A 56734-nucleotide genomic window follows, 5' to 3' on the forward strand; every position below is an offset into this window, starting at 1 on the left:
CAACCGGGATCAGATCGTCGTAGTATTTTCCGTCGACCGCCTCCTGCAGGACGAGCGGGATGAAATCCGGCGTCCAGCCCTGGATCGGGTGCGGCTCGAAGGCGGGATGGCTGGCGGCCGGCGCGCCTTCCGGCGTGCGCTCCTGCGCCGTGCCGCTCGCTATGAGCGCGGCATTGGCCGGCTCGCTGAGGATGATCTTCGTGTCGGGCCGCTCCTTGCGCAGGACGCGTCCAATGCCGGAGACCGTGCCGCCCGTGCCGTAGCCCGTGACAACGTAATCGAGCCGCCCGTCGCCGAAATCGCCGAGGATTTCGCGGGCGGTCGTCGCCTCGTGGATTTCGGCATTGGCCGAGGTCTCGAACTGGGAAGCCAGAAACCAGCCGTGCTTCTCGGCCAGTTCAGCCGCCTTCTGGTACATGCCGAACCCCTTCTGGGCGCGCGGCGTGAGAACGACCTTCGCGCCGAGCATGCGCATCAGCCGCCGGCGCTCGACCGAGAAACTGTCGGCCATTGTGATGACGAGCGGATAGCCCTTGGCGGCGCAGACCATGGCGAGACCGATGCCGGTGTTGCCGCTGGTCGCCTCGACGACCGTCTGGCCGGGCTTCAGCTTGCCCTCACGTTCCGCTGCCTCGATGATGTTGACGGCGAGGCGGTCCTTAACCGAGGCGCCGGGGTTGAACGCCTCCGCCTTGACGTAGACGGTCACGTGATCCGGCGCGAGCGAGTTGATCCGGATGACGGGGGTGTCGCCAATGGTGTCGAGAACGCTTTCGTAAAGCCGCCCGCGGCCACTGGTGGTTCTGAGCTTGCCGGTCATTGCTGCCTCCTCAGGCGTTTCGAGCGCCTTGCGTGTTTTTCGGGTGCGGCAACTTAGCACGGTTACAGAGAGGCGTGGACCGCCGTCATTCCGACAGCGCGGCAGCTGGAGGCATATTCCTCTCGATCAAGGCAAGAATCCGGAATGAAATTCCAAACGAGGCAGACCGGCGGATTAGCTTTCGGCGTATTCCGCGAGCGCGCAGAAGACGTGATAGAAGCTCGATGACGGCATGTCCGGCGCGGTCACGTGACCCTCGTCGTCGATGGCGTCGTACCACCCGCCGGGCACCGGGCCGTTCAGGTAGTACGCGAACAGCACGTCGAACATGCGGCGGCGCAAGGCGGCGGCGGAACCCAGACCGCGTTTCTCGAAAGCGAGCGCCGCCTTCAGAGCCTCCGTCTGCGGCCAGAGGCGGGCATGCGGCTCGACGGCGGAACCGTCCGGCTGCAACCCGTCGGCGGCCGCCCCGGTGGCCGGGTGATGGCCGAACGTGGCGGCGGTCGCGAAAAGCTGTCGCGCCTTGGCATCGACACCCGGAAGGGGCCGGTGATCGAGAAAGCGAGAGATCAGCCATGCCCACTCGTAGTGATGGCCGGGCTCGATGCGGGCTTCGGCGGGCGTCTTGCGGCTGATCGTCCAGTCGGCGTCGAAGAATTCCGACAGCGTGCCGGTGGCGCTGTCGAAGAAATGCCGGTCGAACAGCCTGACCATCGCCTGGGCGCGGTCCAGGAACTTCTCCTCGCCCGTCGCCTCGTACCACGCCATCATCGCCTCGAGGAAATGCATGTGCGGGTTGGCGCGGCGCGGCAGCTTGCGGCCGTCCGTCTCGTAGTAGCCGCCATGGGCGTGATCGGCGAGATGCCGGTCCATGTAATCGAGCGTCCAGTCGGCCCATTCGCGCGCTTCGGGCTTTCCGGTGGCGCGGTAGAGCCAGGCCAGGCCGAACATCACGAAACAGTGGTCGTAGGTGTCGCGGGTTTCGTCGCGCACCGACCCGTCCGGGTTGAACAGGTGAATCCAGCCGCCGTCGCCATGCCAGCCAGTGGTCGTCAGCGTGTGGAAGCAATGCTCCAGCACGCCATCGGCGTCACCCGGCCAGCCCATCAGCTTGGCGTGGGAAAAGCAGTAGATCTGGCGCGCCAGCACCCTCAGGCGCTTGGCCTCGTGCGGCGCCGGCTCACCCTCGAAGGTCAGCGCCTCGTGGACGCCGCCATGGACGCGGTCGATGCCGTGTTCGGCCCAGTAGGGCAAGGCGGTCTCGAACAGCCACGAGCGAACCGTCGATGGGTGGGTGTCGTCGCCACGCTCCTTGAAGGCCTGCGTGACATTCTTGACGAGGTGGGTGCTGTCGCGACGCGTGACGAGGATCTTGTTGTCCTCGGCGACGACCACGAGATCCTCGACTCCGGCGATCGCGACCGACGCGCCACGAGCACGAACGAGGTTGTTGGAGGCCTGCACAGTGATGACATCGCCCGACAGCGCGTTGCCCGCGTCGTCCTTGGAGGCGCCTTCATAGAGCTGCGCCCACGATCCGAGATCGTCCCAGTCGAACATGGCGGGCACGACGCCGATATTGCCGGCCTGCTCCATGATCGCATAGTCGATGGAGAGTTTCGGCGAGGCGGCGAAGGCCTCGGGATCAAGCAGGAGTTTCGCGCCGTCGCGAGCGCCCTCCTTGACGGCCTTTCGGGCGCAAGCCCAGATTTCAGGCTGCACCCGCGCATATTCGTCGGCGAGCCGTCCGGCGCGAAACAGGAAAATGCCGGCGTTCCAGAGGAAATCTCCGCTCGCCAGATAGCGTTCGGCGGTGGCGTGATCCGGCTTCTCGCGGAAGCGGGTGACGCTGAACCCCTCGCTGAGCGGTTCACCCTTCTCGATATAGCCGTACTGCGTCTCGGCGCGCGACGGCGTGATGCCGATGGTCATGATCGCGTCGGTGGCGCGCGCCTGGCGGGCCGCGGCGGCGACGGTCTTCTGGAAACCGGCGACATCGTCGATGCGCGCATCGGACGGCAGCACGATGAGGAATTCGTCAGGATCGCTTTCGACGATGGCGGCAGCAACGGCCGCCGCCGTGTCGCGGATGCAGGGTTCGAGCACCAGCACGTCCGGGCGAACCGGCGCGCGGGCGACTTCCTTCTCAAGCGCGTCGCCAAGCGCGGCGGAGCCGATGACCCGGACCGGACGAAATGCGATCTCATCGACGGCGGGCACCATGCGCTCGATCGTGTTGACGAGCAGGCTGCGGTCATTGACCAGGGCGTGGAACTGCTTGGGCTTGTCCTCGCGCGACATCGGCCACAGGCGCGACCCCGCGCCGCCGCACAGGATGACCGGCGTGACGGCGACCGTGCCGGTTTTCTTGTTCACGCGTTCTGAGATGTCGGCTGTTTCCCGGTTCATGGCTAAGCCCTGGATGTCGGTTCGGGACCGAATTCCCGTCGTCCCTGCACTGCAAGGGAATCGAAAACGGCCTGCCCCCGGTTAGGGGACAGGCCGCGATTGTTTGTCAAGTGCCGCCAAAGCGGCGCGACACTTAGGCGGTCGAGCCGACCTTGGTGCCGATAGCGTTGAACTTGGCATTCAGGCTCGAGCCAAGCGTCGTGGCGCCGGTGATGATGGCAACGGCGATCAGGGCAGCGATCAGACCGTATTCGATTGCGGTTGCACCGGACTCGTCTTTCATGAAGCGTGCGAACATTGTTGAGCTCCTTACTCGTTTACACAGCACACCCGTCAACACTCTGCGGGCATTGATCGGATGGCTGGACACTACACGGCTGCTCTTGCCACCCGCTTAAGGAACAGGGTTGCCAAAGCTTTAACCCGCCAAACGGGCTTTCATAGTGAACAAATCGTAGCTTTCGGCGGAGGCGTGCGGCGGCGTCCGCGCGGCCCGCTTATGGTTAAATCTTCGTTCATCATTCGCGGCGATATTGGAGGCCGAGTTTGCAAGGAGTACAGGCATGTTCATGGGCATTCGATCCGGACTGGCCGCAATGGCGGTCGCAGGCGCCCTCCTCCATACGCCGGCCGCTGTCGCCGAAGAGGATTTCCTTGCCATGAACGCCGTTCCCGAGCCCGGCATCCGCGTCGTGCTGAACCATGCCAAGATCGTCAAGCTGTCCCAGGCGGCAGCGACCGTGATCATCGGCAATCCGGAAATCGCCGACGCGACCGTACGCGACTCACAGACGCTGGTTCTGACGGGACGCGGCTTCGGACAGACCAACATGGTCATCCTCGACGTCGACGGGAACGCGATCCTCGACGAGCGCATCGCGGTTTCGCGCGAGAACGGGACGGCCCTTCGTATTTACAGGCAGGCCAATATCGAGACCCTGTCCTGCGAACCCTATTGCGAGAAAGCCTATCTGACGGAAGCCGAGGTGCAGTCCATCCGGGCCGTGCGGCTGGCAAACCGGGCGAAAGAACAAGACTGACGGCGATATCGCGATCCGGGCCCGCATTCCGGGACCCTGCCGTGGCGGCACATTCATATTCTTAGCCGTCGCGACAACGATTCCTCAATCATTTCGGCCTATTCAGGAACGAGTATGTTCCTCGGGGTCATCATGGCGTCACGCGCGCTCAACACCATTCGGCACCTTGGCGATGCCGTCCGTGCCTTGCGTCGCGACCAGAGCGGCGCGACAGCGATCGAGTTCGCGATGCTTGCCCTGCCCTTCGCCTTCCTGTCCTTTGCGATCATCGAAACGACGGTCTCTTTCACCGCGCAACAGGTGGTCAGCAATGCCGTCGACACGATTTCGCGCGAAATCCGGACCGGCCAGCTGACGCTCGCCAACACGACAAAGAGCCAGTTCGGACAGAAGATCTGCGACGAGATTTCGGTCATGTCGGGCAGCAAGTGCAGCGGTCTCGTCTGGGACCTGCAGTCCTACAACAGCTTCGCGGAAGTGCCCAAGAAAATCCCGCATGACGGCAATGGCGACATCGATACGACCGGGTTCAAATACGATCCCGGCATGGAAAACTCGATCGTCTCGCTGCGCGTCTTCTACAAATGGCCGGTGCTGATCGATGTGATGCAGTCCTCCATGTCCAACCTGCCGGACGGCAAGACGCTGCTCTATGCCTCCGTGACCTGGCAAAACGAGCCATTCTAGGACATGCGATGATGACAAAGACCCGCAGCCTCATCGCGAAGTTCCGTCGCTTTACCGCAAACCGGCGCGGCGCGGCCGCGATCGAGTTTGCGCTCGTCGTTCCGATGATGCTGGTGATGTATCTCGGCACGCTGGAGATTTCGGGCGCCGTCTCGATCAACAAAAAGGTGTCGCGTATCGCCGCCACGGTGGCCGACCTCGTGACCCAGCAGACGGAAACCAACAAGGCCGACCTGAAGGGCATGCTGGAAATCGGCGAGTCGCTTCTGTTTCCCTATACCGCCGAGAAGCCGAGGATCACGATCACCGCGATCAATGTGAATTCCTCCTATCCGACCGGCGGCAAGGTCGCCTGGGCACGGCGCTACAACAAGGGCACGTTCGACGACGCCGGTCTGAACAAGAACCAGAACACTTGGGTGCCCGACGACCTGCGCATCGACGGCACGTTTCTGGTGCGCGTTGACGCGGAACTCGACTATGTCCCGATCGTTCACTGGCTGATCGGCGACACGACGGGCAAGTTGAAAGACGGCGTCGGCGTGATCGAGATGAGCGAACGCTATTTCCTGCGCCCGCGTCTCGGCGCGTCCATTCCCTGCACCAATTGCTGAACCTCGCGCCGGTGTGCCGGCGCGACAGGTTAGATCCCTCACCTTGTTTCCGCCGTTTGGCGATGCCATCTTCCGTGTCCGACCGGCCGATCGGCCGCATCCGGCAATGCAATCTGGCAGGCTGATCTCATGAAGCGCGCATTTCTCTTCGTCCTCGATTCCGTCGGCATCGGCGGTGCCAATGACGCCGAGGCTTTCGGCGACACGGGATCGAACACGGTCGGGCACATCATGGAGCGCGCTGCACGCGGCGAGGCCGACGAGGCGGGCCTGCGCGAAGGCCCTTTGACGCTGCCCAATCTGGCGACGCTCGGCCTTTTCCACGCGCTCGACGCGGCCTCGGACCATCCGCTGGCCGAGGCTTCCAAGGCGCCGACCGTCACAGGTTTCTGGGGCGCGGCGGACGAGGTGTCGAACGGCAAGGACACGCCCTCCGGCCATTGGGAGATCGCCGGCGTGCCGGTGCGCTTCGACTGGGGCTATTTTCCAGACGAGATTCCCTGCTTCCCGCAGGACCTGCTCGACACGATCTACAAGGAAGCGGGCCTCGAAGGTTCGCTCGGCAACAAGCATGCATCGGGCACGGAGATCATCGCCGAACTCGGCGAGGAGCATGTGAAGACAGGCCTGCCGATCTTCTACACGTCCGCCGATTCCGTCTTCCAGATCGCCGCCCATGAGGAAGCCTTCGGCCTGCAGCGTCTCTACGATCTGTGCGAACTGGTGCGCACCCATGTCGATGCGCTGAATATCGGCCGCGTAATCGCGCGTCCTTTCCTCGGAAGCAGCGCGGAGGATTTCGAGCGAACCGGCAACCGGCGCGACTATTCGGTCCTGCCACCGGAACCGACGCTGCTCGACCGGCTGACCGATGCGGGCGGACGCGTGCTCGCTGTCGGCAAGATCGGCGACATCTTCGCTCACCAGGGCATTACCAAGCTGCGCAAGGCGACCGGCAACATGGCGCTGTTCGATGCGACGCTGGAGACGATGGACGAGGCGGGCGACCGCGACCTCGTCTTCACCAATTTCGTGGATTTCGACATGCTTTACGGCCATCGGCGCAATGTCGCCGGTTATGCCGCTGCGCTGGAGGCATTCGACCGGCGGCTGCCGGAACTGACGGCGAAGCTGCGGGACGGCGACCTGATGATGATCACCGCCGACCATGGCTGCGATCCGACGTGGCGCGGCACGGACCACACCCGCGAACGCGTGCCGATCATCGGCACGGGGCCGGGATTGCGGCCCGGGACGATCGGCGTCCGGCCGAGCTATGCCGACATGGGCGAAACCATCGCCGAGCATCTCGGTCTCGATGCCGGACCGCACGGGACGTCGTTCCTCTCCACCATTGCCAATGCCTGAACTGCCGGAGGTCGAGACCGTCCGGCGCGGCCTGCAGCCGGCGATGGAAGGCGCGCGCATCGGCGATGTCGAGTTGCGGCGGCCCGATCTTCGCTTTCCGCTGCCGGAAGGGATGAAAGCGTCGCTGGAAGGCCGGCGGATCGTCGCGCTCGGGCGGCGCGCGAAATATCTCACCGTCGAGCTGGACGACCGGAGCGTGCTGGTCTGCCATCTCGGCATGTCCGGCTCCTTTCGCATCGAGACAGATGACGAGGCAACGATGCCGGGGGGCTTCCACCATGCGCGCGGCAAGCTGGCGGCGCATGACCATGTGGTCTTCCATCTCGCGCGCACGGACGGTGCGGCGTGCCGGGTGATCTACAACGATCCGCGCCGCTTCGGCTTCATGTTCCTGACCGACCGAAACGGCATGGCGGAGCATCCGCATCTGAAAAATCTCGGGCTGGAGCCGACCGGAAACGCGCTGGACGGCGCCGCGCTGGCGCGGATGCTGGCCGGACGCCGGACGCCGCTGAAGGCGGCGCTGCTCGACCAGAGCGCGATCGCCGGTCTCGGCAACATCTATGTGTGCGAGGCGCTGTGGCGCGCCGGGTTGTCGCCGAAACGCGCGGCAGGCACGCTGGTGCGCCGCGACGGGACGCCGACGCAACGCTGCATACGCCTGGCCGATGCGATCCGCGCGGTCATCGCCGACGCCATCGCCGCCGGCGGATCGTCGCTCAGGGACTATATGCAGGCCGACGGAACGCTCGGCTATTTCCAGCATTCCTTCGCCGTCTACGACCGCGAGGGCGAAATCTGCCGCAGCGACGGATGCGGCGGGACGATACGCCGCATCGTCCAATCGGGGCGCTCGACTTTCTACTGTCCGGCGTGCCAGAAGTAGCCGGTCCAACGGCATGTCGAACGGGGAGACGAAGATGGCCTACGACACGATCCTGACAGAGAAACGCGGCGATGTGGGCCTGATCACGCTGAACCGGCCCGACGCGCTGAATGCGCTGAACTCGAAGCTCCTGGAAGAATTGCTCGACGCGGTCGGCAAATACGACAAGGACGCCAAGATCGGCGCGATGGTGATCACGGGATCGGCCAAGGCCTTCGCCGCCGGCGTCGACATCAAGGAAATGCAGTCCCACACCTATGTCGACGTCTATATGGGCGACTTCATCTCGGGTTGGGACCGGTTCGCGGCGACCCGCAAGCCGATCATCGCGGCCGTCTCCGGCTATGCGCTGGGCGGCGGATGCGAGCTGGCGATGATGTGCGACTTCATCATCGCCGGCGAGGGCGCGAAATTCGGCCAGCCGGAAATCACACTCGGCGTCATGCCGGGCATGGGCGGCACGCAGCGCCTCACCCGGGCCATCGGCAAGGCCAAGGCGATGGAAATGTGCCTGACCGGACGGCTGATGAATGCCACCGAGGCGGAGAGCTCCGGGCTCGTGGCGCGGGTCGTGCCCGATCACGATGTCATCGAGGAAGCGATGCGCGCCGCCGGCAAGATCGCCTCCTTCTCCGCGCCGGTCGTTCTGATGACCAAGGAAACGGTCAACCGGTCGTTCGAAACGACGCTCGCCGAAGGGCTTCGCTTCGAGCGGCGGGTCTTCCATTCGATGTTTTCGCTGGAGGACCAGAAAGAGGGCATGGCCGCCTTCGCGGAGAAGCGTTCGCCGAGCTTCAAGAACCGTTGACGACCCGGTGATTTGCGCGTATAGACCGCGCACCTTGGCGGCCAACCGGTCGCCATTACGTTTTTAGCTGCCCTGACTGGCGCCAACGCCGCCGCGGGGACCCGGAAAAAAGAAAGAGGACACCATGGCCAATACAGTCTCGGCCAAGAAGGCGACGCGCAAGATCGCACGCCGCACCGCGGTGAACACGAACCGCCGCTCCCGCATCCGCTCCTTCATGCGCAAGGTCGAGGAAGCGATCGCAGCCGGCGACGCCAAGGCGGCAAGCGACGCGCTGAAAGCCGCGCAGCCGGAGATCATGCGTGCCGCTTCCAAGGGCGTGCTGCACAAGAATACGGCGTCGCGCAAGATCTCGCGCCTGGCGTCTCGCGTGAAGGCGATTGCAAGCTGATTTCCATTAGCTGGCAAAATGATTTTTTCGAGCCCGGCCCTGCCGGGCTTTTTTGTTGCCGGGCGGCGAGAAGCCACCATTTGTGGAAACCGGGTTTTGCGTTCTGGCGCAAAGCCTTAGGCGGCGACGCCCACATGAACAGGATCGCGACGGATGTCGCGAAACTGTCGCCTGATTTTCGGTCGTTTTAAAAAAAACAAATAATTACAATAACTTATAATCGCATCCTCCACGTGGATAACCCCATGTGGAATCCCTCTCCCAAAATCTTACGATGAGAAATAATTAAAAAATTAGATTCCCGACGGGGGCTCTCCGGAGCCAAAATCTAAAGTCGTGGAATCACAATTGTTTAGGTTTACACAAGGCTCGAATCGCATCAGCCGACGTCCGATTTGGTCCGCTTTGGAGATTAAAAATCGGTAAACACGACTTGCTTTCGCATGCCGCTTTTCGCTATCTTGAGCCCATCAGACAAGACGCTCAAACAGACGTCGGCGCGCTTCTCCGCAGGGTTCTTTTTTCGGGATCCAGGGCGCGAAGACGGCAGGGTTTTGTCTAACGACAGGCACTTCGCCTGTCACTCCAAACGAGAACGAGAACAGCCTCGGGGACCGTCGGTTTCGCGACCGGTGAACGGTGAGGCTATGCCGTGGGGGCGCCGGGCAAGAGATAGACGACCGACAGTGGCGAATCCGCGACGGGCAACGCGGAATCGACGACCACACCCAACACATACCGATGAACACTGGCGACAGAGAGAGGGTCGATGAGATACGATAGCGGGCGCATCAGCGGGCGGAACGAGGGACCGACCGGCATACCAGCGATAATGATTGGAAAACGCGCAACACAATCGGCCTCGACTTCGATCAAGGGGGAAATTTTGAGCGACGACAAGATGGACGGGCCGGATACCACTCCAGACGATTTCGAGAACGATACTCCAAAACGAAAAGCGGCTTTCGACCGCGTGCAGCAGCGATTGCGCGCCAAGCTCGGCGCCGATGTCTACAACAGCTGGTTCGGCCGCCTGAAACTGGATTCGGTCAGCCGCAACGTGGCGCGGATGTCCGTGCCGACGGCCTTCCTGCGGTCGTGGATCAACAGCCATTATATAGACGACCTTCTGGCGCTCTGGACGGAAGAGGTTCCGCAGATCATGCAGGTCGAGATCGTTGTGCGCAGCGCGACGAAGCCTGCGCATATCCGTCCCGAGGACGCAAAGAACCCCGGCCTTGCCGCCAAGAAGACCTCCGTGCAGCCGGTCGCCCGCGCCGTGTACAACCAGGACCGGGCCAAGGCGGCGCGCAGCGGCGGCTTCGCCGAGCAGAACGCCAATGGCAAGCTGATCGGCTCGCCGATCGACTCGCATTACACCTTCGACAATTTCATCGAAGGCAAGTCCAACCGCGTCAGCCTCGCCGCAGCCCGCGCAGCTGCCGACCAGGGGGCCAATTCGGCCCGTTTCAACCCCCTGTTCATCTATGCCTCGGTCGGCCTGGGCAAGACGCACCTTCTGCAGGCGATCGCCAACGGCGTGCTCGCCGACGAGCCCAAGAAGCGCGTCGTCTATCTGACCGCCGAATATTTCATGTGGCGTTTCGCCAGCGCCATTCGCGACAACAATGCGCTCCTTCTCAAGGAAACGCTGCACGATATCGACCTCCTGATCATCGACGACATGCAGTTCCTGCAGGGCAAGAAGATTCAGTCGGAGTTCTGCCATCTGATCAACACGCTGCTCGACAGCGCGCGTCAGGTGGTCGTCGCCGCCGACCGGCCGCCGCATGAACTGGAATCGCTGGATGCACGGGTGCGATCGCGCCTGCAGGGCGGCGTTGCGCTGGAAATCGGCGCGCCCGACTACGACATGCGGCTCGCCATGCTGCAGCAGCGCCTCGAAAGCGCAAAGCGGGACGATTTGACGCTGGAGATCGGCAGCGACGTTCTGGATCACGTCGCCAAGAACGTGACCTCCAGCTTCCGCGAACTGGAAGGCGCGTTCAACCAGCTGGTCTTCCGTCACTCGTTCGAGCCGGACCTTTCGATCGATCGTGTCGACGACATTCTGGGCCATCTCGTGCGCGTCGAGGACAACCGCAAGATCCGCATCGAGGACATCCAGCGCGCCGTCTCGCGCCACTACAATGTGTCGCGCACGGACATGCTGTCCAACCGGCGTACGCGGGTGATCGTCAAACCGCGCCAGATCGCCATGTATCTGGCCAAGATCATGACGCCGCGTTCGCTGCCGGAAATCGGCCGCCGCTTTGGCGGGCGTGATCACACGACGGTGTTGCACGCGGTGCGGAAGGTGGAATCGATGATCGCCGAAGACGGCCAGCTTGCCAAGGAACTCGAGCTCCTGAAGCGACTGATCGAGGAATAACAAGCGGCCCCGGCGGCGCATCGCCGGGACTGCGCTCTTTTCCCCAATCTTTGGCCGCGCCGCGTGCGCGGCCTTTTGCTGCGCGCTTGCTTTTCGGACCGCAAACCGCCACATTCGCGGTCCGATCCGGCGGGGACCCGGCGTCGACGGATTCGCCCGAATCCGCAGCCGCGCCACCCGTCATTCCGCCGGTCCATCAGTGATTTACCCAAGCGGACAGCGAACAATGCGTGTCACAATCGAGCGAGCCAACCTGCTGAAATCCCTGAACCACGTTCACAGGGTGGTGGAGCGCCGCAATACGATACCGATCCTTTCGAACGTGCTCCTGAAAGCCGACAGTTCGGCGCTGGAAATGAAGGCGACGGACCTGGACCTCGAGATCACGGAGGCCGTGCCGGCAGTGGTCGAACAGGCGGGCGCGACGACTGTCGCCGCGCATCTTCTCTACGACATCGTGCGCAAGCTGCCCGACGGCACGGAAGTCATGCTGTCGACGGATGCCGACGGCAATTCGATGACGGTGATTTCGGGGCGCTCGAACTTCAAGCTGCAATGCCTGCCGCAATCCGACTTCCCGGAACTGACCGCCGGCGAGTTCACGCATACGTTCCGGCTCGAATCCGGGCAGTTGCGGGCGCTGATCGACCGCACCCAGTTCGCCATCTCGACCGAGGAGACGCGGTACTATCTCAACGGCATCTACATGCACACGGCCGAAAGCGACGGCGACATGGTGCTGCGCGCCGTGGCGACCGACGGACACCGGCTGGCGCGCTGCGAGACCACCGCGCCGAACGGCGCCGAACAGATGCCAGGCATCATCATCCCGCGCAAGACGGTGGGCGAGTTGCAGAAGCTCGTCGACGATCCGGATGTCGCGGTGACCGTGGAACTCTCTGACTCGAAGATTCGCTTCACCATCGGCGGCATTGTGCTGACCTCGAAACTGATCGACGGCACATTCCCGGACTATCAGCGCGTCATACCGACCGCCAACGACAAGGACATGATGGTCGACCGGCAGACCTTCGCCTCCGCCGTCGACCGCGTCTCGACCGTTTCCAGCGAACGCGGGCGAGCGGTGAAGATCGCGCTCACGGATGGCCAGATGACGCTGACCGTCAACAACCCCGATTCCGGATCGGCGACCGAGGAACTGGCGGTGGGCTACGAGGCCGAACCGATGGAGATCGGCTTCAACGCGCGCTACCTTCTAGACATCACCAACCAGATCACCGGATCCGACGTGAAGTTCACGCTTGCCGATGCCGGATCGCCGACGCTGATCATCGACACGGCGGACGAGAATTCGCTCTACGTGCTGATGCCGATGCGCGTCTAGGAGCGGGATCCGCGAACCGTGGGACGATGACGCCGGAAAGCCATCTCTCCGCGCTGAAACTGACGGCGTTTCGCAACTATGCGCAGCTTTCGGTCACGTTCCAGCCGAAGCATATCGTGCTGACCGGGCCGAACGGTGCCGGCAAGACCAATCTCATGGAAGCTGTTTCGTTCCTGTCGCCGGGCCGTGGCCTGCGCCGCGCGCAATTGTCCGACGTGGCGAAGGCCGGGACCGAGAACGGTTTCGCGATCCACGCGACGCTGGAACGCGACGGCGAGAGCTATGCGATCGGCACCGGCACCGCGTTCGGCGACGCCGGGCAGCGCCGGCTGCGCATCAACGGCACCAACGCCAAGACCGCCGACGAACTGCTCGACCTGTGCCGCATCATCTGGCTGACGCCGTCGATGGACGGGCTTTTCACCGGCCCGGCCTCAGACCGGCGGCGTTTCCTCGACCGCATGGTGCTGGCCATCGACCCGGCGCATGGCCGCCGGGCGGCTGATTACGAAAAGGCGATGCGGCAGCGGAACCGACTGCTCGACGAGCCCGCGACCGGCCAGACGGATGCCTGGCTCGCCGCGACCGAAACGCAACTGGCCGCACTCGGCTCGGCGATCATCGCTGCGCGGCAGGAGCTGGCGGGATTGCTCGCGGGCATCATCGACGCGCGGCGCGACGGCGACGATCCGTTTCCGACAGCCACGCTCGCGCTGGTCGGCACGATGGAGGAGGCCGCGCGCGAGGGCATGGCGGCCGGTGAAATCGAGGACCGGCTTGCCGCCGACTATCGCGACGGGCGATACCGCGACCGGGCGGCGGGACGCACATTGTCGGGACCGCACCGCGCCGAATTCGCCATCCGCCACACGGAAAAGGACATGGAGGCAGCGCGCTGCTCGACTGGCGAACAGAAGGCGCTTCTCGTCGGGCTGGTGCTCGCCCATGCAAGCCTGACGCGCACGGTTTCCGGCATGGCGCCGATCATGCTACTCGACGAAATCGCGGCGCATCTCGATCCGGCACGCCGCGCCGCCCTGTTCGACCGCATCGACGACGTCGGCGGACAAGCCTTCATGACCGGCACCGACCGGGCGCTGTTCGACGCGCTGGCGGACCGGGCGCAGCATTTCCGGGTCGAAAACGGCGCCCTTGCGGCGGAAGCGGACCCGACATGAGCGACGACAAGGCCCTGAAGCCCGACGAGATCGAGCGCTATGCGCGCCACATCATCCTGTCCGAGATCGGCGGCGCCGGCCAGCAGAAGCTGAAGAACGCGCGCGTCCTGGTGATCGGCGCGGGCGGGCTCGGCAGCCCGGTGCTTCTCTACCTGGCAGCTGCCGGGGTCGGCACGCTGGGCGTTGTCGACGACGATACGGTGAGCCTTTCCAACCTGCAGCGCCAGATATTGCACGGGACCGGCGATATCGGGCGACCGAAGACCGAGAGCGCGACGCACGCGCTTGGCGGGGTCAATCCGCTGGTCGAAATCGTCGAACATCGCGCGCGGCTGACGGCGGACAACGCGTCCGCGATCATGAAGAACTACGACATCGTGGTTGACGGCTCCGACAATTTCGAGACGCGCTACCTCGTGGCGGACATGGCGGAGGCGCTGGCGATGCCGCTCGTCGCGGGCGCGCTCGGCCGTTTCGACGGCAGCCTGACCGTACTTGCGCCGCACGAGACAGACGCCGAGGGCACGCCCAATCCGCGTTACCGAGACCTGTTTCCCGAGCCGCCGCCGGACGGCACGGTGCCGACCTGCGCGGAGGCCGGCATCCTCGGCGCGGTCGCCGGCGTAATCGGCACGTTGCAGGCCGTCGAGACGCTGAAGCTGATCACCGGGGCGGGCGAACCGCTGGTCGGAAAGCTGCTGCTTTATGACGCGCTTTCGGTGCGGTTCCAGACGATGACTTACCGGCGGCGCGGGTGAGCGCCATGTCAGCGTCCGATTTCATTTTTCGCCCCTTCGAGACGATCGTCCGTCCGCTCGACATTCCCTATGAGCCGCTTCCCGCGAGCGGACCATTCGCCCTTCTGGCGCATTTCGCGCGGATGTTTCGCGGTGTCCTGGCGGCCGTGGCCTTGCTGATGGTGACGGTCGAGGGAATCAACCTCGCCACCATCTGGGGTATCTCGTTCGCCGTCGACGGTGTCGGGGCGAAGGGCGCTTCCGTGTTCCTGTCGGAGGAATGGCCGATCCTGGCGCTTCTCGGCTTTCTCATCGTTCCCGTGGTGCCGGAGCTCATCTTTCTCGCCAACACGCTAAATTCCCAGGTCGTCGCCGTCAGCATGCCGGCGGCGATGCAGTGGCAGGGGCACAAGGCGGTCGAGCGGCAGGATCTCGCCTTCTTCCAGGACCTGTTCGCGGGACAAGTGGCCTCGCGTATCTCGCAGGTCGCTTCGGCCGTGCAGCAGCAGATCGTCGTCGCCTTTTATTCCGTGCCCTATTTCCTGGTACAGTTTGTCGGCTCGCTCGTCCTGCTCGCCACACTGTCCTGGCCGCTTGCGATACCGGTCTTCATATGGATCGCCGCCAACGTCACCCTCGCCGTCGTCGCGGTGCCGCATTTCGCGGAGCACTCGCGCCATGCCGCCCGCGCGCGCAGCCTCGTGGTCGGCGCGATGACTGACCTCTACGCCAATATCCAGATGGTGAAGCTGTTCGCCGCCGAGGACAGCGAAGCAGGCGCGATGCGCGGCGTGATGGGCGAATCGATCCGCACCCAGCAGATGGAACGGCGCCTGCATTTGACGACCGACAGCACCGTCGTGGTTTTCAATGCGCTGCTGTTAGTCGCCAATATCGCCATCGGGTTCTGGGGCCTGGTCGCTGGTTTCGTCACGACAGGCGAATTCGTCGCCTCGATCGCCATCGTGCAGCGGCTCAGCGCGAATTCGCGCGCCTTCCTGCAGATGGGCCAGCAGATCTTCCGCGCGGTGGGCACGATCCGCGACGCCATGCCCGTGGTCACCACGCCGCCGACGATCGTCGACGCGCCGGATGCGAGGCCACTCGTTGTGAGCGAGGGCGCAGTCGAATTCAGCGGCGTCCGGTTCGAGTACCGCGAGGGACAACGGGTCATCCGCGACCTGTCGCTGTCCATCCGGCCCGGCGAAAAGGTGGGGCTGGTCGGGCTGTCGGGTGCGGGCAAATCCACGCTGGTCAGCCTTCTGCTTCGCTTCTTCGATGTCGAGGGCGGCGCAATCCGGATCGACGGCCAGGATATCCGCGACGTGACCCAGGAGAGCCTGCGCGACAGTATCGGCGTCGTGACGCAGGATGTGTCGCTGCTGCACCGATCGGTCGGCGACAACATTCTCTATGGCCGGCCGGAGGCGACGCGCGAGGAGATGGAACACGCCGCCGCGCTTGCCGAGGCGGACGGTTTCATCGCCGATCTGGAAGACGGCGAAGGCCGCACCGGCTTCGATGCCTATGTCGGCGATCGCGGCGTGAAGCTCTCGGGCGGACAGCGGCAGCGCGTCGCCATTGCGCGGGTGCTTCTCAAGGACGCGCGGATCCTCGTTCTCGACGAGGCCACGTCGGCGCTCGACAGCGAGGCGGAAGCGGCGGTCCAGGACAAGCTGGCGCTGCTGATGGAAGGCAAGACCGTGATCGCGATCGCGCACCGTCTCTCGACGATCGCCAGCATGGACCGGATCGTCGTCCTCGACGAAGGCCGCATTGCCGAAGAGGGAACGCCGGCGGCGCTTCTCGAGCAGGACGGGCTGTACGCCAAATTGTGGAAGCGACAGACCGGCGGCTATATCCCGGACACGATCGACCCGGCATAGGCCATCGGTCGGGACATGAAGGCGATGCCTTCCCGGCACTTGACGTTGCGTAAGCGCGGCGCTTGGATTCGGCTCCGAGCCAGTGAGGAGCATGCATGACCATTCTTCCCACCATCTACCACATTCCGGTCTGCCCGTTTTCGCAACGGCTGGAAATCCTGCTGGCACTGAAGGGCTGCACCGGCGACGTGGCGTTCAGCGTCGTCGACATTACCAAGCCACGCGACCCGGAATTGCTGAAGAAGACGCGCGGCACGACAGCCCTGCCGGTTCTGGAAACGCCCGACGGGCGCATCCTGAAGGAAAGCCTCGTTATCCTGCGCTATTTCGACGAGGTTTTCGGAACCCCGGTTCGGCGAAGCGACCCGTTCGAACATGCGGTCGAGAACATGCTGATCGCAAAGGAAGGTCCGTTCACGGCGGCGGGGTATCTCTTCGTCATGAACCAGGACCGGGCGAAACGCGACGCATTCAACGACAAGCTGCTGGCGCTCTACCGGGACATCAACGGCTTCCTGATGGAACACAATCCCGGCGGCACGTTTCTCTTCGACGACTTCGGTCTGGCCGAGGCCGTGTTCACGCCGATGTTCATGCGGTTCTGGTTTCTCGACTACTACGAGAATTTCGAGTTGCCGTCGGGCGTGGAATACGACCGGGTGCGCAAGTGGAGGGCCGCCTGCCTGGAGCACGAGGCCGCGCAGCAGGTTACATACGAGGAAATCGTCAAGAGCTACCACGACTATGCGCTCGGCGCGGGCAATGGCGCGCTGCCGAAGGGCCGCTCGGTCTCAAGCTTCGTCTTTACGCCTGATTGGAAGGATCGGCCCTGGCCGCCGCGCGACAAATACCACGCGTCCGCGACCGACGCGGAGCTGGGGCTGGTCTGAGGCTTACACCATCGACGGCAGGACGCGGTCCGGCGGGCGGTCGCCATCGGCCATCATGCGGATATTGATGATGACCTTTTCGCCCATCTCGATGCGGCCTTCGATGGTCGCCGAGCTCATATGCGGCGAGACGACGACCTTGCCCTTGCGGGCGAGTTCGCGCAGGCGCGGGTCGAGAGTCGGCTCGTTATCGAAGACGTCGAGGCCGGCGCCGGCGATGCGATCCTCCTCGATCAGCCGGATCAGCGCGTTCTCGTCGATCACGTCGCCGCGCGACGTGTTGACGATATAGGCCGTCGGCTGGAGCAGTTCGAGCCGGCGCGCCGACAGGAGATGGAAGGTCGCCGGTGTGGACGGGCAGTTGACCGAGACGATGTCCATGTGGGCGAGCATCTGGTCGAGGCTTTCCCACCAGGTCGCGCCAAGCTCGGTCTCGATCGACTCCGACATGCGCTGGCGGTTGTGATAATTTATCGACAGGCCGAATGCGCGGGCGCGACGCGCCACCGCGATGCCGATGCGGCCGAGGCCGACGATGCCGAGGCGCTTGCCGGAAATGCGGCGGCCGAGCATCCATGTGGGCGACCAGCCCTGCCATTCGCCCTCGCCCGTCAGCACCGCCGCGCCTTCGGTGAGCCGGCGCGGCACGGCGAGGATCAGCGCCATGGTCATGTCGGCCGTGTCCTCGTTGAGGACATTGGGCGTGTTGGTGACAGTCAGTCCGTGGGCGTGGGCCTCCTTGACGTCGATATTATCGACGCCGTTGCCGAAATTGGCGATCAGCTTCAGTTGCGGGCCGGCCCTGCTGATCAGCTCGGCGTCGATCCTGTCGGTGACGGTCGGCACGAGCACCTCGGCGATGCCCATCGCCTCGGCCAGTTCCTCGCGCGACATCGGCCGGTCGGTCTCGTTCAGACGCACATCGAACAATTCGCGCATCCGGACCTCGACGGCCTCCGGCAGCTTGCGCGTGATGACGACCAGCGGTTTTCGGCTCAGGGGCATTCGCACTCCCTAGGACGCGCTCTTTCTTGTTCCAGCCCGGGACAAGTGTTGAGTGCTCATTAACCAATGTGGGACCAAAATAGAATTCGGCCCGTTCGCCGTTCTCTAGCAAGGCGGCCGGGCCATGACAAAGAGTTTTGCGCGCGTTCGCGACGCTCCCCTCCGCAGCACCGCGACCGCCCGGAAAATCGAAAGGCCGAGACCGCATGTATTCCCGTTTCTTCCTCTCCGCCGCGCCGAAAGCCGCCATTGCCCTCGCCATCGCGGTTGCCGCCTTCGCGACCGCCGCGCCGGCGACCGCGCAGCAGACCGGTTCGATCAATCGCGGTGCGAGCGGATTGCCGCTGCCGCGTTACGTCAGCCTCAAGGCGACGAAGGTGAACATGCGCGTCGGGCCGGGGTCGGACTACTCGGTCGCCTACCGGTACCTGAAGAACGGCATTCCGATGGAGATCATCCAGGAATATGACAACTGGCGCCGGGTGCGCGACGCGGACGGCACCACGGGGTGGATCCACAGTTCGCTGCTTTCGGGCGAGCGCACGGCCATCGCTTCGCCCTGGCGCGAAGAAAATTCCCCCGACGACACGGTGATTCTCTACAACACGCCTGCCGCCGCGGCCGGCGTGGTCGCCTATCTTGAACCGGGCGTTGTCGGCAAGATCGCATCCTGCGACGGCGCCTGGTGCGAGCTGGAAGTCGGCTACGAGAGCCGCAAGCTTCGCGGCTACGTCAACCAGGCGGAGCTCTGGGGCGCGTATCCGGACGAAGTCATCAAGTAGATAGAGAAAGCCCGCGGCTCAGCGCTTGCGGCGCAGCCGGATCACCACATCGATGTTGGCGACTTCCATGCCCTCGGGCGGCTCGGGCAGGTTCTGAACCGAGAGGCTCGAGACCGGAACGTCGATCACCTCGCCATCCTCCTCGACATAGAAGTGATGGTGATCGGAGGTGTTGGTGTCGAAATAGGTGCGCGAGCCCTCCACCGACAGAATGCGAAGCATGCCCGCATCGGTGAACTGGTGCAGCGTGTTGTAGACGGTCGCAAGCGAGACGGGCACGCCGGAGGCGAGCGCCTCGCCATGCAGGTCCTCGGCGGCGAGATGGCGATCACCCTGAGCGAATAACAGTTCAGCAAGCGCAACGCGTTGCCGCGTCGGCCGAAGCCCCGCGCTCTGCAGTTTGTGCCTGATCTCCACCCCAGACTCAGCCAATTCCTCGTCCAATTCCCGCATAACGTGTTTCAACTTGCGTGCAAAACAGCGAATTTTTCTGTCCCTTGCAGTGGTCTTCATATATTCGCTATGGCTTGAACGATCAATAGGCGCGGGTCTGGAGGAACCCTCCCGCGACGCCTGAAAGAACACGAAGGGAAGAAGCGGCCGATGGCTGACCAGAAATCCAGCTATACATTCGAGGAGTTGATGACCTGCGCTCGCGGCGAGATGTTCGGTCCGGGCAATGCGCAGCTGCCGGCTCCGCCGATGCTCATGGTCGACCGGATCACCAATATCAGCGAGACCGGCGGCGAGAACGACAAGGGTCAGATCCGCGCGGAATTCGACATCAAACCCGATCTCTGGTTCTTCCCCTGCCACTTCATCGGCGACCCGGTGATGCCCGGCTGCCTCGGCCTCGATGCGCTCTGGCAATTGACGGGCTTCTTCCTCGGCTGGCTTGGCGAGCCCGGAAAGGGGCGCGCAATCTCGACGGGCGAGGTCAAGTTCAAGGGCATGGTGACGCCGAAGACGAAGCTGGTCAGCTACGAGATCGACTTCAAGCGCGTGATGCGCGGCCGGCTGGTGCTCGGGATCGCGGATGGCCTCGTCAAGGCCGACGGCGAAACGGTTTTTCAGGCGAAGGACTTGCGTGTCGGTCTGTTCCAAGAAAAAACGGCCTGACACAACGCAGCCTGCAGGGCCGCAGCGCCCTCCACACAAGCCAGGGAGCCTTTCATGAGACGCGTCGTCGTTACAGGGCTGGGTATCGTTTCATCCATCGGCAACAATGCCGAAGAGGTCACCGCCTCGCTGCGCGAAGCGAAATCCGGCATCAGTTTTTCTCCGGATTTCGCTGAACGCGGATTCCGCTGCCAGGTCTGGGGAGCGCCAACGCTCGACCCCAGCGAACTCGTCGACCGGCGCGCCATGCGATTCCTGTCACAGGGCGCGGGGTGGAACCACGTCGCCATGGAACAGGCGATCGCCGATGCGGGGCTGACCACGGACACGATCACCGATGACCGGATCGGCATCATCATGGGATCGGGAGGACCGTCGACCCACACGATCGTCGAGGCCGCCGACATCACCCGCGAGAAAGGGTCTCCGAAGCGCATCGGGCCGTTCGCGGTGCCGAAGGCGATGTCGTCAACCGCATCGGCGACACTGGCGACCTGGTTCAAGATCCATGGCGTCAACTATTCCATCTCGTCGGCCTGCTCGACATCGGCGCATTGCATCGGCAACGCCTACGAACTGATCCATTGGGGCAAGCAGGACATGGTCTTCGCCGGCGGCCACGAGGATCTCGACTGGACGATGTCGAACCTGTTCGACGCGATGGGCGCGATGTCGTCGAAGCATAACGATACGGCCGCAACCGCCTCGCGGGCCTATGACGTGGCGCGCGACGGCTTCGTCATCGCCGGCGGCGCGGGCGTGCTGGTGCTCGAGGAACTGGAACACGCCAAGGCGCGTGGCGCGAAGATCTATGCCGAGATCGTCGGCTACGGCGCGACCTCCGACGGCTACGACATGGTGGCGCCTTCCGGCGAAGGCGCGGTGCGCTGCATGCGCCAGGCGATGGCGACCGTCGACGGCAAGGCCGATTACATCAACACGCACGGCACCTCGACGCCCGTCGGCGACAGCCGCGAAATGGCGGCGATCCGCGAGGTCTTCGGCGAGGAAATGCCCTACATCGCCTCGACGAAATCGCTGACCGGCCACTCGCTCGGCGCGGCCGGGGCGCAGGAATCGATCTATTCGATCCTGATGATGCAGAACGGCTTTATCGGCGAGAGCGCCCATATCAGCGAACTCGATCCGGAGTTCGAAGGCATGCCGATCGTGCGTGAACGCATCGACAACGCCAAGATCGATACGGTGCTGTCCAACTCCTTCGGCTTCGGCGGCACCAACGCCACCCTGGTTTTCCAACGCCATAACGGCTGACCTGAGAGGAACTGCAAGCATGAACGGGTTAATGGCGGGAAAACGCGGCTTGATCATGGGAGTGGCCAACGACCACTCCATCGCCTGGGGAATCTCCAAGGCACTGGCCGACCAGGGCGCCGAGATCGCGCTGACCTATCAGGGCGATGCATTCGGCAGACGCGTGAAACCGCTGGCCGAGGAGATCGGCTCGAAACTGCTCATGCCATGCGATGTCGAGGACATCGAGAGCGTCAAAAGCGTTTTCGACACGCTGAAATCCGAATGGGGATCGATCGACTTCCTCGTTCATGCCATCGGCTTTTCGGACCGCAACGAACTCAGGGGCCGCTATCTCGACGTCACCACGCGGGCCAACTTCACGCGCACGATGGTGATTTCGGCTTATTCCTTCACCGAAGTCGCACAGCTTGCCGCACCGCTGCTCAACAAGGGCGGATCGGTGCTGACGCTGACCTACGGCGGATCGGTGCGCGTGATGCCGAACTACAATGTGATGGGCATCGCGAAAGCGGCTCTGGAGGCGATGGTGCGGTATTTGGCGGCCGATTTCGGCGAAGACGGGGTGCGCGTCAACGCGATCTCGGCGGGGCCGGTGCGGACGCTTGCGGGTGCTGGCATCGGCGACGCACGGCCGATTTTCTCATACCAGCAGCGCAATTCTCCCCTCCGTCGGACTGTCGACATCAAGGAAATCGGACAGTCGGCTCTCTATCTGCTGTCGGACATGTCCTCGGGCGTCACGGGTGAAATTCATTACGTGGATTCGGGGTACAACATCATGTCGATGCCGATGATGGACGAACTGCGCAAGCTCGACCCCAAATAGGCTGCCGCGACAGTCCAAAAAACGACTGTTAAGCAACGGCTTATTAGGGTTTGACGGGCAATCTCCGAAATGTTCGAGGTTGTCATGTCTAGTCGGTCTACCGTTGCACATTCGAGTCTTTTCCGGCTGATCACGATTTTTTCGAGCGGCTTCGGCGCCGCTTCACTCAGCCTCTGGGCGGTGATGATGAACCAGCTGGACGCCGCCGGCGCATCCGATTTCAACGCCATTTCAGCGATTATCGCCGGCCTGTCCGCACTTGCAGGGGCCGGCTGTGCACATGCCTATTTCATCGGCTCCGACGAAGCCTCGAAAGTCTACGAGGCCGCGCTCGCCACCGACTCCGCCACCGGCCTTCTTTCGCGCGAAGGTCTGGAAAAGGCCGTCACGGGCCTGGAAGAATCCGGTGAGAGCCATATGCACAAGCTGATGCGCTGGATGCTCGTATCGATCGAGGTCGACACATTTCGCGACATCAATCAGGTGCATGGCGCGGAGACCGGTGACGAGATACTTCGATATATCGGCGACCGTATCCGCCGGCTGGTCGGCGACCTGGGCCCGGTGGCGCGGATCACCGGAAGCGAATTCGCCTTCGCGTTCCAGGTCAGTCATGACGAACGCGAACTGCATGCCGTGATGACGGCCGTGCTGGAAGAGATGGCCCGGCCGATCCGCCTGGGCCACCATGTGATACCGATTTTCTGCACGGCGGGCCTCGTCGAACTCGGCCCGGAAAACCGTTCCATGGCCACCGCGCTGAGACGGACGAACCTGGCGCGCAGCAATGCGCGAGCGGGCGGGCTCGGAAACTGGGCCATCTACCATCCGGAGATGACCCGGACAGACACCTACCGCAAATGGATCGAGAGCGAGCTTGCGAAGACTGTGCATACGCGCGATTTCGAACTGGTCTACCAGCCTCAGGTGCAGAGCATTTCGGGGGAGGTCGTCGGGTACGAGGCGCTCTTGCGCTGGAACCATCCCGAGAAGGGCTACATTCCGCCCTCGGAGTTCATCTCTGTCGCCGAGAAATGCGGATTGATCGGTCAGATCGGAATGTGGGTACTGAAACGGGTGTGCGAGGACATCGCCAGGTTCCCGCGGGATGTCACGATCGCCGTGAACGTCTCTCCGAAGCAACTGGAATATCCGGACTTCGTCGCGCGGTTTTCAGAAGTGATGCGCGCTCACGGCGTCTCGCCGAAACGGATCGAACTGGAAGTCACCGAGAACATCCTGATCCTCGATCACTTTACCGTGCGCCGGAAGTTCCAGGAAATCCGCGATCTTGGCTGTGCTATCTCGATCGACGATTTCGGAACAGGCTATTCCAATCTCGGCTACCTGACCGAATTGCCCTTTACCAAGCTGAAACTCGACCAGTCGCTCGTGGCGCGGATCGGCGAGCACGAGAACGGCGCGGCCGTCATTTCCACGGTCGTCAATCTCGGACATGCGCTCGGCGTCTCGGTGCTGGCCGAAGGCGTTGAAACGGAGGCGCAAAAGCTTCTCCTGGAGGCTGCCGGCTGCACGCTGATGCAAGGGTATTACTTCGGCAAACCGGTCGCAATCGAGGACACCCGCGAAGAGCACGACGAGCCCGAGCGCGTGCTAGCGTAAAGCTTCCACGACCTTATAACCGGCTTCCACTGTTACTTCCTTCACGTGCCGGAACCCCTGCGCCAGCGCCTGCTCGTAGGGCAGCTTCCGATTGGCGACCATCAGCAACCGGCCGCCGGGCTTCAGCGCCTTCGAGGCCGCGGCGATGAAGGCCTTGCCGATATCCGGCTCCGACCCGCGGCCGGCATGGAAGGGCGGATTCATGACGATCCAGTCGAAGCGGCGGTCGAGCGGTTCGGATGTCAGGTCGGCCCAATGCATTTCGAGCGTCACGTCGCCAAGGATATCCGCGAGATTGCGCCCTGCGGCCTGCAGCGAGGGCTGATGCGCCTCGAAAAGCGCCAGGCTTTGCGGGCGCCCCTTTTCCAGCACATGCGCCGCCAGATAGCCCCAGCCCGCGCCGAAATCGGCGACCGCGCCCTTGATCCGGTCATCGAAATGGCGCGCCAGAAGGATGGAGCCGGGATCGGGCCTGGTGTGGGAGAACATGCCCGGCGCGGTTTCAAAGCGGCCATCCACGGTGGCGGGCGCTGTAAACGCATCGGCGAAGGTCTCATCGCCCGGCGCGGCGAACCAGAAGACCGTGGCGCGGTGCTTGGCGAGCGAGCCTTCGATCGCGACGCGGTCTCCGGCCCATTTGCGCAAGCTGGCAATGCCGAGTGCCTTGTCGCCCGCGACGGCGATGGTGCCTCCGGGTTTCACAAGGCGGGCGGCACGCGCGAGCATCGCATGGTTCTCGCCCTTGTGCTTGCCGGCCAGAACCAGCGCGGCAGCCAGGCTGCCATCTTGCGCATTAAGGTCGGCAGTCACGACGAAACCGGCACGTTCCAGCGCGAGATAGTCCGGGCGAAAGCCCTGCTCGCACAAAAGCGCGGCCTTGAGTGCCGGGTCAGGCGCAGACAGCGGAACGGCGGCGTTGAGAAAAGCGACGCGCTCGCCTTCGCGCGGCGGGTCGATATCGCCGGACGACAGGGGCAGGAACAGGGTTTCGACAGCGCCGCTCATTTCGTGCCTCAAAGAAAAAACGCGGGGCAAAATGCCCCGCGTCGTTGTTCATTCCGGGATGAAAGGACCTATTCGGCCTTTTCCTCGCGCGGCTTTTCCTTGCCGGTCTCCTGATCGACGACCTTCATCGACAGGCGGACCTTGCCGCGCTCGTCGAAGCCCATCAGCTTGACGAAGACCTTGTCGCCTTCCTTGACGACGTCGGTGGTCTTGCCGACGCGCTCGGGCGCGAGCTGCGAAATGTGGACGAGGCCGTCACGCGGGCCGAAGAAGTTCACGAAGGCGCCGAAATCGGCGGTCTTGACGACCGTGCCCTCGTAGATCTCGCCGACTTCCGGCTCTGCCACGATGGAGTGGATCCACTTCTTGGCCGCCTCGATCTCCTTGCCGGAGGCCGATGCGATCTTCACCGTGCCGTCGTCCTCGATGTTGATCTTCGCACCGGTCTGCTCGACGATCTCGCGGATCACCTTGCCGCCCGAGCCGATGACGTCACGGATCTTGTCGACCGGGATCTGCAGCTGCTCGATGCGCGGGGCGAATTCGCCCAGTTCCGCACGGCTTTCCGACAGCGCCTTCGACATTTCGCCGAGGATGTGCAGGCGACCGTCCTTTGCCTGGTCGAGAGCGACGCGCATGATTTCCTCGGTGATGCCCTGGATCTTGATGTCCATCTGCAGCGAGGTCACGCCATTGGCCGAACCGGCCACCTTGAAGTCCATGTCGCCGAGATGATCCTCGTCACCGAGAATGTCGGACAGGACGGCGAAGTCTTCGCCTTCCTTGATGAGGCCCATGGCGATGCCCGCAACCGGCGACTTCAGCGGAACGCCCGCATCCATCAGCGACAGCGAGGTGCCGCAAACGGTTGCCATCGAGGACGAGCCGTTGGACTCGGTGATCTCGGAGACGACGCGCAGCGTGTAGGGGAATTCCTCGGCGCTCGGCAGGAGCGGGTGCACCGCGCGCCATGCCAGCTTGCCGTGGCCGATCTCGCGGCGGCCCGGGGAGCCCATGCGACCTGCTTCACCGACCGAATAGGGCGGGAAGTTGTAGTGCAGCATGAAGGATTCCTTGTAGGTCCCGGTCAGCGCGTCGATGAACTGCTCGTCCTCGCCGGTGCCGAGCGTGGCGACGACGAGAGCCTGGGTTTCACCACGGGTGAACAGGGCCGAACCGTGCGTGCGCGGCAGGATGCCGACTTCCGACACGATCGGGCGGACCGTCGAAAGATCGCGGCCGTCGATGCGGGTCTTGGTCTTGAGGATGTTGCCGCGGACCACCTTGGCCTGAAGCGACTTGAAGACCGAGCCGATCTGCTCGCCGGTCCATGCGGCTTCCTCGCCTTCGGCGGGCGCGAAATGCGCCTTCACCTTCGCCTTGGCGGCGTCGATGGCCTTGTAGCGGTCCTGCTTGTCGGTGATGGTGTAGGCTTCCGCCAGTTCCGAGGCGACGAGGCCTTCCATCTCGCCTTCGAGGGCGGAGAGATCTTCCGGCTGGAAATCGCGCGGCTCGTTGGCGGCGACTTCGGCCAGCTTGATGATGGCGTTGATGACCGGCTGCATCGAGCGATGGCCGAACATGACCGCGCCGAGCATGACGTCCTCGGACAGTTCGTTGGCTTCCGACTCGACCATCAGAACGGCGTCCGTGGTGCCGGCGACGACCAGATCGAGTTCGCTTTCCTCCATCTCGTCGATATGCGGGTTGAGCACATATTCGCCGTTGATGTAGCCGACGCGCGCGCCTCCGATCGGGCCCATGAAGGGAACGCCGGAGAGCGTCAGCGCAGCGGAAGCGCCGACCATGGCGAGGACGTCCGGATCGTTTTCCAGATCATGCTGCAGAACGGTGAGGACGACCTGGGTGTCGTTCTTGTAGCCGTCGGGGAAAAGCGGGCGGATCGGGCGGTCGATCAGACGCGAGGTCAGCGTTTCCTTCTCCGACGGGCGGCCTTCACGCTTGAAGAAGCCGCCGGGGATCTTGCCGGCCGCGAAGGTCTTTTCCTGGTAGTTGACGGTCAGCGGGAAGAAATCCTGGCCGGGCTTCGGCTCCTTGGCGGAGACGACGGTGGCCAGAACGACGCTCTCGCCGTAGGTGGCGATGACCGAGCCATGCGCCTGACGGGCGACCTTGCCCGTTTCGAGAATGAGCGGGCGGCCGCCCCAGTCGATTTCGACCTTGTGATGATTGAACATGTCTTGTCCTTGTTATGCGGAACGCATCCGCTGCGTTATCGCGCGGATCGCCCCTGTCTTCGTTCTGAACGAGCGACGGGCAAGACGACAGGATGCTTGGAACGGTCTCAAGCAGCCGGCAATCCTGCCCCGAAGCTCCCTCGGGTCTGGCGGCGGCAACGATGTCCGCCGGCCGGTGTTTTCCGGTTAATGCCCCGGAATGGCAAAGACGGACCGGCAGGACCGGTCCGTCAATTTGTTAGCGGCGAATGCCGAGTTCGGAAATCAGCGTCTGATACCGTGCCACGTCAATGCGCTTCACATAGTCCAGAAGGCTGCGGCGCTGCGAAACCATCTTCAGGAGGCCACGGCGGGAATGGTTGTCCTTCTTGTGGCCCTTGAAGTGTTCGGTCAGGTTGGTGATCCGTTCGGTGAGGATCGCCACCTGGACTTCCGGCGAACCTGTGTCGCCTTCCTTGGTCGCGAATTTCTGGATAAGTTCGGCTTTGCGCTCAGGCGTAATCGACATCGTGTGTCCTTTCTATTTCGGGGCCAAGCCCCTTTTTTGTTCGGGTGAGCCGCCCTGTGCCGGGATGTCGTCCAGCAGGGGCCGTGTTTCGCATTTCTGGAATGCTGGCGCGCATATAAGCGATGAAAGGCCAAATGTCGAGGGTTTCCGGAGATACCGCTCGACATGACGCTTCGCCGGCTAGCGCGCGCTGACGATCTTGACCTCCAGAAAATCCTCGATGCCCCAGCGACCGCCTTCGCGGCCGTTGCCGGACTGCTTGTAGCCGCCAAAGGGATGGCCGGCGGAGAAGCCGGCGCCGTTGACGCGGACCATGCCGGCGCGTAATTGCCGCGCGACGCGCTGGCCCTTTTCGGCGTCGCCCGTCGATAGATAGGCGGCAAGGCCGTAAGGCGTGTCGTTGGCGATGGCGACAGCCTCTTCCTCGCCCTCGAAGGGGATCATGACCAGCACCGGACCGAAGACCTCCTCGCGTGCGATCGTCATCCCGTTATCCACGTCGGCGAAGACCGTCGGGCGCGCATAGAAGCCGCGATTGACGCCGTCCGGGCGGCCCATGCCGCCCGTGACGAGGCGCGCGCCTTCCGAAATGGCGGTCTCGATCAGGCCCTGGACCTTGTCGAGCTGCGCCTGCGAGACGAGAGGGCCGATATGATTTCCATGCTCGCGCGGATTGCCGACGCCGACGGCCTCGGCGGACTGCCGGGCCAGATCGACCGCCTCTTCGTAAACCGGGCGTTCGACCAGCATGCGGGTCGGCGCGTTGCAGGACTGGCCGGTGTTCTCCATGCAGTGATTGACACCGCGGCGGATGGAGCGCGGCAGGTCGGCATCGGAGAAGATGATGTTGGGCGACTTGCCGCCAAGCTCCAGCGTGACGCGCTTGACCGTTTCGGCCGCGCCTTTGGAAACGGCCGTCCCGGCGCGAGTGGACCCGGTGAACGACATCATGTCGATATCGGGGTGGTGGGACATTGCCTCACCGACGCCCGGACCGTCGCCATTGACGAGATTGAACACGCCCGCCGGGAAACCCGCCTCGTCGACGAATTCCGCGAACAGGAGCGCCGAGAGCGGCGCGATCTCCGAGGGTTTCAGAATGCAGGTGCAGCCGGTCAGAAGCGCGGGATAGACCTTCAGCGCGATCTGGTTGATCGGCCAGTTCCACGGCGTGATGAGGCCGCAGACGCCGATCGGCTCGCGCACGATCACCTGTCCGTCGGCGAAGGGTTCTTCCCACGCGATGTGCTTCGCACCTTCCAGGAAGCCGCTCATGTGCCACGGGCCACAGGCCGCCTGATCGTTGGTGGCGAAATCGATCGGCGCGCCCATTTCCAGCGAGATCGCCTCGCCGAGTTCGCCGATGCGGCGCTGCATGATGGCGTCGAGCTTTTCCAGCAGCGCGATGCGGGTTTCAAGCGGCGTCGCCGCCCAGGCCGGGAAAGCGCGGCGCGCGGCCGCGACGGCAGCGTCGACATCGGCTTTCGCGCCCAGCGAAATGACGGCGCAGGCCTCTTCCGTAGCCGGATCGATGACGTCGCAATCATTGGGCGCGCGCGGCGCGACCCATTTGCCGTCAATGTAGAAATCCCGTTTCTCGATCATGGTGAGATCCTTTCGTTTGTTTGTTTCGCTACACCAGCACAAGGCGCATGCGAGACGCTATCGGCGCAGCGATCCGGCAGGTCGCATTCTTGCGATCCCGCGCGGCAGGTCAGGTCTTGATGACGCGGCGCGGCCGGAACTCGCCGCCGGCGATTTCGCCGATGGCGATCAGCCTGCCATGTTCGAAAGCACAGGCGTCTTCGGCGGGCAGCGGCGCGTCGCGGCCGCGCAGGATCACCGGATTGCCAAGACGAATGCGGTTCGCCTGATCTCCCGACATGACGACCTGCGGATAACCATCCATCGCCTCGCCGGTATCCAGGAGAACCGGATCGAGCGCCGCGAACCGCGCTTTCAGGCGCTCCTCGACAATTTCATCCTCCTCGCCTTCGGAGGCCACGGACGCTTCGGCCTCGGCGACGGCCTTTTCCAGTTCCCCGAGCGAAACCGCGTCTTCCTCGTCGAAGGGTTCGACGACCGTGCGACGCAATTCGACGACATGGCCGTAGCAGCCGAGATCGCGCCCCATGTCGCGGGCAAGAGCACGGACATAGGTTCCCTTGCCGCAATCGACCTCGAAGGCGGTGCGCCCGTCCTCGTGGCTGACGATCTCCAGGCTCTCGATCTCGATCTCGCGGGCCGGAATGTCGACGGCTTCGCCCTCGCGGGCGAGATCATAGGCGCGCTCGCCGGCGATCTTGATCGCCGAATAGGCCGGCGGCTTCTGCTGGATCGTGCCGGTGTAATCTCCGAGGATCGCCTCGATGTCATCGCGGGCCGGACGGTCGTCCGAGGTCTTGAGCACCTCGCCCTCGGCATCGTCGGTCGCCGTCTCCGAGCCCCACGCGACGGTGAAGCGATAGACCTTGGCGCCGTCCATCACGTAGGGCACCGTCTTGGTCGCCTCGCCGAGCGCGATCGGCAGGATGCCGGAGGCCAACGGGTCGAGCGTGCCCGCATGGCCCGCCTTCTCCGCCTTGAACAGCCATTTGATCTTCGAGACGGCGTCGGTCGACCCCATGCCGAGCGGCTTGTCGAGCACCAGCCAGCCCGATACCGGACGGCCCTTTTTCTTTCTGCGACCCATGTTTTTCCTGTCCGTTCATGCATCCGCCGGCGAAGGCGCGGCGGATTCTATATCGAGTTGCGCCGCTTGCGGGTCGGCGCGTGAAATTCTGGCGGCTTGCGGTCGATCCAGCGCAGGAAGCGCGCGACCTTCTCCTGTCGTCTCAGCGCCGCGACATCGTCGCCGAAGATCGCAAGCTCCGTGTTGGAGAAATGGCGATGCAGCGTGGCGTGGCAGATCGGATGGACTGGGACCGTGTCCCGGCCGCCGCGACTTTTCGGCACCGGGTGGTGCCATTCGACGCGGGGCCCGAGCGCCCGGTCGCACAGCCAGCAGGTTGCCGCTTCGCCCGCCCTCACTCGTTCTCGTCTCCCTCCCCGTGGTCGAGATCGCGCGCAACCTCGGGAGACCGCAGCAATTCGTCGATCTTCGAGAAATTGTCGAAGCTGGTATCGGCGCGGAAGCGGAATTGCGGCATGTATTTCATCTGGCGCAAGGACGGGCCGACGCGGCCGCGAATGAATTTCGCGTTGGCGGCGAGCGCCTTGATGACGGGGTCCATGTCCTCGCGTCCAAGCGCCGTGACATAGGCCGTAGCGATCTTGAGGTCCGGCGACATGCGCACCTCGTTGACCGAGATCACCGAGCCTTCGAGGATCGGATCGCGGACTTCGCCGCGCTGCAGGATTTCGGTGAGGGCGTGGCGAACCTGTTCGCCGACACGCAATTGGCGCTGGGACGGCCCCTTCGACTGTTCAGAACGTGACATTGGCTTACTCTGTTTTGTTCGCCCCGCGGGATCGGACCGGAGAGCGTTTGGCGCGTCATAACGCCGGTTATCGGTTTTCGCCACCCTTTGCGCCGTAAAGGAACGTCTCGGGGTCGCGGGCGGCCTCCTCCCAACCCTCGGCGAAGGCAACCATCTCGCCGGTGTCCTCGAAGGCGCGCGCGGGGATGATCAGGATATCGTCCGGCGCATCGATGAAGACGTGACGCTCGGTGCGCATCACCGACGCGATCGTTTCGAGCGGCACCTCGGTTGTGCGGCCGTCGCGCTTCTCGCAGAGATGATCGCCCCATTCCTCCAGTTCAACATCGCATGGCGCCGGCACCAGCCGGCGGGCACGCCGCCGGAGGCGCAGATTGAAGACCAGGACGAGGACCGCGAACTGGAAGAGGAGAAGTCCTCCTCCAATCGCCCACCACCGCAGGGAACGATCCGCGCCGACGATGCTTTCCGGAAGCAGCCCCATCGCGACACCGGCCAGCATCAGCCAGAGGATGGAAAGAAATTTTCCGGCGCCCGAATAGGGGCGCGGGATGGAGACCCATGCGTAAGCGTCTTGCGGCGTCAGGCGGTAAGTAAAGGTTCGGATCGGCTGGCCGCTGTCGGGATCATCCTGCTCCACGCCTTCGCCCCCAAAAAGCGGCGGGCCGGTATCGCTACCGGCCCGACTCGGATTTCACGTCGCGCCCGGCGTCAGAGCGTCCGGGCGATTTCCTCGACGCGGAAGCACTCGATCACGTCGCCGGCACGGATGTCGTCGTAGTTCTCGAACGCCATGCCGCATTCCTGGCCGACCGGCACTTCCGCAACTTCGTCCTTGAAGCGCTTGAGCGTCTTCAGCTTGCCCTCGTGGATCACGACATTGTCGCGCACGAGGCGCACGCCGGCTCCACGCTCGACCTTGCCTTCGGTGACCTGGCAACCGGCAACCTTGCCGACCTTGGTGATGTTGAACACCTCCAGGATCTCGGCATTGCCGAGGAAGGTCTCGCGACGTTCCGGTGAAAGCAGGCCGGACATGGCCGCCTTCACATCATCCAGCAGGTTGTAGATGATGTTGTAGTAGCGGATCTCGACGCCGTTGGCTTCGGCGGCTTCGCGGGCCTGCTTGTTGGCACGGACGTTGAACGCCATGATCGCGGCGCCGGTGGATTCGGCAAGCGAGACGTCGGTCTCGGTGATGCCGCCTGCACCCGAATGGACGATGCGGGCCTGGACCTCGTCGGTGCCAAGCTTATCGAGCGCACCGAGGATCGCCTCCACGGAACCCTGCACATCGCCCTTGATGACAAGCGGGAACTCGGCCAGCTCGTTGTCGCGGGCCTGGGCCATCATCTGCTCGAGCGAACCGCGCGAACCAGCCTGGCGGGCAACCGCCTTTTCACGCGACACGCGTTGGCGGTACTCGGAGATTTCGCGGGCACGCGCTTCCGAATCGACCACGGCGACACGGTCGCCGGCCTGCGGCGTTCCGCTGAGACCGAGTATCTCGACCGGAAGCGACGGCTCGGCTTCCTTCAACTGCTCGCCGCGATCGTTGATGATCGCGCGGACACGGCCCGACTCGTCGCCGGCGACGACGATGTCGCCAGTCCTGAGCGTACCGGCCTGAACGAGCACGGTCGCAACCGAACCGCGGCCCTTGTCCAGCTTGGCCTCGATGACCACGCCTTCGGCCGTGCGGTTCGGATTAGCCTTGAGTTCGAGGAGTTCCGACTGCAGCAGGATCGCCTCGAGCAAGCCGTCGAGATTGGTGCCCTTGAGCGCCGAGACCTCGACATCCTGGATTTCACCACCCATGGATTCCACGAAGACCTCGTGCTGGAGCAGTTCGGTGCGCACTTTCTGCGCATCGGAGTCCGGCTTGTCGATCTTGTTGATCGCCACGATCATCGGCACGCCGGCCGCCTTGATGTGATTGATCGATTCGATCGTCTGCGGCATGACGCTGTCATCCGCCGCGACCACGAGGATGGCGATATCGGTGGCCTGGGCACCGCGCGCGCGCATCGCCGTGAAGGCGGCGTGTCCCGGCGTGTCGAGGAAGGTGATCTTCTGACCGTCCTTCTCGACCTGATAGGCGCCGATATGCTGGGTGATGCCGCCGGCTTCGCCGGACACCACATTGGCGTTGCGGATCGCATCGAGCAGCGAGGTCTTGCCGTGATCGACGTGACCCATGATGGTCACGACCGGCGGACGCGGCCGCATGTCGTCGGGATTGTCCTCGACGTCGAAGATGCCTTCCTCGACATCGGCCTCGGTGACGCGCCGGACGGTATGTCCGAATTCGCCAGCGATGAGTTCGGCCAGATCGGCGTCGATCAGATCGCCGGGCTTCATCATCTGACCTTCCTTCATCAGATACTTGACCACATCGACGGCGCGTTCGGCCATGCGCTGGGCAAGTTCCTGAATCGTGATGGTCTCGGGCAGCTGCACCTCGCGGGAAATCTTCTCGCGCGGCTCGTTCGACGCCATGGAGCGCTTGAACTTCTCCTGGCGACGACGCATGGCCGACAGCGAGCGCGAACGCCCTTCGGCGTCGGCGCCGACATTCGACAGGGTCAGCTTGCCGCGACGGCGTTCATCCTCGCGGCGCGGCGCCGGCTTCGGCGGCGCTTCGACGGCGCGGCTGGACCGGCGCGGACCACCGCGTCCGTCGTCCGCGTCGCCCGCTGCACGGCGTCCGCTCTTGGCGGCCGCTGCGGGCTTTTCCTCTTCGGCTTCCGGCGCACGCTTGGCGGCCTCGACCTCGGCGCGTTCGCGCGCGGCCTTCTCGGCGGCAAGGCGCTCTTCTTCCTCGCGCTGACGGCGTTCGGATTCGGCACGCTCCTGCGCACGGCGCTCATCTTCCTCGGCGCGACGCTTGGCCTCTTCGGCCGCACGCTGACGATCCTCGACCTCGCGGGCCTTGGCCTCTTCCAGCGCGCGCTTGCGTGCTTCCAACTCGTTATCGGAGAGCTGGTTCAGCACAACGCCGCTACGATCGTCGGCCGCCGGCGCGGGACGCGGAGCGGCGGGCTTCGGCGCCTCGGGCGCCGGAGCCGGTGCGGCTGCGCGTGGCTTTACGCCGGACGCAACGGAGCCGGCCGGCTTTTCGTCGGGCCGCGTAAACTTGCGCTTGCGCGTTTCGACGACAACCGACTTCGTGCGGCCGTGGCTGAAATTCTGCCGGACGGTGCTCTTGTCACCGCCGGAGCGTTTCAGCGTCAGCGTGCGTTTGCCGTCCGCGCCTGTCTTCTTGTCGTCTGTCGTATCACTCATTCCGTAGTCATGTCCTTTGCGGTCTTTTCGCTCGAACCGCCTGATCTGTCATTTTCTGCGCTGGAATGCCGGAAATGGTCGAGAAACACAAGGTGCCGCAGTGCGGCACGTCCCGGCTGTCCGTCAAGTATCGCAGCATGTATCACATTTCCCGCGCCCAATGCCAAATCCAATTCGCCCTCGGCAAAGGATTTGAACGCGGGTATATCAGGCCCTTCCATACGGCGGACGAATGTCCGGGCCTGGTCAATCTTGCGCACGCCGTCCGCAGCCGCGGACGGATCGTGCAGAACGGCGATCGCCATGCCGCTTCGCACTGCCTTGTCGACCTGGGCGTGTCCCGTGACGGCACCGCCGGCCTTGCGTGTCAGACCCAGTTGGCCGAGCGCGCGCCTAGCTATCAGATGATCGACGAGGGCGCCGAGTTCAAGATCGGCGGACACTTCCTGTTTCAGACCGCGGCGAAACAGTTTCTTCGCAACGGCCTTGTCGACGAGGTCCCGCCTGGCCGTGACCCAACAGCCACGACCCGGCAGATTGCGCTTCAGGTCAGGGACGACCGTCCCGTCGGGACCCGCCACGAAGCGGATCATGTCGTCCACGGACCCGGCCTTCCCGGTCACGATGCAGGTGCGGTCGTTCATGTCGTCCTTCTTGCCTGCGATCCCGCCCAAGTGCCGTTATCTCCGTCCGCGCGCGCATCGTTCGTCTCAGGCGTCGAAGATCACGCCGGTCGAGACCGGAGCTTCTTCCACGGCTTCCTCTTCGCCTTCGCCCTCGACTTCCTCCTCGGAGGCGCGCAGGTCCTCCTCGGTGATCCAGCCGACGGCGAGACGCGCGGCGACGACCATTTCCTCGGCATCAACGCGGCTGACGCCGAACGGCGTCAGGACGCCGTCATGGAACGTCGTCTCGCCATCCTTGCGCTCGCGCCAGCCGACGAGATCGTCGGAGGCACAGCCGGCGAAGTCTTCCATCGACTTGATGCCTTCCTCGCCGAGCGCGACCATCATCGCGGTGGTGATGCCGGGAACTTCGCGAATTTCGTCTGCGACGCCCAGAGTCTTGCGCTTCTCGTCGTTTTCCGCCTCGATGCGGTCGAGGTGCTCGCGCGCGCGGGTCTGGATCTCGGCGGCGGTTTCCTCATCGAAGCCCTCGATGGAGGAGACTTCCTCGGCATCGACATAGGCGACTTCCTCGATCGAGGTGAAGCCTTCCGAGGCCAGGACCTGGCCGACCATCTCGTCGACATCGAGCGATTCCATGAACAGGTTCGAGCGCTCGACGAATTCCTTCTGACGGCGCGCCGATTCCTCTTCCTCGGTCAGGATGTCGATATCCCAGCCGGTCAATTGCGAGGCAAGACGGACGTTCTGGCCGCGGCGGCCGATGGCCAGCGACAGCTGCTCGTCCGGCACGACGACCTCGATGCGCTCGGCATCCTCGTCGAGGACGACCTTGGCGACTTCGGCCGGCTGCAGCGCGTTGACGATGAAGGACGCCGCATCGGGCTGCCAAGGAATGATGTCGATCTTCTCGCCCTGCAATTCGGCGACGACCGCCTGGACCCTGGAGCCGCGCATGCCGACGCAAGCGCCGACCGGGTCGATGGCCGAATCGCGCGAGACGACGGCGATCTTGGCGCGCGAACCGGGGTCGCGGGCGACAGACTTGATCTCGATGATGCCGTCGTAGATTTCCGGCACTTCCATCTGGAACAGCTTCGCCATGAACTGCGGATGGGTGCGCGACAGGAAGATCTGCGGACCGCGCTGTTCGCGGCGCACGTCATAGACATAGGCGCGCACACGGTCGCCATAGCGGTAGGTCTCGCGCGGGATCAGTTCGTCGCGGCGGATGATCGCCTCGGCGCGGCCGAGATCGACGATCACATTGCCGTATTCGACGCGCTTGACCGATCCGTTGACGATCTCGCCGACGCGGTCCTTGAACTCGTCATACTGGTTGTCGCGCTCGGCCTCACGGACCTTCTGCACGATGACCTGCTTGGCGGATTGTGCGGCGATACGGCCGAAATCGAGCGGCGGCAACTGTTCGGCGATGAAGTCACCGGGCTGGGCGTCCGGGTTGCGGTCGCGGGCCTGCTCGATGGAAATCTGCGTCGCCGAGTCCTCGACGGTCTCGGAGACCTCAAGAAGACGCTGCAGCTTGATCTCGCCGGTCTTGGTGTTGATATCGGCGCGGATATTCGTTTCCTGCCCGTAGCGGGACTTCGCGGCCTTCTGAATGGCATCGGCCATTGCGCCGATCACGATGTCCTTGTCGATGAGCTTCTCGCGCGCCACGGCATCGGCGATCTGAAGAAGTTCCAACCTGTTTGCACTGACAGCCATTGCGGTCTCCTGTGGGCCTTCAGTTGTCCGTATCGTCGTCGGATACGGAGTCCTCGTCTTCCAGTTCCAGTCCACGCGCCTGGCGGGCAGCCTTGTCGGCCTTCAGCGCGGCGCGGATCAAATCATCGGTCAGGATCAGCCGTGCATCGGCGATCGTGTCGAGCGGGATATCCGCGACCATCGAATCGCCGAAGCTGGCCTTGTCGGATTCCAGCGTGACGCTGTCCTGCGAAAGTCCGGTGATCGTGCCGCGAAAGCGCTTGCGCCCCGCGACAATCACCGACGTGTCGATCTTCGCCATATGGCCGCTCCAGCGCGCGAAATCGGACATGCGCACAAGCGGCCGGTCGATGCCGGGCGATGACACTTCAAGGTGATAGGCCCGGTCGATCGGATCCTCGACGTCGAGCAGAGGCGAGATCATGCGCGACACGTTCTCGCAATCCTCGACGGTCATGGTGCCGTCGGCACGCTCGGCCATGATCTGAAGCGTCAGTCCGTTCATTCCGGACAGGCGGACGCGGACCAGCCGGTAGCCGGCCGAATTGAGCACGGGCTCGACGATCGACGCGACGCGCGCATCCACGCCCGTCTCGCGGACGATGCGCTGTTCGTCATTTTCGATCGGCGCCAGATATGCGTCGCTCAATTTGGTGTGTTCCTCACCGCTAAAACAAAAAGAGCGGGTCCTTGCGGGCCCACCCTTGTTCAAAAGACCAAGAATTTGAACTCCATATACGCCCCGCGCGGACAAAGCGCAAGGGGCGCGAACTTTCAGCGGCGCGGCAGGCCCGCGACGGGCCGAAAGGGTCCATTAACCATAATCGGCGAAAACAAACGGGCGAAACAGACCGTGCGAGTCCCATGTTCCAGCGCCTTCTGCCGCCGCTGCTCGGCGCCCTCCTCATCGCCGGTTGCGCGAGCAGCCAAACCCCGGACAAATTCCGCAAATCTCCCGAAGCCGGCAGCACCGAAGTCGCCTCCGCCTTCGTCAGGCCCGGACGGGCGCCTTTCGATGACGTGCTACCGCGAAAGGGGCGGCTCGCCGGGCGGACCATTTCCGTTTCGAATGTCTACGACATCCGTCTGAAGCCGCGTGAAGTGATCCTGACTTTCGACGACGGGCCGGTGCCGGGACGCACCGATTCCATTCTCAAGACGCTCGACCAGTTCGGCGTGAAGGCGACCTTCCTGATGGTTGGCCAGATGGCGAAGAGCCATCCCGAGACCGTTCGCAAGGTGGCAGGCCGGGGGCATTCGATCGGCAGCCATACATGGGGCCATCCGAACCTTGCGCATATGAGCTTCGATCGGGCGGTGGCCGAGATCAAGCGCGGCGAGGATGCGATCCGGGCCGCCGGCGGCGGGCCGGTCAGGTTCTTCCGGTTCCCCTACCTCGCCGATACCAGCCGGCTTCGCTCCTATATGGCGTCGCGCGGCGTCGTCGTTCTCGATGTGGACATCGATTCCAAAGACTATTTCAAATCAGGGCCACAACAGGTTTCGGCGCGCACCATGGCGTCGCTTCGGCGCAAGGGCGGCGGCATCATCCTGTTCCATGACCTGCAAGCGCGCACGGCTGCGATGCTGCCGGGCTTCCTCGCGGAGCTGAAGCGGAACGGATACTCGGTCGTCCATATCGTGCCGCGACGCGGACCCTTGCAGTTGGCCTCGGCCAAGTGACCGCTATTTGCGCCGAAATGTGAGATAGGCCGGCGTCCGGCCTTCGCGCAGCGCCTTGGCCTCGTAACGCGTGCCGGGCCAGCCTTCATAGGGCGTGCGCCAGTCGGATGCATTGCGCGCCGGCCAGTCGAAGTCCGGATGGGCGTATATGTGCCGGAGCGTCCAGTTGACATAGGTGTCGATGTCGGAGGCGAAGCGGAAGCGCGCGCCGGGCTTAAGGACACGCGCGAAGCGGTCGAGATTGACCTCGTTGACGAAGCGCCGCTTCCAATGCCGCATCTTCGGCCACGGATCGGGATAGAGCAGATCGATCCCGTCCAGGCACGCATCGGGCAGCCAGTCGAGCAGCTGCGTCGCGTCATCGTCGTAAAGGCGGACATTGGTCACGCCCGCATCGCCCGCCGCCGCGACGAATTTCGCCATGGAATTCACGAAGGGCTCGACACCGATGAAGCCCGTTTCCGGGTTTTCGAGCGCACGATGCAGCAGATGCTCTCCGCCGCCGAAGCCGATTTCGAGGAGGACAAGCTCCGGCGAATGATCGAACAGGTCGGCAAGAGCCGCAGGGGCGGGTTCCGTCAGGTCGATCTTCCACGCCGGTAGAAGGCGGCCGAGTTGTTCCGCCTGGCGCGGCTTCAACGTTTTGCCGCGGCGGCGACCGAAAAACGCCTCGGTTGCCCGGGAGCGTCGCTTCTCTTCGGTCATTTCACGCCGAGCGCGGCCTTCAGCGGCTTGACCAGGTTGGTCCTCTCCCAGGAGAAGGATCCGTCACGGCCGGGCTTGCGGCCGAAATGGCCGTAGGCCGCGGTCCTGGCGTAGATCGGCTTGTTGAGATCGAGATGCTTGCGGATGCCGGTCGGCGAGAGGTCCATGACCTCGCGCAGAGCCGTCTCGATCGCGGCATCATCGACCTTGCCGGTGCCGTAGGTGTCGACATAGACCGACAGCGGCTGCGCGACGCCGATGGCGTAGGAAAGCTGGATGTTGCACTTGTCGGCGAGCTTTGCGGCGACAACGTTCTTGGCGAGATAGCGCGCGGCATAGGCGGCGGAACGGTCCACCTTGGTGGTGTCCTTGCCGGAGAAGGCGCCACCGCCATGCGGCGCGGCGCCGCCATAGGTGTCGACAATGATCTTGCGGCCGGTCAGGCCGGCGTCGCCGTCCGGGCCGCCGATGACGAACTTGCCGGTCGGGTTGATGTACCAGACGCAGTCATCGGCGATCGGCAGTTCGCCCAGCGCCTCGCGGATATAGGGTTCGACGACAGAGCGGACCTTCTTGTTGTCCCAGCTGTCGTCCATGTGCTGCGTGGACAGCACGATGGAGACCACCTCGGCGGCCTTGCCGTCCTTGTAGCGCACGGTGACCTGCGACTTGGCATCGGGGCCGAGCATCGCGGCATCGCCCTCGCCCGCGTGGCGGGCTTCGGCGAGCAATTCGAGGATCTTGTGGGCGTAGAAGATCGGCGCCGGCATCAGATCCGGCGTCTCGTTGCAGGCATAGCCGAACATGATGCCCTGATCGCCCGCGCCTTCCTCGCCCTGCTTGTCGGAGGCGTTGTCCACGCCCTGGGCGATATCCGCCGACTGGCCGTGCAGCAGCACGTCGATGCGGCAGGTCTTCCAGTGGAAACCGTCCTGTTCGTATCCGATGGAACGGATCGCGCGACGGGCGGCGGACCGGAATTTCGACGGATTGACCATCGGATGGCCGGTTGCGTCGGTGACGAAATTGCCGGCCTTGTCCTTCTTGAGCATGGTCTCAGGCACACGGACCTCGCCGGCGATCACCACGCGGTTGGTGGTCGCCAGGGTTTCGCAGGCCACGCGTACGCGCCACTTTTCCTCTTCGCCATGCTTGCGCGCCTCGCGATAGACCAGATCGACGATCTCGTCGGAGATCCTGTCGCACACCTTGTCGGGATGCCCCTCGGAGACGGATTCGCTGGTGAAAAGATAGTCCTGACGCGCCATGGATAATGTCCCCGCTTTGTCAAACGCGCCTAGACCGAACGGCGGCGCAAAGTCCGCCCTCGTTAGGCAAGTGACGAATTTCGGTCAAGCAAAAAGCGGGATTCGCTTAAAGATATAAGGATAAGTGCATATCCATTGGCCGCGTCGTTCAACCGTCGTCGGATTCGGCCGCGAGCGCCTTGACGAGATCGATGATACGGCGGCGCACCTTGGGGTCCGAAATGCGCACGAACGCCCGGTTGAGCTGCAATCCCTCGGCACTCGACAGGAAATTCACGACATAGGACGACGAGCTCTCATTCATGCCGCCGACTTCGGACGTCACGCTGTCGCCAGGCGCATCCTCGAAGAAGAAGGAAACCGGGACGCCAAGAATGGCGGCGATGTTCTGCAGCCGGCTGGCGCCGACGCGGTTGGTTCCCTTTTCGTATTTCTGCACCTGCTGAAAGGTGATTCCCAATTGCTCGCCGAGCTTCTCTTGGCTCATTCCCATCATCGTACGCCGCAAGCGGATACGTCCGCCAACGTGAATGTCGATCGGATTGGGTTGCTTTTTGTTCGCGGTCATTAATTGCCCTTGCCGACCAGCGGCTGTTTATCATTTTTATTTCCAAGGACCAGAGTGACGGCAGCGGAGCCGACATCACGTAGCGTAGCATAACAGCCAATTTCACGCGATTCAAAGCGCGTTAATCAACATGATTAATGCCTGAAGGTGTGCCGGAGTTCCTCATACCGGCCGATGAAGGCGGCCAATGCCAGCGCCGCGATCAGGCCCCAGAACGTGAAAAGGCCCTGCCGCGCATACCAGGTCGGGGCCAGTGCCTGCGGCAGCCGCGCCTCGACGGCGCCTTGCGGGCCATAGCCCAGTGCGGCGGACTGCCGCCCAAGGGCATCGTAGATCGCCGAGACGCCGTTATTAGCCGCGCGAAGCATGGGCAGACCGTTCTCGACGGCGCGAATGCGCGCCTGATGGGCGTGCTGATAGGGTCCCGGCGTGTCGCCGTACCACGCGTCATTGGTCACATTGACCATCACCGTCGCCGGTTCGCCCTCGGCTTCCGCTTCATAGGGGAAGATGGCTTCGTAGCAGACCGAGGGCAGGACAACGACGCCGCCGGGTAGCGACAGCGCACGCCGCCGCTCCGCCGGCGAATAGCCGCGATCGGCTGCGGCGGCGATCGCCTTCAGGCCGATGCGTTCGAGCAGCGGCCGCAGCGGCAGGTATTCGCCGAAGGGCACGAGGTGCTTCTTGTCGGCGGCATCGAAGATCACGCCGTCGCTGTCGAGCGCGAGAATGGAATTGTAGTAGGTTGGCATGCCGTCGGCCCGGTCGACCTCGCCGAGGCGTGCCGCTCCGGCGAGCAGGACCTGACCCGGCGCGAGCGCAGCCGCGATCGCCGCGACGGCCTGCGGCGCTTCCGTCAGGAGGAAGGGAACAGAGGTTTCCGGCCAGATCACGATATCGGGCGTGCCGCCCGTGGGTCCCGGCTTTTCGGTCAGCGCGATCAGCATGTCGAAGATCTCGTTGCGCTTGGCCCTGTCCCACTTCTCCGACTGGTCGATCGCCGGCTGGACGATGCGCACCAGCGGCGCGCCGGCTTCCGGTTCACTCGCATCCGCCAGCCGCCAGTATCCGTAGCCGGCGTCCGCGGCGACAAGGACAACCAGCATCGCGGCGGCCAGACCCGCGCGGCGCGCGCCCTGCGCCATCGCCGCCGGCAGGGAAAAGGCGAAAACGGCAAGCGCGTTCATGCCGAAGACGCCGAGGACGGCGGCCGGCTGCATCAGGATCGGCACGGGCATGGCGGCATAGCCGACGGCATTCCAGGGAAAGCCGGTCAGGACGAAGCTGCGCAGCCACTCGGCGACACCGAAACCGAAGGCAAGCGCGGCGATCCGGCCGAGACCGTCCGACCACAGAATACGGGCGAGGACGGCGGCCAGACCGTAGAACACGGCGAGAAGCGCGGGGATCAGGGTTACCGCGAAAGGCCAGAGCCAGATGAACTCCTCGGCATCGACAAAGAGCGCATTGCCGACCCACCAGAGCCCCGCAACGAAATAGCCGAAGCCGAACAGCCAACCGGTCGCGAATGCGGGCCACGCCATGGCGATCCAGGACCGCGAGGGCCGCGCGATGGCGCCGTCGATCATCCAGACGAGAATCGGGAATGACAGGAAACAGACGACGAAGGCGTGCAACGGCGCCTGGCCGAGAACAGCCGCCGCTCCGGCACCGAACGCAAGCAGCGCGCGTTTCCAGCCGGTCATCAGCACTATGCGGTTGGCCAGACGCTCCATCAGCGGGTCCGAAGGCGAATCATCTCAGTTTGGAGACTTATCAGCCAAGCATCGCCGAAGCGATGTCACCCCGCATTTTCCGCCGACTTTAGCGCCGTTTCGGCAGTGGCGACGGGTTCGGCCTCGGGCACGGCGTCCTGCTGGGGCACCGGAAGCTCCCGTCCCTGCGGATCGCGGCGCGTCGCACGGCGCTTGGCGCGCAGGATGCGCACGCGCTTGATGCGGCGTGGATCGGCCTCGAGGACCTGGAACTCGTAACCGGCGAAGGACGCGATGACCTCGCCGCGCACCGGAATGCGCCCGAGAAGGGAGAAGATCAGGCCGCCGATTGTGTCGACATCGTCGTCCTCGGTTCGCGCGGCTTCGAGAAAGTCCTTGCCCAGCGCATCGGAAAGATCCTCCAGATAGACGCGGGCGTCGGCGACGATGGTGCCGTTGGCGTCCTCGGTGAACAGAACTTCCTCGTCGTCGTGCTCGTCCTCGATATCGCCGACGACCATCTCGACGATGTCCTCCAGCGAGACGAGACCGTCGGTGCCGCCATATTCGTCGATGACGAGCGCCATCTGGATACGCTGCGTCTGCATGCGCGCCATCAGGTCGGCGGCCAGCATGGAGGGCGGCACGAACAGTACCTCGCGCGGCAGCTTCAGTTCCTCGATCGTCTTGTCGAGTTCCACCCTGCCGAGATCGAGTTGCGATATCGAATTGTGGCCGACCGTCGCGGTTCCGTTCTTGCGCCGGCCGCGCGGCTTTTCACCGGCGACGCGGGTGATAGACGCGACGACGTCGCGGATGTGGACCATGCCGCGCGGATCGTCGAGCGTCTCGTCATAAACCGGCATGCGGCTGTGGCCGGATTCCTCGAACAGCTTAAGCAATTCGCCGAGCGTGGTCTTCTGGTCGACCGCGTCGATCTCGGCGCGCGGGATCATCACGTCCTCGACGCGCACCTCACGCAGGCGGAGGATGTTGTGCAGCATCGCGCGCTCGCCCGGCGTGATCGTCTGATCCCAGACACCGTTGCCTTCCAGCGCGTCCTGCAGGTTTTCGCGAATCGTCGCGGCCGAATGCGGCCTGAAAAGAAACAACAGGCGTTGAAGGAAACCCGGCTGGCCGCGTGACTTGCCGGACCCCGTGTCGGGACTTCGGGGGTCGCCGTCGCCCGGATCTTCCGGTCTGGCGGCGTCGCTCTCGTTACTGGTCATCGGCATCGAATAGTTCATTTGTCTCAAGAATAGGGATCGGCAATGCCCATGTCAGCAAGAATCGCGCGCTCCGCGGCTTCCATCTCTTCGGCATCCGTGTCGTTTTCGTGGTCATAGCCCAAAACATGCAAAAAACCATGAACAACAAGATGACGCAGATGGTCATCGAAAGGCTTGCCTTCAAGCTCCGCTTCCGACTTCACGGTTTCGAAGGCGATGACGATATCGCCGAGCATCGGACCGGGCGGATCGCCCGGCGACAGCGGGAATGCCGGGAAGGAGAGTACGTTGGTCGGCTTGTCCTTGCCGCGCCACTGCGCATTGAGCACGCGCATGGCCTCGTTGTCGGTGAAGACGATCGACAATTCGCTCCCGGCGTCGCCGAGGCCGAGACGGGCGACAGCGGCGTCAACCGCCCGGCGCGACAGCGCGGCCAGTTCGTCCTCGCCGGCCCAGTCGCCGGCTTCCACCCCGACATCGATGCTTATGGTCAAATGCGTCAGTCCGGATTGCGATCGTAGGCGGCGACGATGCGGCCGACCAGCGGATGGCGCACCACGTCCTTCTCGTTGAAGCGCACGGTGACGATCCCCGGCACGTCGTGCAGGATCTGCAGCGCCTCGACAAGGCCCGACTTCGCGCCGAGCGGAAGGTCGACCTGCGAGGGATCGCCCGTTACCATCATCACCGAGTTCTCGCCGAGACGGGTCAGGAACATCTTCATCTGCATCGATGTCGTGTTCTGGGCCTCGTCGAGGATAACGGCCGCGTTGGTCAGCGTGCGACCGCGCATGAAGGCGAGCGGCGCGATCTCGATAACGCCGGCGGCGAGCGCGCGCTCCACCTTGTCGGCGGGGATCATGTCATACAGCGCGTCGTAGAGCGGGCGCAGATAGGGATCGACCTTTTCCTTCATGTCGCCGGGCAGGAAGCCGAGCCGCTCACCCGCCTCGACGGCGGGGCGCGACAGGATGATCCGCTCGACGACGCCGCGTTCCAGCAGCATGGCGGCATGCGCCACGGCGAGGAAGGTCTTGCCCGTGCCCGCCGGGCCGACGCCGAAGACAAGCTCGGCACGGTCGAGCGCGCGGATATAGGCATCCTGGTTCGGCGTGCGGGCGAAGACGGTCTTCTTGCGTGTCGAAATCTGCGCCGCGGCAAGCTTGGCCGGCTGGCTGATCGTCGGCAGCGAGAGCTGATCGTCGGCGGCCACGGCCATGCGCAACGCGCCGTCGACATCGGAGGTGTCGGGCTCATCGCCGCCTGCTGCCAGCCGGTCGTAGAGATAGTCGAGCGCGCGGCGCGCCTGCTCGGTCGCGGTCGGTTCACCGCGGATCGTGACCTGATTGCCCTTGGAGCGAACATCGACACCGAGGCGCTGCTCGATCAGCGCGAGATTCTCATCGAACTGCCCGTAGAGCGCACGGGCATGGTCATTGTTGTCGAAGCTCAGAACGATATGCGCCAGATCGGAGGCGCCGGTTGCGGGATTCACCTTGGCTTCTGCGTTCAAGCCGTCTGTTCCACTTCCCTGTTGTCCGCGATCAGGCTGTTCGCGGAGACCTTGCTGATTCGCACCTCAACAATGTCGCCGATTTTTCCGACATTTTCATCACAAACAACAGGCTGAAGCCAGGGGGACCGTCCGACGAGCTGTCCGGGCTCGCGACCGGGCTTTTCCAGGAGCACGGGAAGGGTCCTGCCGCACAGCCCGTTCATGAAGGCGGCCTGCTGTTGATCGAGCAGCGCCTGCAGCGACAGAAGCCGCGCCGACTTGACGTCTTCGGCGACCTGGCCGCCCATGTCGGCGCCCGGCGTGCCGGGACGCGGCGAGTATTTGAACGAGAAGGTCTGGGCATAGCCGACGTCGCGGATAAGGCGCATCGTGTCCTCGAAATCGGCATCCGTCTCGCCGGGAAAGCCGACGATGAAATCGCCAGACAGGGCGATGTCGGGCCGTGCCGCGCGAATGCGATCGACAAGACGGCGATAGTCGTCGGCCGTGTGCTTGCGATTCATCGCCTTGAGGATGCGGTCGGAGCCGGACTGCACCGGGAGATGCAGATAGGGCATCAGCGCCCCCAGATCGCGATGGGCCTCGATCAGGTCGTCATCCATGTCGCGCGGGTGGCTGGTCGTGTAGCGAAGGCGGTCGAGCCCGTCGATTTCGGCCAGTTCGCGCAGGAGCCGTCCAAGACCCCATTCGCCGCCGTCCGGTCCCTCGCCGTGCCAGGCGTTGACGTTCTGGCCGAGAAGCGTGACTTCGCGCACGCCCGCTTCGGCCAGGCGACGCGCCTCTGCGACAATCTGCGAGACCGGTCGCGAGACCTCGGCGCCGCGCGTATAGGGCACGACACAGAAGGTGCAGAACTTGTCGCAGCCCTCCTGCACGGTGAGGAAGGCGGTGACGCCGCGCGCGCGCACCTGCTTTTCGTCGCGCTCCGGCAGTTTCTCGAACTTGTCCTCGATGGCGTAATCCGTCTCGACGACCTTGTCGCCGCCACGGGCGCGCGAAACCACCTGCGGCAGGCGGTGGTAGGTCTGCGGGCCGATGACGAAATCGACCACGGGCGCGCGGCGGATGATCTCCTCGCCTTCCGCCTGGGCGACACAACCGGCGACGCCGATCAGCATCTCGCGGCCATCGGCGCGACGCATGTCGCGCAGTTTCCGGAGGCGTCCGAGTTCCGAATAGACCTTCTCGGCGGCCTTTTCGCGGATGTGGCAGGTGTTGAGCAGCACCATGTCCGCATCGTCCGGAGAGGTGGTTTCGACATAACCGTCCGCGCCCAGCGCATCGGCCATGCGCTGGCTGTCATAGACATTCATCTGGCAGCCATAGGTCTTGACAAAAACCTTGCGCGCATTCGCCGAAGCCGGCACGGCCTCGCGATCCTCTATCTTGACGAATTCGTTCATGGGCGCTCCTTAGCGCTTTTCGTCGTCCGTGAGAAGCGGTTCGCGACCGCGAAGAACGCCAGAGGCCATCTCGCGAACGGCGTGTTCGCAGGCTGCGGCGAGCGCCTTTCGATTGGCCATGTCGCCAACCACGATCGGCTCGCCGAAACAGACGACCACATCGATAGCGCCTGCTTCGAGCACGCCGGCCACGTGGGGGCCCAGTTCGACATCGCCCGGCCATGCGGCGACGGGGCGATCGAAACGCCCCATCGGCACGCCGTGCAGATGGGTGTAGACGATGGCGACCGGCTGCACGCGGACGGACTCATGGGCGACTTCGCTGCCCGGACCGACGCCCACCGCACCGAAAAGCGCGGATTTGAAGGGCAGCAGGAAATTGCCGTCCGAGGTCGTTCCTTCCGCAAACAACACGATGGCGTCGCCGCGGGCAAGCCGCTCACGAATCTGGCCGGCCTGCTCGCCCACCTTGCCGCGCCGCTCGCGTTCGATGAACAGCGTCTCCTGCAGCTTCGCCAGGATCGACACGCCCGGCCAGCCGCCGACCTCGTGCTTGGCGACGTAGGAGACCGGCGCGGCCGCGCCCAGCGCGACGATATCAAGCCAGGAAACGTGATTGGACGCGATCAGGACGCCGGCGCTTTCGTGGATGGCGGGCCTGCCGATCACATTGACCCGCAATCCGAGCATCCGCGTGGCGACACGGTGCCAGACATGCGGCAGCCGGCGGCGAAGCGGATGGCCAGCACGGATGGCAGCAATCTGGATCGGAAGGAGGACAGCCGTCATCGGCACGAGGATGCCGATGACGAGGGCCAGACGAATGCGCCGGATCACCCCCCGTCCTTCTCCTTTTCGTCGAGCGGCACGGCATAGAGTTCCAGCCGGTGATCGACGATGCGATATCCCAGTTCGCGGGCGATCTCCTCCTGTAACGCCTCGATGCGGGCATTGCGGAACTCGATCACATCGCCCGACTTCACGTCGATCAGGTGATCGTGGTGTTCGTCAGGGATCGGCTCGTAGCGCGCCCGGCCGTCGCGGAACTCGTGCTTTTCGATGATGCCGAGATCCTCGAAGAGCTTGACGGTTCGATAGACGGTGGAGATCGAGATATTGCCGTCGATGGCGACCGCACGGCGATAGAGTTCCTCGACGTCGGGGTGGTCATAGGCGTCCTGCAGGACGCCGGCGATGACGCGGCGCTGGCCGGTCATGCGCATGCCGCGCTCGACACACAGTTCCTCCAGCGTCTTCCCGTCTTCCTCGGCCATGGGACCCACCCGGTTTCGCGATGCGCGGTAGCTAACGAAGATCGCGGCGCATGACAAGCGCGGCGGTCCGGCGGCCGGCCTTGTCGCGGTAGTAGTCCGGGCGGCCGCCGACCTGGAAAAATCCGAGCTTGCGGTAGAGGGCGATGGCCGGCGCATTGGTCTCGTCGACCTCGAGAAACACCGACTCGATGCGCTCGCCATGCGCCTTGCGCAGCACCGCGTCCATCAGCTTGCGACCGAGGCCGTGGCCCTGCCAGTCGGGCGCGACCGTTATGGTGAGAATTTCGGCTTCGCCGGCCGCGCCGCGCGCCAGCACGAAACCGAGGACCTTCGATTTACCCCAGGTCAGTTCGCGCGCGACGAATCCGAACACGGTCTGCTGGCCGAGCATGTCGTGGAATTCGCCGTCGGTCCATGGCCGCGAGAAGGAGACCGCGTGCAGGTCGGCCATGTGCCGGGTATGCGAGATGTCGAGGGGATCGACGACGACGTCGATCGGCCAGAGGCGGCCGAGGAACGGCCATCTCATGACGCCGCGCTCCCGTCTGTCGCCGGGGCGCGCGGCAGGGCAAAGCCGGCCTGTGTCTTGGCGTCGGCACCGCGCAGATAGAGCGGAACGGGCGCGCGATTCGACGCGACCGCCAGCCGGGCGACGGTTTCGACCGAGCCGGTGGCGCGGTCCGCAAGGAGCAGCGCCCGGTCCCCCGCGAGCGCGGCGGCGGCGTTTCCGGCGAGGAATGACACGGAGGCAGGGAGCACGGCCGGAACATCCTCCTCCGCGACAGCTGCCGGCTCGCCAAGTGGCATGCCTGCCGCATCGAAGGATTGCATGAAGATCTGGCCGCGTCCGCCGCGAACCGCAACGGTGACCGGGCCGTTTGCCTGCGCCTGAGCGTCGGCGGCGAGCGCTTCCAGCGTCGTGACACCCGAAACGGGGCATCCGAGCGCAAGGCCGAAACCGCGTGCGGTTGCGACACCGACGCGAATGCCGGTGAAGGAACCCGGTCCGACCGCGACGCCGATGCGGCCGAGATCGGCGTAATCGATGCCGGCGGACTGGATCACGCCTTCAACGACTTCCATCAGCTGCTCCGCATGGCCGCGGCCGATATCGCGTTCCTCTTTCGCCAGAACGCGGTCCGCCGCGGTGTCGAAGACACAGGCAGAGCAGAAATTGGCAGCGGTATCGATGGCGAGCGTCAGCATCCGGACTGGTTATTCAAGCCAGGCACGGACCGCAAGCCGCACGTCGCCGCGCGGTCATCACAGTTCGGCGAATGCGACGGCCGGTTCGAATTTGGGGCGAACATCGGTCCTGACGAGGAAGGTCTTGCCGGCATGCGGATCGGCGGCGCGGGCGGCGGCGTCGAGTGTCTGCCAGGCCGAGGTCACCGCGATCAGACCATCGCCGACAAAAGCCGGACACGTGACCTGAACGGCCAGCATGTCGATCGTCAGGAGGCGGCTTCCATCCGGATCGTAGCAATCGAGCGCGCCGGCGCCGTAGCGCGTGTTCCAGATCCGGCCGTCGGCGTCGGTGGCGGCCCCGTCGAGCCCGCCCTTTCCGGCGGAATGATCGTGAATGATTTCCGGTTCTCCCGCCAGCGCTCCGGTCGCGGGATCGACCGCGACTCTCATGAGCCTGTTGATCTGCGTATCGGTGAAAAAAGCAGTCGCGCCATCGGGTGAAAAGCAGATCGCATTGGGGATGGTGACCCGGTCGTAGAGCTTTTCGACAGTGCCGCGGAAATAGCGATAGATCGCGCCCGCGCCGTCCTCGGCCTTCTTGCCCATCGTGCCGAACCAGAATGCGCCCGACCGATGCAGCCGCGCGTCGTTCGACCGGGTGACGGGGTTGTCGGCCTCGACGGCGACATGCGGCGTCAGCGCGCCGGTGGCGTTGTCGAGAACATGCAGGCCGGTTTCCGTCAGGATGAGGTCGCGTCCGGCGTCGATCACGGCCATCGCGCTCGCCATTTCCGGCAGATCGAGCACGCTTTGCTCCTGGCTCGGCAGATGCAGCGCGTAGCGCCTGCATTCGGTGATGTCGAACCAGAAGAGGGTCTCGCGGGAGGGATCGTAGGCCGGCCCCTCGCCGAGGCGGCAGGGCGTTTCGGACAGGATGGTGACGTCGTTCATCGTGCGGGACCTCCGGCTTCGGCCCGGGTCGCGGTCACTGGATGCCTCCATCGGCGACCAGGACCTGTGCGGTCACCATGCGCGCGGCATTCGATGCGAGAAACAGGCATGGGCCGACCATGTGCTCCGGCTGGATCGGCTCCGGGATGCATTGCCGTCCGATCATCTCCGCAAGGCCTTCCTCGGTAACCCAGAGCTCCTTCTGGCGCTCCGTCATGACCCAGCCGGGGGCAATGGCGTTGACCCGGATATTGTCCGGGCCGAGCTTGCCAGCCATGCCCTTGGTCAACCCGACAATGCCCGCCTTGGCGGTCGTGTAGGCGGGCATGTTGCCGATATTGAGCATGTAGGAGGTCGAGGTGAAGTTGACGATGGCTCCGCCGCCCGCCGCGCGCATGCCCGGCACCACGGCCTGTATCGTGAAGAAGTGGGGCCGCAGATTGACCGCGAGATTGTTCTCCCAATAGGCCTCGTCGACATCTTCGATCTCGTGGCGGTCGTCGAGCGCGGCGTTGTTGACGAGGACCGTTATGGGGCCATGCGCCGAGGCCGCCTTGTCAACCGCAGTGCGCAAGGCGGCGATGTCGCGCAGATCGGCTTTCAGGAAGAGCGGCGTGTGCGCCACATCCCCGTCGAGCCGCCCGACCAATGCCTTGGACTCCTTGTCCGCGATGTCGATGAAGGCGACCTTCGCGCCCTGACGGGCGAACCCCTCCGTCAGCGCCGCGCCGATGCCCGACCCGCCGCCGGTTATCAGGACCGATGCCCCCTCAAGTTCCTCGTAGACCGGCATCGCTTCCTCCCTTCAACGACTGATCACGGCCCGTCCACGGCAGCGAACGGAAGCCCGAAAATGCAGTTATCACAGATGGATCGGCAAGCGAAACCGCGTGCCGGATCAGGCCGCGTTGGAGGCCCGTTCCTCGGTGAGGAAGGCGTAGAGTGCCTCGGCATCGGACGTCGCGCGCAATTTGCCGATCCGTACGGGATCGCGCAGCACGCGGGCGATCCGCGACAATGCCTTGAGATGGTCGGCGCCGGCACTTTCCGGCGCCAACAGGAGGAAGACGATATCCACAGGCTGATCGTCGAGCGCCTCGAATTCGATCGGCGAATGCAGCCGCGCGAACACGCCTGCGATCCGGTCGAAATCGGGGAACTTGCCATGCGGAATGGCGATCCCCTTGCCGACACCGGTCGATCCCAGGCGCTCGCGTTGCAGAATTGTGTCAAAGACGGCGCGTGCGGAAAGGCCGGTGACTTCCGACGCCTTTTCCGCAATCGCCTGGAGAAGCTGTTTCTTGGAGCTCACCCGCAAATCCGGGACTATCGCTTCCTGCGAGACAATATCACCAAGGTTCATTCATCAATCCTTGCGGACAATCCGAGCCCTGTCACGCGCCAAGGCGGCGCGTTTCGAACAAATGCGACTATGATTGCTTGATCGAGCCCGGGTCTATCCAGCCAATGTTTCCGTCGGCACGGCGGTAAACGAGATTGACATCGCCGCTGCCTGCATTGCGGAACACATATACCGGGTTGTCCTGCAGGTCCAGTTGCAATACCGCAGAAGACACAGTCAAAGTTGACAGTTGCATCGAGGTCTCGGCGACAACGACCGGCGCGTAGTCGTCCGGAACGGTCTCCTCTTCGGTCTCGGGCAATGCTTCGAGGACGCGATAGGCGTATTCCTCGTTGCGCTGGGCCGCTTCCTCGGTGTGGTGGTTCTTCAGGCGGCGCTTGTAGCGGCGCAGGCGCTTTTCGATGCGCTCGGCGGCAGCGTCGAAGCTGGCCTGCGGCTCCTGAGCCTCACCGGTGGCCTGGAGGACGACGCCGGAATCCAGATGCAGCATGCAGTCGGTGGTGAACCGCGTGCCGGACTTTTCCACAGTCACGTGACCGTTTGCGCCGCGGTCGAAATATTTGGAGAGCGCCTCGTCGATGCGATCTTCGATACGCTCGCGAAACGCGTCGCCGATATCCATGTGCTTTCCCGAAACGCGCAGACCCATTTGCCACTCCTTGTGTTTATATTTTGGGGCGGGGGTCGCCCAAACCACAGATTGGGCGAAAGATGCAAGGCTGTGAAGGTGGGTAAAGGGAAAAATGACGCCGCGCCAGTCGCGCGGCTCCTCCTCCGTCAGCCATTCGCGACGGCAAGCGCCCGCTTTTCTCGACGCCGCTGCACGGATGAGGCGATATTCATGCCTTCGCGGTATTTCGCGACAGTTCGTCGCGCTATGTCGACCCCCTCCTTCTTGAGCATGGTCACAAGCGTATCATCCGACAGGACCGCATCCGCGGTCTCGCGGTCGATCAACGCGCGAATGCGCTGGCGCACGGATTCGGACGAATGACCGTCCTCGCCGCCATTGCTGGCGGCGATCGCGACCGTGAAGAAGTAACGGAATTCCAGCATGCCGCGCGGGGTCAGCATGAACTTGTTGGCGCTGACACGGCTGACAGTGGATTCGTGCATGCCGATCGCATCGGCGACGATTTTCATCGTCATCGGCTTCAGCGCGCTGACCCCATGGACGAAGAACCCGTCCTGCTGGCGCACGATCTCGGTCGCGACCTTGAGGATGGTGGTGGCGCGCTGGTCCAGGCTGCGTTCGAGCCATGTCGCATTCTGGAGGCATTCGCTCATAAAGAGCTTTTCGTCCGGAGAAAGGCTGGAGCGGGAAACTTTCGAATAATAGTCCCGATCGACGAGCACGCGCGGCAACGCGTCGGGATTGAGTTCGATGTGCCAGTTCTGGTCGGCGCCTTCGCGGACTTCGACGTCATAGATGATCGCCTCCATGCCCGAGGAATCGAAGGCGAGACCGGGACGCGGATCGAGCGTGCGGATTTCGGCCAGCATGTCGATCAGGTCGCCCTCATCGACGCCGCAAATCCGCGACAACGCCTTGAAATCGCGCCGGGCGAGCAGCGGCAGATTTTCGAGCAGGGTCGCCATGGCCGGATCGAGGCGGTCCATCCGGCGCAGTTGCAGCGCCAGGCACTCGGCGAGATCGCGGGCGAAAACGCCGGGAGGATCCATCTCCTGCAACGCGCCGAGAACGGCATCGGCGTCCTCGCGCTCGCAGCCGATGCGCGCCGAAAGTTCGTCGAGATCGGTGTCGAGATAGCCGTTCGGATCGAGCGCATCGACCAGTTCGTGGGCGATGAGGCGGTCGGGGGCGGTGCGCAAGGTCATGCTGATCTGCTCGATCAGGTGATCGCGCAATGTCAAATCTCCGGCGACGATCGCCTCAAGGTCGAAATCGGTGTCCGGTCTCCCGATAACATCCGATCCCGAGCGGCCGGGCATCGCGCCAGACGGGGACTGTTTGTTTTCGGCATGGCCGGGATCATCTGGAAAAACGTTGTCGAGCGAGGTGTCGAGCTTGTCGGCAATCGCGGTCGCGCTGACCTCCAACTGATCCATCGACCAGTCCTGCGACTGCGCGTTCTCCGTCTCGACACCGTTTTCGCGCGTCGGCGCGGGCTCCAGGTCCGGACCGGACTCGTCGTTGCGATTGCGTTCCAGCAACGGATTGATCTCGATCTGCTCCTGCACGAAACGGTCGAGTTCAAGTTGCGTGAATTGCAACAGCCTGATCGACTGAAGAAGCTGCGGCGTCATCACCATCGACTGGCTTTGCCGCAGATTGAGTTTGGCCGATAACGCCATCCCCGATTACCTGACCTTCCAACGCGTCACTCAACTGGCCCGAAAATTGCTTATCGCGAGCCCGCTGTCAAATGCCGAATGTGAAATGCGTTAAAGGGAGAAGCTTTCGCCGAGATACAGACGCCGCACGTCCGGGTTGGCGATGATCTCGTCCGGCGTGCCCTGGGTGAGCACCTTGCCGGCATGGATGATATAGGCGCGATCGATGAGACCGAGGGTTTCACGGACGTTGTGGTCGGTAATGAGTACCCCGATCCCGCGCTGGGTCAAGTGGCGCACAAGCTCCTGAATGTCCGAGACGGCAATCGGATCGACACCGGCGAAGGGTTCGTCGAGCAGCATGAAGGCCGGGTCGGACGCCAGGGCGCGCGCGATCTCGCAGCGCCGCCGCTCGCCGCCCGACAGTGCGATGGAGGGCGCCTTGCGCAGATGCGCGATGGAGAATTCGTCAAGCAGTTCATCCAGCTTGCGCCGGCGCTCCGCGGCGCTCTTCTCGACGACCTCGAGGACGCCCATGATATTCTTCTCGACCGTCAGGCCGCGAAAGATCGATGCTTCCTGCGGCAGGTAGCCGATGCCGAGGCGCGCACGCTGATACATGGGCATGCCGGTGACGTCGTTGCCGTCGATCAGGATCTGGCCGGAATCGACAGGGACAAGGCCGGTCACCATGTAGAAGCAGGTCGTCTTGCCGGCGCCGTTGGGGCCGAGCAGGCCGACCGATTCGCCGGCGCGCACGCCCATCGTCGCGCCATCGACGACCCTGCGGCCGCGATAGCTCTTCGACAGGCCGCGCGCGACGAGCGTGCCAAGCATGCGGTCGGATCCGGCCGGCACGTCTTCGACGTCGAGCGGCTTGTCCGACATGCCAGCGACCGTTTGCACTCCGTCACCGCGGAAACGCCCCTTGGCATCGCGCCTGCGGAAGAGATCGAGCACTGACACCGGCGGCGCCCCTAGTTGCCCTGGAGCGAACGCGGCTGGAGCAGGATGGTTGGCCGGCTGCCGGCGTCGCCACAGCCCTGCAGGGTCGCTCGCCCCGACTGCATCGCGACTGTGAGCTTGCAGCCGGTCGCGACATTGCCGCTGTCCGACAGGGTCACCTGTTTTCCGGACAGGACGAGGACCTGGCTCGCCATATCGAACACGCCGGAATCGCCGGTGGCAACCTGCGTGCCGGACTGGATGTTGACGCCGCCCGACGCCTCGAGCTTCTCGATCTGCGAGCCGCCGGAGGTCAGCGATCCGCCCGACGCGCCCGCGGCGTAATGGATGACGAGCCTGCCGGTGCGCAGGACGGTGTCGTCCTGGGCGACGCGGACATTGCCGCTGAACACGGCGCGGCCCTGGTCTTCCAGCACCTCCAGCTTGTCGCCCTCGATCTGAACGGGACGGCTGCTGTCGATGCGCAGGCCGGTTGCACTGCTGGATTGGCTCCATGCGGCATTCGGCAGGCCGAGCGATGCTGCGAGCAGCGACGCGGCCAAGACGGCTGCCCGGCGCAAGGAGGGCTTGGTTGTCATGGTCATTCCCCTGTCTGTGCGCCGGCGTTGCCGGACGACTGCCCAAGCCTGCCCGCAGGCTGGAACTCGTCCGGCTGTATCACAAGTTTGACGCGGCTTTCAAAGACCAAACGCTTGCCATTGTTCTCCACGGTGAGGCGGTCCGCCTCGATGGAGGCGCCCTGCGTGGTGATGCGCACGGGATCGGGCGTGGTAAGACTGCCCGAGGCGATGTCGATATCGGCGGTGTCCATTTCGACCGTCGTGCCGTCGGTCGTCACGACGGTGATCGAATCGCGCATGGTTATCCGGTTCGCGTCGGAATCGTAGGTTCCGGCATTGGCGGAGATTCGCGCGCTCACCGTATCGTCGATCGGCACGCTGGCCTGCAGGCGCTCGAGATCGATCACGTCGCTGCCGGTGAGGTCCTGGATGGCGCGTGCGGCGCTGACCGAATAGGGCCGGTTCTCGGATGTCCGTCCGTCGAGCTTGGGATTGCTCATGACGAGCTTGCCGCCGCGAATCGCCGTTGAGGCGACATCGATGCCGGCGCCCGGCGCAATCCTGGAAATCCAGATCGCACCGATTACCACAACGAGTACGACACCCCCGATGATCGGCAGGGCGCGCTTCGCCTTGCGCACGCGACCGGAATGGGACCGGGCGACGCGATAGGCGCGCTGACGGGCCGCGTTCGGCGCGACGGCCGCGTCGCGGCTTCCCGATTTCCCGTCATGATACATCAAATGATCTCGCCAAGCCGCGCATGCGCGCTTATGTTGATTCCCGGATCGGCCCAAGAAGTGGCGATCCGATGGCAAAACGCAAGCCCGCGGCCTTTTATCGCCGCCACGAGCAGATTTCCGGGAGTATCATGTCCGACCTTTCCGCCGATGACATCATCGACCGCAGGCGTTTGCGGCGAAAACTGACATTCTGGCGTGTCGCTGCGGTCATCGTCGCGATCGCCGCCCTGTTCGCCATCGCATGGTCGTCGATGCCCGACGAGCGTTTTGGGGCCAAATCGCGCCCGCATGTCGCGAAAATCAGCATTGCCGGCACGATCCTGGAGGACGAGGACCTGCTCGACCTGATCGAGAAAGCCGGCGAAAGCGAAGCGGTGAAGGGCGTGATCCTGGCGGTCGATTCGCCCGGGGGCACGACGGCGGGCGGCGAAGC

The 56734-nt window shown here is 64.0% G+C and carries 57 protein-coding genes (2 of these 57 only partly in view); 20 read left to right on the forward strand and 37 right to left on the reverse strand.

From position 1 onward, the window contains the following. The 3 genes from cysK to ACQK2M_RS24060 all read right to left on the reverse strand — a co-directional run. Window positions 1–820, reverse strand: the 5' portion of a protein-coding gene (gene cysK, locus ACQK2M_RS24050) for a cysteine synthase A (RefSeq protein ID WP_425419898.1). It extends 257 nt beyond the left edge of the window; 820 of the gene's 1077 nt are visible here — the first part of the coding sequence; its start codon is at window positions 818–820; its stop codon lies beyond the left edge, outside the window. Window positions 821–994: 174 nt separating this feature from the next. After that, a complete protein-coding gene (locus tag ACQK2M_RS24055) occupies window positions 995–3229 on the reverse strand; it encodes an AGE family epimerase/isomerase (protein WP_425419899.1) in 2235 nt (744 codons plus the stop codon). 133 nt (window positions 3230–3362) lie between these two features. Continuing rightward, on the reverse strand, window positions 3363–3527 hold the full coding sequence (locus ACQK2M_RS24060) for a Flp family type IVb pilin (protein WP_223479116.1): 165 nt from the start codon (window positions 3525–3527) through the stop codon (window positions 3363–3365). A gap of 265 nt (window positions 3528–3792) precedes the next feature. Between ACQK2M_RS24060 and ACQK2M_RS24065 the strand changes: the two genes are divergently transcribed. The 13 genes from ACQK2M_RS24065 to ACQK2M_RS24125 all read left to right on the forward strand — a co-directional run bounded on the left by ACQK2M_RS24065 (window position 3793) and on the right by ACQK2M_RS24125 (window position 17451). Beyond that, the gene (locus ACQK2M_RS24065) at window positions 3793–4269 is read left to right on the forward strand and encodes a pilus assembly protein N-terminal domain-containing protein (RefSeq protein WP_425419900.1); all 477 of its coding nucleotides are present in this window, start codon (window positions 3793–3795) and stop codon (window positions 4267–4269) included. A gap of 114 nt (window positions 4270–4383) precedes the next feature. Then, complete coding sequence (locus tag ACQK2M_RS24070) at window positions 4384–4956, forward strand: TadE/TadG family type IV pilus assembly protein (protein ID WP_425419901.1); 573 nt, start codon at window positions 4384–4386, stop codon at window positions 4954–4956. Window positions 4957–4967: 11 nt separating this feature from the next. Next, entirely contained in the window at window positions 4968–5570 is a 603-nt protein-coding gene (locus tag ACQK2M_RS24075; protein ID WP_425419902.1) for a TadE/TadG family type IV pilus assembly protein, read from the forward strand. 129 nt (window positions 5571–5699) lie between these two features. Further along, window positions 5700–6938: a phosphopentomutase gene (locus ACQK2M_RS24080; protein WP_425419903.1), complete on the forward strand. Its 1239-nt coding sequence runs from the start codon at window positions 5700–5702 to the stop codon at window positions 6936–6938. Further along, window positions 6931–7824, forward strand: a complete 894-nt coding sequence (mutM, locus tag ACQK2M_RS24085) for a bifunctional DNA-formamidopyrimidine glycosylase/DNA-(apurinic or apyrimidinic site) lyase (protein ID WP_425419904.1) — start codon at window positions 6931–6933, stop codon at window positions 7822–7824. Before ACQK2M_RS24080 ends, mutM begins: the two co-directional genes overlap by 8 nt. A 34-nt stretch (window positions 7825–7858) precedes the next feature. Beyond that, window positions 7859–8632 (forward strand): enoyl-CoA hydratase, encoded by a 774-nt coding sequence (locus ACQK2M_RS24090; protein WP_425419905.1) that lies wholly within the window; start codon window positions 7859–7861, stop codon window positions 8630–8632. Between the two features lie 124 nt (window positions 8633–8756). Beyond that, on the forward strand, window positions 8757–9023 hold the full coding sequence (rpsT, locus tag ACQK2M_RS24095; protein WP_223479123.1) for a 30S ribosomal protein S20: 267 nt from the start codon (window positions 8757–8759) through the stop codon (window positions 9021–9023). Window positions 9024–9792: 769 nt separating this feature from the next. After that, on the forward strand, window positions 9793–11415 hold the full coding sequence (dnaA, locus tag ACQK2M_RS24100) for a chromosomal replication initiator protein DnaA (RefSeq protein ID WP_425419906.1): 1623 nt from the start codon (window positions 9793–9795) through the stop codon (window positions 11413–11415). Between the two features lie 226 nt (window positions 11416–11641). Continuing rightward, window positions 11642–12760, forward strand: coding sequence for a DNA polymerase III subunit beta (dnaN, locus tag ACQK2M_RS24105; protein ID WP_223479124.1), 1119 nt, complete (start codon window positions 11642–11644; stop codon window positions 12758–12760). A 26-nt stretch (window positions 12761–12786) separates the two neighbouring features. Further along, window positions 12787–13938, forward strand: coding sequence for a DNA replication/repair protein RecF (gene recF / locus ACQK2M_RS24110; protein WP_425419907.1), 1152 nt, complete (start codon window positions 12787–12789; stop codon window positions 13936–13938). Continuing rightward, a complete protein-coding gene (locus ACQK2M_RS24115; protein WP_425419908.1) occupies window positions 13935–14696 on the forward strand; it encodes a HesA/MoeB/ThiF family protein in 762 nt (253 codons plus the stop codon). The genes recF and ACQK2M_RS24115 overlap by 4 nt, the downstream gene beginning before the upstream one ends. 5 nt (window positions 14697–14701) lie before the next feature. Then, window positions 14702–16561, forward strand: coding sequence for an ABC transporter ATP-binding protein (locus tag ACQK2M_RS24120; RefSeq protein WP_425419909.1), 1860 nt, complete (start codon window positions 14702–14704; stop codon window positions 16559–16561). A gap of 95 nt (window positions 16562–16656) precedes the next feature. Then, window positions 16657–17451, forward strand: a complete 795-nt coding sequence (locus tag ACQK2M_RS24125; RefSeq protein WP_425419910.1) for a glutathione S-transferase family protein — start codon at window positions 16657–16659, stop codon at window positions 17449–17451. A gap of 3 nt (window positions 17452–17454) precedes the next feature. Here the strand turns inward: ACQK2M_RS24125 and ACQK2M_RS24130 are convergent, their stop codons facing one another. After that, window positions 17455–18456: a 2-hydroxyacid dehydrogenase gene (locus ACQK2M_RS24130; RefSeq protein WP_425419911.1), complete on the reverse strand. Its 1002-nt coding sequence runs from the start codon at window positions 18454–18456 to the stop codon at window positions 17455–17457. 206 nt (window positions 18457–18662) lie between these two features. On the opposite strand from ACQK2M_RS24130, the gene ACQK2M_RS24135 reads away from it, so the two are divergent. Next, on the forward strand, window positions 18663–19238 hold the full coding sequence (locus tag ACQK2M_RS24135; RefSeq protein ID WP_425419912.1) for an SH3 domain-containing protein: 576 nt from the start codon (window positions 18663–18665) through the stop codon (window positions 19236–19238). A gap of 18 nt (window positions 19239–19256) precedes the next feature. On the opposite strand, the gene irrA is transcribed toward ACQK2M_RS24135, so the two are convergent. After that, entirely contained in the window at window positions 19257–19691 is a 435-nt protein-coding gene (irrA, locus tag ACQK2M_RS24140) for an iron response transcriptional regulator IrrA (RefSeq protein WP_223479131.1), read from the reverse strand. A 150-nt stretch (window positions 19692–19841) separates the two neighbouring features. On the opposite strand from irrA, the gene fabA reads away from it, so the two are divergent. The 4 genes from fabA (at window position 19842) to ACQK2M_RS24160 (ending at window position 24084) form a co-directional block, all read left to right on the forward strand. Continuing rightward, window positions 19842–20357, forward strand: a complete 516-nt coding sequence (fabA, locus tag ACQK2M_RS24145; protein WP_223479132.1) for a 3-hydroxyacyl-[acyl-carrier-protein] dehydratase FabA — start codon at window positions 19842–19844, stop codon at window positions 20355–20357. 54 nt (window positions 20358–20411) lie between these two features. Further along, a complete protein-coding gene (gene fabB, locus ACQK2M_RS24150) occupies window positions 20412–21632 on the forward strand; it encodes a beta-ketoacyl-ACP synthase I (protein WP_425419913.1) in 1221 nt (406 codons plus the stop codon). Between the two features lie 19 nt (window positions 21633–21651). Then, window positions 21652–22461 (forward strand): enoyl-ACP reductase FabI, encoded by an 810-nt coding sequence (fabI, locus tag ACQK2M_RS24155; protein ID WP_223479134.1) that lies wholly within the window; start codon window positions 21652–21654, stop codon window positions 22459–22461. Between the two features lie 84 nt (window positions 22462–22545). Further along, window positions 22546–24084, forward strand: a complete 1539-nt coding sequence (locus ACQK2M_RS24160; RefSeq protein ID WP_425419914.1) for a putative bifunctional diguanylate cyclase/phosphodiesterase — start codon at window positions 22546–22548, stop codon at window positions 24082–24084. Here the strand turns inward: ACQK2M_RS24160 and ACQK2M_RS24165 are convergent. The 12 genes from ACQK2M_RS24165 to rimP all read right to left on the reverse strand — a co-directional run bounded on the left by ACQK2M_RS24165 (window position 24076) and on the right by rimP (window position 37523). Then, the gene (locus ACQK2M_RS24165; protein ID WP_425419915.1) at window positions 24076–25089 is read right to left on the reverse strand and encodes a class I SAM-dependent methyltransferase; all 1014 of its coding nucleotides are present in this window, start codon (window positions 25087–25089) and stop codon (window positions 24076–24078) included. The genes ACQK2M_RS24160 and ACQK2M_RS24165 overlap by 9 nt on opposite strands. Window positions 25090–25157: 68 nt before the next feature. Beyond that, the gene (gene pnp / locus ACQK2M_RS24170; protein WP_223479137.1) at window positions 25158–27287 is read right to left on the reverse strand and encodes a polyribonucleotide nucleotidyltransferase; all 2130 of its coding nucleotides are present in this window, start codon (window positions 27285–27287) and stop codon (window positions 25158–25160) included. Window positions 27288–27525: 238 nt separating this feature from the next. Then, window positions 27526–27795, reverse strand: coding sequence for a 30S ribosomal protein S15 (gene rpsO, locus ACQK2M_RS24175; protein ID WP_223479138.1), 270 nt, complete (start codon window positions 27793–27795; stop codon window positions 27526–27528). A 180-nt stretch (window positions 27796–27975) separates the two neighbouring features. Beyond that, a complete protein-coding gene (locus ACQK2M_RS24180; protein ID WP_425419916.1) occupies window positions 27976–29400 on the reverse strand; it encodes an aldehyde dehydrogenase family protein in 1425 nt (474 codons plus the stop codon). Window positions 29401–29509: 109 nt separating this feature from the next. After that, the gene (truB, locus tag ACQK2M_RS24185) at window positions 29510–30487 is read right to left on the reverse strand and encodes a tRNA pseudouridine(55) synthase TruB (RefSeq protein ID WP_425419917.1); all 978 of its coding nucleotides are present in this window, start codon (window positions 30485–30487) and stop codon (window positions 29510–29512) included. A 47-nt stretch (window positions 30488–30534) separates the two neighbouring features. Then, window positions 30535–30825: an HNH endonuclease gene (locus ACQK2M_RS24190; protein ID WP_425419918.1), complete on the reverse strand. Its 291-nt coding sequence runs from the start codon at window positions 30823–30825 to the stop codon at window positions 30535–30537. Then, window positions 30822–31235 (reverse strand): 30S ribosome-binding factor RbfA, encoded by a 414-nt coding sequence (gene rbfA, locus ACQK2M_RS24195; RefSeq protein WP_425419919.1) that lies wholly within the window; start codon window positions 31233–31235, stop codon window positions 30822–30824. Before rbfA ends, ACQK2M_RS24190 begins: the two co-directional genes overlap by 4 nt. A gap of 67 nt (window positions 31236–31302) precedes the next feature. Continuing rightward, the gene (locus ACQK2M_RS24200; protein WP_425419920.1) at window positions 31303–31875 is read right to left on the reverse strand and encodes a hypothetical protein; all 573 of its coding nucleotides are present in this window, start codon (window positions 31873–31875) and stop codon (window positions 31303–31305) included. 71 nt (window positions 31876–31946) lie between these two features. Further along, window positions 31947–34520: a translation initiation factor IF-2 gene (infB, locus tag ACQK2M_RS24205; protein ID WP_425419921.1), complete on the reverse strand. Its 2574-nt coding sequence runs from the start codon at window positions 34518–34520 to the stop codon at window positions 31947–31949. Next, entirely contained in the window at window positions 34517–35164 is a 648-nt protein-coding gene (locus tag ACQK2M_RS24210; protein ID WP_425420126.1) for an RNA-binding protein, read from the reverse strand. The genes infB and ACQK2M_RS24210 overlap by 4 nt, the downstream gene beginning before the upstream one ends. Before the next feature lie 66 nt (window positions 35165–35230). Then, entirely contained in the window at window positions 35231–36874 is a 1644-nt protein-coding gene (gene nusA / locus ACQK2M_RS24215) for a transcription termination factor NusA (protein ID WP_425419922.1), read from the reverse strand. Window positions 36875–36893: 19 nt separating this feature from the next. Next, window positions 36894–37523 carry a ribosome maturation factor RimP gene (rimP, locus tag ACQK2M_RS24220; RefSeq protein ID WP_425419923.1) on the reverse strand — a complete coding sequence of 210 codons (630 nt, stop codon included), beginning with the start codon at window positions 37521–37523 and terminating at the stop codon, window positions 36894–36896. Window positions 37524–37738: 215 nt separating this feature from the next. On the opposite strand from rimP, the gene ACQK2M_RS24225 reads away from it, so the two are divergent. Further along, the gene (locus tag ACQK2M_RS24225; RefSeq protein WP_425419924.1) at window positions 37739–38557 is read left to right on the forward strand and encodes a polysaccharide deacetylase family protein; all 819 of its coding nucleotides are present in this window, start codon (window positions 37739–37741) and stop codon (window positions 38555–38557) included. A gap of 3 nt (window positions 38558–38560) precedes the next feature. Here ACQK2M_RS24225 and trmB read toward each other — a convergent pair whose 3' ends face one another. The 20 genes from trmB to lptC all read right to left on the reverse strand — a co-directional run bounded on the left by trmB (window position 38561) and on the right by lptC (window position 56298). After that, entirely contained in the window at window positions 38561–39262 is a 702-nt protein-coding gene (gene trmB / locus ACQK2M_RS24230; RefSeq protein WP_425419925.1) for a tRNA (guanine(46)-N(7))-methyltransferase TrmB, read from the reverse strand. Beyond that, entirely contained in the window at window positions 39259–40530 is a 1272-nt protein-coding gene (metK, locus tag ACQK2M_RS24235; RefSeq protein WP_223479148.1) for a methionine adenosyltransferase, read from the reverse strand. Before metK ends, trmB begins: the two co-directional genes overlap by 4 nt. 148 nt (window positions 40531–40678) lie before the next feature. Continuing rightward, window positions 40679–41098 (reverse strand): helix-turn-helix domain-containing protein, encoded by a 420-nt coding sequence (locus ACQK2M_RS24240; protein ID WP_425419926.1) that lies wholly within the window; start codon window positions 41096–41098, stop codon window positions 40679–40681. Window positions 41099–41232: 134 nt separating this feature from the next. Beyond that, window positions 41233–42834, reverse strand: a complete 1602-nt coding sequence (gene lnt / locus ACQK2M_RS24245) for an apolipoprotein N-acyltransferase (protein WP_425419927.1) — start codon at window positions 42832–42834, stop codon at window positions 41233–41235. 65 nt (window positions 42835–42899) lie between these two features. Next, complete coding sequence (locus ACQK2M_RS24250; protein ID WP_223479151.1) at window positions 42900–44048, reverse strand: hemolysin family protein; 1149 nt, start codon at window positions 44046–44048, stop codon at window positions 42900–42902. Between the two features lie 17 nt (window positions 44049–44065). Beyond that, on the reverse strand, window positions 44066–44545 hold the full coding sequence (gene ybeY, locus ACQK2M_RS24255; protein ID WP_425420127.1) for an rRNA maturation RNase YbeY: 480 nt from the start codon (window positions 44543–44545) through the stop codon (window positions 44066–44068). Then, the gene (locus ACQK2M_RS24260) at window positions 44542–45555 is read right to left on the reverse strand and encodes a PhoH family protein (protein ID WP_425419928.1); all 1014 of its coding nucleotides are present in this window, start codon (window positions 45553–45555) and stop codon (window positions 44542–44544) included. Before ACQK2M_RS24260 ends, ybeY begins: the two co-directional genes overlap by 4 nt. After that, window positions 45552–46961 (reverse strand): tRNA (N6-isopentenyl adenosine(37)-C2)-methylthiotransferase MiaB, encoded by a 1410-nt coding sequence (gene miaB, locus ACQK2M_RS24265; RefSeq protein ID WP_425419929.1) that lies wholly within the window; start codon window positions 46959–46961, stop codon window positions 45552–45554. Before miaB ends, ACQK2M_RS24260 begins: the two co-directional genes overlap by 4 nt. Window positions 46962–46970: 9 nt before the next feature. Continuing rightward, complete coding sequence (locus ACQK2M_RS24270; RefSeq protein ID WP_425419930.1) at window positions 46971–47798, reverse strand: lysophospholipid acyltransferase family protein; 828 nt, start codon at window positions 47796–47798, stop codon at window positions 46971–46973. Continuing rightward, a complete protein-coding gene (locus ACQK2M_RS24275) occupies window positions 47795–48235 on the reverse strand; it encodes a Fur family transcriptional regulator (RefSeq protein WP_223479155.1) in 441 nt (146 codons plus the stop codon). The genes ACQK2M_RS24270 and ACQK2M_RS24275 overlap by 4 nt, the downstream gene beginning before the upstream one ends. A 31-nt stretch (window positions 48236–48266) precedes the next feature. Next, the gene (rimI, locus tag ACQK2M_RS24280; protein ID WP_425419931.1) at window positions 48267–48764 is read right to left on the reverse strand and encodes a ribosomal protein S18-alanine N-acetyltransferase; all 498 of its coding nucleotides are present in this window, start codon (window positions 48762–48764) and stop codon (window positions 48267–48269) included. Beyond that, entirely contained in the window at window positions 48761–49441 is a 681-nt protein-coding gene (tsaB, locus tag ACQK2M_RS24285; RefSeq protein WP_425419932.1) for a tRNA (adenosine(37)-N6)-threonylcarbamoyltransferase complex dimerization subunit type 1 TsaB, read from the reverse strand. Before tsaB ends, rimI begins: the two co-directional genes overlap by 4 nt. Window positions 49442–49498: 57 nt before the next feature. Beyond that, a complete protein-coding gene (locus ACQK2M_RS24290) occupies window positions 49499–50374 on the reverse strand; it encodes an SMP-30/gluconolactonase/LRE family protein (RefSeq protein WP_425419933.1) in 876 nt (291 codons plus the stop codon). A 34-nt stretch (window positions 50375–50408) separates the two neighbouring features. Then, window positions 50409–51167, reverse strand: a complete 759-nt coding sequence (locus tag ACQK2M_RS24295; RefSeq protein WP_425419934.1) for an SDR family NAD(P)-dependent oxidoreductase — start codon at window positions 51165–51167, stop codon at window positions 50409–50411. Window positions 51168–51272: 105 nt separating this feature from the next. Continuing rightward, window positions 51273–51737: a PTS IIA-like nitrogen regulatory protein PtsN gene (gene ptsN / locus ACQK2M_RS24300; RefSeq protein ID WP_223479160.1), complete on the reverse strand. Its 465-nt coding sequence runs from the start codon at window positions 51735–51737 to the stop codon at window positions 51273–51275. A 67-nt stretch (window positions 51738–51804) separates the two neighbouring features. Continuing rightward, window positions 51805–52386, reverse strand: coding sequence for a ribosome hibernation-promoting factor, HPF/YfiA family (hpf, locus tag ACQK2M_RS24305; protein ID WP_223479167.1), 582 nt, complete (start codon window positions 52384–52386; stop codon window positions 51805–51807). A gap of 128 nt (window positions 52387–52514) precedes the next feature. Further along, on the reverse strand, window positions 52515–54053 hold the full coding sequence (rpoN, locus tag ACQK2M_RS24310; RefSeq protein WP_425419935.1) for an RNA polymerase factor sigma-54: 1539 nt from the start codon (window positions 54051–54053) through the stop codon (window positions 52515–52517). 90 nt (window positions 54054–54143) lie between these two features. Further along, a complete protein-coding gene (gene lptB, locus ACQK2M_RS24315) occupies window positions 54144–54920 on the reverse strand; it encodes an LPS export ABC transporter ATP-binding protein (protein ID WP_223479248.1) in 777 nt (258 codons plus the stop codon). A gap of 89 nt (window positions 54921–55009) precedes the next feature. Continuing rightward, window positions 55010–55576 carry an LptA/OstA family protein gene (locus tag ACQK2M_RS24320; protein WP_425419936.1) on the reverse strand — a complete coding sequence of 189 codons (567 nt, stop codon included), beginning with the start codon at window positions 55574–55576 and terminating at the stop codon, window positions 55010–55012. 2 nt (window positions 55577–55578) lie between these two features. Beyond that, window positions 55579–56298 carry an LPS export ABC transporter periplasmic protein LptC gene (lptC, locus tag ACQK2M_RS24325; protein WP_425419937.1) on the reverse strand — a complete coding sequence of 240 codons (720 nt, stop codon included), beginning with the start codon at window positions 56296–56298 and terminating at the stop codon, window positions 55579–55581. A gap of 71 nt (window positions 56299–56369) precedes the next feature. On the opposite strand from lptC, the gene sppA reads away from it, so the two are divergent. Further along, window positions 56370–56734 carry the 5' end (the start) of a signal peptide peptidase SppA gene (sppA, locus tag ACQK2M_RS24330; protein ID WP_425419938.1) on the forward strand. It continues 649 nt past the right edge of the window, so 365 of the gene's 1014 nt are visible here — the first part of the coding sequence; the start codon lies at window positions 56370–56372; its stop codon lies beyond the right edge, outside the window.

It is taken from the genome of Oricola indica (assembly GCF_965227485.1).
In the GTDB taxonomy this organism is placed as follows: domain Bacteria; phylum Pseudomonadota; class Alphaproteobacteria; order Rhizobiales; family Rhizobiaceae; genus Oricola; species Oricola indica.

Coding starts and splice junctions, on each gene's coding strand:
- ACQK2M_RS24160 (WP_425419914.1), top strand. CDS start 22,546: ATGTCTAGTCGGTCTACCGTTGCACATTCGAGTCTTTTCCGGCTGATC.
- ACQK2M_RS24115 (WP_425419908.1), top strand. CDS start 13,935: ATGAGCGACGACAAGGCCCTGAAGCCCGACGAGATCGAGCGCTATGCG.
- ACQK2M_RS24250 (WP_223479151.1), bottom strand. CDS start 44,048: ATGCCGATGACCAGTAACGAGAGCGACGCCGCCAGACCGGAAGATCCG.
- ACQK2M_RS24065 (WP_425419900.1), top strand. CDS start 3,793: ATGTTCATGGGCATTCGATCCGGACTGGCCGCAATGGCGGTCGCAGGC.
- rpsO (WP_223479138.1), bottom strand. CDS start 27,795: ATGTCGATTACGCCTGAGCGCAAAGCCGAACTTATCCAGAAATTCGCG.
- ACQK2M_RS24275 (WP_223479155.1), bottom strand. CDS start 48,235: ATGGCCGAGGAAGACGGGAAGACGCTGGAGGAACTGTGTGTCGAGCGC.
- ACQK2M_RS24320 (WP_425419936.1), bottom strand. CDS start 55,576: ATGACAACCAAGCCCTCCTTGCGCCGGGCAGCCGTCTTGGCCGCGTCG.
- pnp (WP_223479137.1), bottom strand. CDS start 27,287: ATGTTCAATCATCACAAGGTCGAAATCGACTGGGGCGGCCGCCCGCTC.
- dnaN (WP_223479124.1), top strand. CDS start 11,642: ATGCGTGTCACAATCGAGCGAGCCAACCTGCTGAAATCCCTGAACCAC.
- fabB (WP_425419913.1), top strand. CDS start 20,412: ATGAGACGCGTCGTCGTTACAGGGCTGGGTATCGTTTCATCCATCGGC.
- ACQK2M_RS24120 (WP_425419909.1), top strand. CDS start 14,702: ATGTCAGCGTCCGATTTCATTTTTCGCCCCTTCGAGACGATCGTCCGT.
- ACQK2M_RS24090 (WP_425419905.1), top strand. CDS start 7,859: ATGGCCTACGACACGATCCTGACAGAGAAACGCGGCGATGTGGGCCTG.
- ptsN (WP_223479160.1), bottom strand. CDS start 51,737: ATGAACCTTGGTGATATTGTCTCGCAGGAAGCGATAGTCCCGGATTTG.
- ACQK2M_RS24125 (WP_425419910.1), top strand. CDS start 16,657: ATGACCATTCTTCCCACCATCTACCACATTCCGGTCTGCCCGTTTTCG.
- ACQK2M_RS24130 (WP_425419911.1), bottom strand. CDS start 18,456: ATGCCCCTGAGCCGAAAACCGCTGGTCGTCATCACGCGCAAGCTGCCG.
- fabI (WP_223479134.1), top strand. CDS start 21,652: ATGAACGGGTTAATGGCGGGAAAACGCGGCTTGATCATGGGAGTGGCC.
- ACQK2M_RS24290 (WP_425419933.1), bottom strand. CDS start 50,374: ATGAACGACGTCACCATCCTGTCCGAAACGCCCTGCCGCCTCGGCGAG.
- rbfA (WP_425419919.1), bottom strand. CDS start 31,235: ATGTCACGTTCTGAACAGTCGAAGGGGCCGTCCCAGCGCCAATTGCGT.
- lptB (WP_223479248.1), bottom strand. CDS start 54,920: ATGTCGGACAAGCCGCTCGACGTCGAAGACGTGCCGGCCGGATCCGAC.
- ACQK2M_RS24075 (WP_425419902.1), top strand. CDS start 4,968: ATGACAAAGACCCGCAGCCTCATCGCGAAGTTCCGTCGCTTTACCGCA.
- ACQK2M_RS24070 (WP_425419901.1), top strand. CDS start 4,384: ATGTTCCTCGGGGTCATCATGGCGTCACGCGCGCTCAACACCATTCGG.
- infB (WP_425419921.1), bottom strand. CDS start 34,520: ATGAGTGATACGACAGACGACAAGAAGACAGGCGCGGACGGCAAACGC.
- mutM (WP_425419904.1), top strand. CDS start 6,931: ATGCCTGAACTGCCGGAGGTCGAGACCGTCCGGCGCGGCCTGCAGCCG.
- dnaA (WP_425419906.1), top strand. CDS start 9,793: ATGAGATACGATAGCGGGCGCATCAGCGGGCGGAACGAGGGACCGACC.
- lnt (WP_425419927.1), bottom strand. CDS start 42,834: ATGGAGCGTCTGGCCAACCGCATAGTGCTGATGACCGGCTGGAAACGC.
- recF (WP_425419907.1), top strand. CDS start 12,787: ATGACGCCGGAAAGCCATCTCTCCGCGCTGAAACTGACGGCGTTTCGC.
- rimI (WP_425419931.1), bottom strand. CDS start 48,764: ATGAGATGGCCGTTCCTCGGCCGCCTCTGGCCGATCGACGTCGTCGTC.
- tsaB (WP_425419932.1), bottom strand. CDS start 49,441: ATGCTGACGCTCGCCATCGATACCGCTGCCAATTTCTGCTCTGCCTGT.
- miaB (WP_425419929.1), bottom strand. CDS start 46,961: ATGAACGAATTCGTCAAGATAGAGGATCGCGAGGCCGTGCCGGCTTCG.
- rpoN (WP_425419935.1), bottom strand. CDS start 54,053: ATGGCGTTATCGGCCAAACTCAATCTGCGGCAAAGCCAGTCGATGGTG.
- ACQK2M_RS24135 (WP_425419912.1), top strand. CDS start 18,663: ATGTATTCCCGTTTCTTCCTCTCCGCCGCGCCGAAAGCCGCCATTGCC.
- fabA (WP_223479132.1), top strand. CDS start 19,842: ATGGCTGACCAGAAATCCAGCTATACATTCGAGGAGTTGATGACCTGC.
- ACQK2M_RS24060 (WP_223479116.1), bottom strand. CDS start 3,527: ATGTTCGCACGCTTCATGAAAGACGAGTCCGGTGCAACCGCAATCGAA.
- trmB (WP_425419925.1), bottom strand. CDS start 39,262: ATGACCGAAGAGAAGCGACGCTCCCGGGCAACCGAGGCGTTTTTCGGT.
- irrA (WP_223479131.1), bottom strand. CDS start 19,691: ATGCGGGAATTGGACGAGGAATTGGCTGAGTCTGGGGTGGAGATCAGG.
- ACQK2M_RS24225 (WP_425419924.1), top strand. CDS start 37,739: ATGTTCCAGCGCCTTCTGCCGCCGCTGCTCGGCGCCCTCCTCATCGCC.
- ACQK2M_RS24180 (WP_425419916.1), bottom strand. CDS start 29,400: ATGATCGAGAAACGGGATTTCTACATTGACGGCAAATGGGTCGCGCCG.
- ACQK2M_RS24240 (WP_425419926.1), bottom strand. CDS start 41,098: ATGACCGCGAACAAAAAGCAACCCAATCCGATCGACATTCACGTTGGC.
- lptC (WP_425419937.1), bottom strand. CDS start 56,298: ATGTATCATGACGGGAAATCGGGAAGCCGCGACGCGGCCGTCGCGCCG.
- truB (WP_425419917.1), bottom strand. CDS start 30,487: ATGGGTCGCAGAAAGAAAAAGGGCCGTCCGGTATCGGGCTGGCTGGTG.
- ACQK2M_RS24295 (WP_425419934.1), bottom strand. CDS start 51,167: ATGCCGGTCTACGAGGAACTTGAGGGGGCATCGGTCCTGATAACCGGC.
- ACQK2M_RS24210 (WP_425420126.1), bottom strand. CDS start 35,164: ATGAACGACCGCACCTGCATCGTGACCGGGAAGGCCGGGTCCGTGGAC.
- ACQK2M_RS24165 (WP_425419915.1), bottom strand. CDS start 25,089: ATGAGCGGCGCTGTCGAAACCCTGTTCCTGCCCCTGTCGTCCGGCGAT.
- ACQK2M_RS24055 (WP_425419899.1), bottom strand. CDS start 3,229: ATGAACCGGGAAACAGCCGACATCTCAGAACGCGTGAACAAGAAAACC.
- hpf (WP_223479167.1), bottom strand. CDS start 52,386: ATGGGTCTGCGCGTTTCGGGAAAGCACATGGATATCGGCGACGCGTTT.
- nusA (WP_425419922.1), bottom strand. CDS start 36,874: ATGGCTGTCAGTGCAAACAGGTTGGAACTTCTTCAGATCGCCGATGCC.
- metK (WP_223479148.1), bottom strand. CDS start 40,530: ATGGCGCGTCAGGACTATCTTTTCACCAGCGAATCCGTCTCCGAGGGG.
- ACQK2M_RS24080 (WP_425419903.1), top strand. CDS start 5,700: ATGAAGCGCGCATTTCTCTTCGTCCTCGATTCCGTCGGCATCGGCGGT.
- rpsT (WP_223479123.1), top strand. CDS start 8,757: ATGGCCAATACAGTCTCGGCCAAGAAGGCGACGCGCAAGATCGCACGC.